The organism is Mycobacterium sp. 2-64, assembly GCF_035918375.1.
GTDB lineage: Bacteria > Actinomycetota > Actinomycetes > Mycobacteriales > Mycobacteriaceae > Mycobacterium > Mycobacterium intracellulare.
Genome location: NZ_CP142361.1, coordinates 2666730 through 2724400 on the forward strand (window position 1 = coordinate 2666730; position 57671 = coordinate 2724400).

Sequence of the window (57671 nt, forward strand, 5' to 3'; positions counted from 1 at the left end):
GCTCACCATTCATCACATCGTGCTCGACGGCTGGTCGGTCCCGATCCTGCTGAACGAGACGTTCGCCTGCTACACCGGCCAGCGCCTCCCCGCGCCCCCGCCCTACCGCAGGTTCGTCGCCTGGCTGGCCGAACGCGACCGCGACGCCGCGCGCGAGGCCTGGGCCGGGGTGTTCGACGGCTTCGACACCCCGACGCTGGTCGGCCCGCCGCACCAGCCGGAGCCGGGCGCCCGGGGCGTCCAGTCGTTCGCGGTCCCCGCGGGGATCACGGCCGCGCTCGGCGAGCTGGCCCGCTCCAGCCACACCACCGTCAGCACCGTGCTGCACGCCGCGTGGGCGCAGCTACTGGCGTGGCTGACCGGCCAGCACGACGTCGCGTTCGGCACCACCGTCTCGGGCCGGCCCGCCGACGTCCCGGGCGCCGACGCGATGGTGGGCCTGATGATCAACACCGTCCCGGTGCGCGCGCGCATCACGGCGGCGACCACCGCGGCCGACCTGCTGGCCCAGCTGCAAGGCGCGCACACCGAGACCCTCGACCACCAGCACCTGGCACTGAGCGAGATCCACCGAATCATCGGTCAGGACAAGCTGTTCGACACCCTGTTCGCCTACGAGAACTACCCGCTGGACACCTCGGCGATGGCCGTCGACCACGAGCTGGGCATCACCGACGTCAACATGTTCGAGCGCAACCACTACCCGTTGACGATGCAGGCCGCGCTGTCCGGCGAGGAACTGGGCCTTCGGGTCGAATACGACGCCGCCGTCTTCGACGCGCACACGATCGGCGCGCTGGGCGAGCGGTTCGAGCGGGTGCTGGTCGCGATGACCGCCGATCCCGCCCGGCCGCTCTCGTCGGTGGACCTGCTCGACGGGTCCGAACACGCGCGCCTCGACGAGGTCGGCAACCGGGCGGTCCTGGCCCGCGCGCCGCTCGAATTCCCGTCGATTCCGGCGTTGTTCGACGCGCACGTCGCCGGGACGCCGGACGCGGTGGCGGTCAGCTGGGGCGACCTGTCGATGACGTACCGCGAACTCGACGACGCCGCCAACCGGCTGGCGCACCTGCTGACCGGCCACGGCGCGGGCCCGGGACAGGCTGTGGCCCTGCTGTTTTCGCGCTCGCCGCAGGCGATCGTCGCGATCCTGGCGGTGCTCAAGACCGGTGCGGCGTACCTGCCGATCGACCCGGCGGCGCCCGCCACCCGGATCAGATTCATGCTCGAGGATTCCGCGCCGGTCGCGGCCGTCACCACCACGGGCCTGCGCTCGCGGCTGGACGGGTGCGACGTAACCGTCATCGACATCGAGGACGCACCGACCGACACCGCGGCGGGCACGCCGTTGCCGGCGCCCCCGCCCGACGGCATCGCCTACATCATCTACACCTCGGGCACCACCGGCGTTCCCAAAGGCGTTGCGATCACTCATCGCAACGTGACGCAGCTGCTGGAGCCGCTGGATGCGGGCCTGCCACGAGCCGGCGTGTGGACGCAAAGCCACTCGTACGCGTTCGACGTCTCGGTGTGGGAGATCTTCGGCGCGCTGCTGCGCGGCGGGCGGCTGGTGGTGGTGCCCGAGTCGGTGGCGCGCTCGCCGCGGGACTTCCACGACCTGCTGGCCGCCGAGCGGGTCAGCGTGCTGACCCAGACGCCGTCCGCGGTGGCGATGCTGTCCCACGAAGGGCTGGAATCGGTGTCGCTGGTGATGGCCGGGGAGGCCTGCCCGCCCGAGGTGGTCGACCGGTGGGCGCCGGGCCGGGTGATGGTCAACGCCTACGGCCCGACCGAGACGACGATGTGCGTGGCGATCAGCGCGCCACTGACGGCGGGATCCGGGACGCCGCCGATCGGTTCGCCGGTGGACGGCGCGGCGCTGTTCGTGCTCGACGGCTGGTTGCGTCCCGTCGCCGCGGGCGTCGTGGGGGAGCTGTACGTGGCCGGCGACGGGGTGGCCGCGGGTTACGTCGGCCGGTCCGGGCTGACCGCGTCGCGGTTCGTGGCGTGCCCGTTCGGGGCGCCCGGGTCGCGCATGTATCGCACCGGGGACCTGGTGTGCTGGACAACGGACGGCCAGCTGCAATACCTGGGCCGCGCCGACGAGCAGGTCAAGATCCGCGGCTACCGCATCGAGCTCGGCGAAGTCCAGACCGCGCTGGCCGCGCTGGAGGACGTCGACCAGGCGGTGGTGATCGCCCGCGAGGACCGCCCCGGCGACAAACGACTGGTGGGGTACATCACCGGAACCGCCGACCCGGGCGAGGCGCGCACCGCGCTGGCCCAACGGCTGCCGGGCTACATGGTGCCGGCGGCCGTGGTCGGGCTCGACGCGCTGCCGCTGACGCCCAACGGCAAACTCGACACCCGCGCGCTGCCGGCGGTGCAGTACACCGGCAGCGGGTACCGGGCCCCGTCGAACGCGCTCGAGGAGGCGCTGGCCGCGGCCTTCGCGCGCGTGCTCGGCGTTCAGCGGGTCGGGGTCGACGACTCGTTCTTCGACCTGGGCGGCGACAGCATTTCCGCGATGCGTCTCATCGCGGCGATCAACACCGGCCTGGGTGCCGATCTCCCGGTGCGCACGTTGTTCGACGCGCCCACGGTCGCCGGGTTGGGTCAGCGACTGCGCACGCCCACGACGGACGCGCACGAGGTGGTTCCGGTGCAGACCCTCAAGCAGGGGGCCGGCGGTGTCCCGCTGTTCTGCGTGCATCCCGCCGGCGGGGTGAGCTGGCCGTATCAGGTGCTCGGAAACCACCTCGACTGCCCGATCATCGGGATCCAGCAGGTCCCGCGCAACGGCGACGGCGGCCCGCGGTCCATCCGGGCGATGGCGCAGACCTATGCCGACCGGATCCAGCACGCCTATCCCGACGGGCCCTACAACCTGCTGGGCTGGTCGTTTGGTGGGGTCGTGGCCCACGAGGTCGCCATCGAGCTGCAGCGGCGGGGGTGCGAGATCGGGCGCCTGATCCTCCTCGACGCCCAACCCGGCCTCGACGGCGGCATGGCCGTGGGCGAGCACGCCCAGGGCGAGCAGCGGGTGCTCGAAGAAGTGTTGCGGGCCAACAACATCGGCCCCGGCGAACAAGACGGACACGCCGACGAACGCCGGCCGCGCAGCAAACCGCTCGTCGCGCAACTGCTGAGCAACCTCAACGACAACATCGAGCTCTATCGCCGCCACGAGCCGGGGCGCTTCGAGGGGGAGATCACCGTGTTTTCCGCGGCCCGCGACGACGGCGATCGCGGCGCGGGGCTGTCGCGATCGTGGGCGCCCTACGCGTCCGGCCACATTGCGGTGCACGCGATCGACTGCACGCACCACGACATGCTGACCGCCGAATCGGTGGCGAGGTACGGCGAGCGGCTGCGCGACCTTCTGGGCGCGACGATGCGAGCCACCTCACACTCGCGGCGATCGCAGTGATCACCACGCGTTGATCATGGGCGTTGATGGGCCGTTGCAGCGCTTTTGGCGGACGTCACGCGCGCGCCGAATCGGGCCCCGGTAGGGTCGAAGAGGTGTGCGGAGTCACCGGGGAGGTACGACTCGACGGGCGGGCGCCCGAGGTAGCGGCGGTCTCAGCGATGGCCGCCGTGCTGACGCCGAGGGGCCCGGACAGTGGCGGCGCCTGGTCGCAGGGCCGGGTTGCCCTCGGCCATCGTCGCCTCAAGATCATCGACCTGACCGAGGCCGGCTCGCAGCCGATGGTCGACTCCGAACTGGGCCTGTCGATCGCCTGGAACGGCTGCATCTACAACTACAAGGAACTGCGCAGCGAACTCAGCGGGTACGGCTACCGCTTCTTCTCGCACAGCGACACCGAGGTTCTGATCAAGGCCTACCACCGGTGGGGCGACGACTTCGTCAGCCACCTGTTCGGCATGTTCGCCTTCGCCATCGTCGAGCGCGACAGCGGGCGAGTGCTGCTCGGGCGCGACCGGCTCGGCATCAAACCCCTGTACCTGACCGAGGACAACCACCGGGTCCGCTTCGCCTCGACCCTGCCGGCCCTGCTGGCCGGCGGCGGCGTGGACACCCGCATCGACCCCGTCGCCCTGCACCACTACATGACCTTCCACTCGGTGGTGCCCGCCCCGGCCACCATCCTGCGCGGGGTGCGCAAGGTGCCGCCCGCCTCGCTCGTCGCGATCGAGCCCGACGGCAGGCGCACCGTCACCACGTACTGGGCGCCCGACTTCACCCGGCACGCCGACCGCGCGGACTGGTCGGAGCGCGACTGGGAAGACGCCGTGCTGTCCACGCTGCGCCTGGCGGTGAAGCGCCGCCTGGTGGCCGACGTGCCGGTCGGCTGCCTGCTGTCCGGCGGTGTCGACTCCAGCCTGATCGTGGGCCTGCTCGCCGAGGCCGGCCAGCACGGGCTGTCCACCTTCTCGATCGGCTTCGAGTCGGCCGGCGGCGTCAAGGGCGACGAGTTCCAGTACTCCGACATCGTGGCCAAGCGCTTCGAGACCGACCACCACCAGATCCGCATCGAGACCGAACGGATGCTGCCCGCCCTCGACGGGGCCATCGGCGCGATGAGCGAGCCGATGGTCAGCCACGACTGCGTCGCCTTCTATCTGCTCAGTCAGGAAGTGGCGCGCCACGTGAAGGTCGTGCAGTCCGGCCAGGGCGCCGACGAGGTGTTCGCCGGCTATCACTGGTACCCACCGATGGGCTCACCGGCCGCCGCGTCGCTGCAGGGTGCGGTCGCCGAGTACCGCGGTGCCTTCTTCGACCGTGATTCGGCCGAGCTGGCCGGCCTGCTGGGCCCGGGCATCATGGCGCCCGGCGACCCCAGTGGCCGATTTGTCACCGAGCACTTCGCGCAGGCCGGCGCCGAGACGGGCGTCGACCGCGCGTTGCGGCTCGACACCACCGTGATGCTCATCGACGACCCGGTGAAGCGGGTCGACAACATGACGATGGCGTGGGGGCTGGAGGGCCGGGTTCCGTTCCTCGACCATGAGCTGGTGGAACTGGCCGCCACCTGCCCACCGGAGTTGAAGATCGCGCACGAAGGCAAGGGCGTCCTCAAACAGGCTGCGCGGCGGGTGATTCCATCGGAGGTCATCGACCGGCCCAAGGGCTATTTCCCGGTTCCGGCGCTGACCCATCTCGAGGGGCCCTACCTCGACATGGTCCGCGACGCCCTCTACGCGCCGGTTGCCAAGGAGCGCGGCCTGTTCCGCGCGGAAGCGGTCGACACCCTGCTGGAGAATCCCAACGGCAAGCTGACCCCGCTGCGCGGCAACGAGCTGTGGCAGATCGCCCTGCTCGAGCTGTGGTTGCAACGTCACGGCATCACGGGGCCGGTTGCATGACCGTGGTCGATCCGTCCGGCGACCACACCGAGGCGATCACGCTCGGTCTGCACGACGCTTCGCCGCCGGAGCTGGTCGATGCGATGGCGAAAGACGTCGAGCTCGAATTGGGTTGGGGCCGACTGATTTTCGGGCAGACCTTCGCCGACTCCCAGCAACTGGTCGAGGCGCTGCGCCGCGAGGGTCCCGGCCGGCGCGACATCTGCATCTACGCCCGCGAGTCCCACGTCGTGGTCGCCGAGGCGCCGACCGAGCTGTTCATCGACCCCAGCCACACCTACCGGCTGCGCTTCACGGGCAAAAAGAAGGCCTCGCCGCCGCCGCCGCTGGGCGTGACGGTGCGCACGCTCAACGATCCGATCGACGCCGACGCCATGAACCGCGTGTACGTGCGCTGCGGGATGGTCCCCGCCGGGGTCGACGTGATCTGGGACAACCATCGGCATGTGCCGGCGGTGAAGTATCTGCTCGCGGTGCGCGACGAGGACGGCGCCGTGGTCGGCACCGTCACCGGCGTCGACCACGAGTTGCTGTTCAACGACCCGGAGGAGGGGTCCAGCCTGTGGACGCTGGCCGTCGATCCGGCCGCCGGGCTCCCGGGGGTCGGCGCGGCCCTCACCCGGGCGCTGGCCGAGCACTTCCGCGACGCGGGCCGCGCCTACATGGATCTGTCGGTGGCCCACGACAACGCCGCCGCCATCGGCCTGTACGAGAAGCTGGGTTTCCGCCGCGTCCCGGTGCTGGCGATCAAGCGCAAGAACGCGATCAACGAGCCGCTGTTCAGCCCGCCGCCCGAGACGGTCGACGACCTCAACCCCTACGCCCGGATCATCGCCGACGAGGCGCTGCGCCGCGGGATTTGGGTCGAGGTGCTCGACGCCGAGACCGGCGAGATGCGGCTCACCCACGGCGGGCGCAGCGTCATCACCCGCGAGTCGCTGTCCGAATACACCTCGGCGGTGGCCATGTGCCGCTGCGACGACAAGCGGTTGACCCGGCGCCTGGTCTCCGAGGCCGGCATCACCGTGCCGCGCGCGCGGCTGGCCACCTTCGACGAGAGCGACTTCGCCTTCCTCAAGGAGGTGGGCGAGGTCGTCGTCAAACCGACGCGGGGCGAGCAGGGCAAGGGCATCACGGTCGGGGTCGTTCCCGACAACGGGCCCGACGACCTGTCCGCCGCCCTCGCGCGCGCCCGCAAGCAATACCCGGACGTGCTCATCGAGCAGCGGGTGGCCGGCGACGACCTTCGCCTCGTCGTGATCGACGGCCGAGTCGTCGCCGCCGCCCTGCGCATGCCCCCGGAGATCATCGGCACGGGGGAGCACAGCGTGCGGGACCTGATCGCGGCCGAAAGCCGGCGGCGGTCGGCGGCCACCGGCGGCGAGTCCCGCATCCCGCTGGACGACCTCACGGAATCGACCGTCGCCGAAGCCGGTTGGGCGCTCGACGATGTGCTGCCCCAGGGCACCCGGCTCCGGGTGCGTCGCACGGCGAACCTGCATCAGGGCGGCACCATCCACGACGTCACCGCGCAGGTGAACAGCGAGCTGTGCCGGGTCGCGGTGACCGCGGCCGAGGCGATCGGCATCCCGGTGACCGGCATCGACCTGCTGGTGCCCGACGTCACGGGCGCCGACTACGCGTTCATCGAAGCCAACGAGCGACCGGGGCTGGCCAACCACGAACCTCAGCCCACGGCGGCGGCTTTCATCGATTTCCTCTTCCCCGGCCACCCCGGGCAGCCGCAGGCCTGGACGCCCGAGGAGTCCCGCTCCGATCGCGGCTGACGCCGGTCGAAACCAGAACGGAGACGCCCGTGAGTGCGAGCGCGCAAACCAACGCCATCACGACGCAGGTACCTGCACGGCTGGACCGGCTGCCGTGGTCCCGGTTCCATTGGCGCGTCGTCGTCGGCCTGGGCGGAGTGTGGGTGCTCGACGGGCTCGAGGTCACCATGGTGGGCAACGTCTCGGCTCGGCTCATGGAACCGGGCAGCGGCATCGCGCTGGACCCCGCGCAGATCGGCATGGCGGCGGCGATCTACATCGCCGGGGCGTGTTCGGGGGCGCTGTTCTTCGGTCACCTCACGGACCGGTTCGGACGACGAAACCTGTTCATCCTCACCCTCGCAATCTATCTGGTCGCCACCGTGGCGACCGCGTTCGCGTTCGCCCCCTGGTATTTCTTCCTGACCCGCTTCTTCACCGGCTCCGGCATCGGCGGCGAATACGCCGCCATCAACTCGGCCATCGACGAGCTGATCCCGGCGCGGGTGCGCGGCCGGGTCGACCTGGTGATCAACGGAACCTATTGGCTGGGTTCGGCCGCCGGCGCCGGCGGCGCGCTGATCCTGTTGAACACCGCCAACTTTCCGCCCGACATCGGGTGGCGGCTCGCCTTCGGCATCGGCGCGATCCTGGGCATCTTCGTGCTGCTGGTGCGGCGCAACGTCCCGGAGAGCCCGCGCTGGCTGTTCATTCACGGACGCGAGGAGGAGGCCGAGCACATCGTCGGCGAGATCGAGCAGGAGGTCGAGCGGGAGACGGGCGAGCCCCTGCCCGAGCCGCAGGGCAAGCCGCTGCGGATCCGCCAGCGCAAGTCGATCTCGTTCCGGGAGATCGCCGGCGTGGCCTTCAAGCTCTACCCGCGGCGCGCGGTGCTCGGGCTGGCGCTGTTCATCGGGCAGGCGTTCCTCTACAACGGCGTCACGTTCAACCTCGGCACGCTGCTCAGCCAGTTCTACGCCGTGCCGTCGGGCATGGTGCCGGTCTTCTTCGTGCTGTGGGCCCTGAGCAACTTCGCCGGCCCGCTGGTGCTCGGGCATCTGTTCGACACCGTCGGCCGCAAACCGATGATCACGCTGACCTACATCGGCTCGGGTCTCGCGGTGGTGGTGCTGGCGCTGGTGTTCGTCACCCAGGCCGGCGGCGTCTGGGCCTTCATCGGCGTGCTCATCGTGGCGTTCTTTTTGGCGTCGGCGGGTGCCAGCGCGGCGTACCTGACCGTCAGCGAGATCTTCCCGATGGAGACGCGGGCGCTGGCGATCGCGTTCTTCTACGCGATGGGGACGGCGATCGGCGGCATCACCGGCCCGCTGCTGTTCGGTCAGCTGATCAACTCGGGCCACCGCAGCGAGGTCGTCTGGTCGTTTTTGATCGGCGCGGTGGTGATGGCCGCGGCCGGGCTGGTCGAACTGTGGCTCGGGATCGCCGCCGAGCGGCGCCCGCTGGAAGAGCTGGCGTTGCCGCTGACCGTGGAAGACGCCGAAGAGGCCGAACGCCAAGGGGATTCGGCGCCGCTCCCGGACTGACGGGCCTGCCCGCTCGCGCGCGTCACCGCTCGGCTACCCGGTGAGCCTGGTCAGCCAGGCGGGATCCTGATAGTTCACGGACGTGACGCCGTCCCACACGTAGGGCGTGGAGTTGGCGTTGACGCCGGACAGCGTCGAATAGCCGTTTGCCGCTTTCGTCTTGGCCGTCCCGAGATCGTCGCCGGATTTGATGCAGGTGGTGACGGTGGCGCCGGCGCCGACCGTCTTGGCGAGTTGCGCGAGCTCACCGTCGGTGCGGTCTTCGGCGCCGCCCTCCTGCGGCTGAAAGTTGCTGGCGAACAAGCCCGAATAGAAGTCGCTGTAGAGCTTGGCGTCGTTCTGCGCGGCGACGCAAAAGGTGGCGGCGACCGCCCGGGTCGAATAGGTCTGGCTGTGCGATCTGTCGTCGAGGAAGTTGAGCAGGTGATAGCGCACTGCGAGCTTCTTGTTGTTCACCGCCGCGTCGATGTCCGCCCCATTCGACCGGATGAAGGTGCCGCACGGCGGACAGATGGGTTCGTTGAAGATGTCGATCGTCGCCCGCGCGGCCGAACTGCCCACGTACACGCCGTCATCGAGCACCCGCAGCGCGATGGCATCCGGCGCCGGCGGTGGGGACGACGGCCCCGACGGGGACTCAGATTCCCACGGCCGTACCACGGCGAGCAGCGCCCCGACGAGCGCCACGGCGACGGTGGCCGCGACGCCGACCCACAGCCAGGGCCTGCGGCCCGCTTGCGGCGGTGGTGGCCACGGCGGCGGGCCAGCGGCGTTGCTCCAGCCCCCAGCGCCGCCCCAGCCGGTCGGTTGGGGCACCGGCCCGCCGGGAGCAAATGGCTGGCCGGCGCCCGCAGGGGTGGGCCACGCCGTCGCCGGGGGCGGTGCCGGCGCGATGCCCCCGGGTGCCTGGGCGGCGAATGCCGAAGGCGGCGTTGCCATCTGGGTGCGCGCCAGGATGTCGGTGGCCCGATCCTGGTCGGGTGCGGCCAGCGCCGCGTACGCGGCGGATGACAGGTCACCACAGGTGAGGTAGCGGTCGTCGGGGTTCTTGGCCATGCCGCGGGCGATCACCTCGTCGAAGCCGGCCGGGATGCTGGGCCGCGCCGCGCTGGGCCGTGGGATCGGTTGGTGCACGTGCGCGCCGATCACGCTGAGCTGGTCGCCCGTGTAGGGAGGGGAGCCGGTCAAGCACTCGTACAGCACGCAGGCCAGCGCGTAGATATCGGCGCGATGCGTCACCTGGGAGTCGCCGAACCGTTCCGGGGCCATGTATTTGGCGGTGCCCACGGTGGTGCCGATTTGCGTCAGCTTGTCGTCCGACGTCGCGCTGGCGATGCCGAAATCGACGAGGTAGGCGAAGTCGTCGGCGCTCACCAGGATGTTCTCCGGCTTGACGTCTCGGTGCAGGATGCCGGCCGCGTGGGCGGCGTCGAGCGCCGACCCGATCTGACGGACGATCGCCACCGCCCGCGGCGGCGACAATGGCCCGTACCGCTTCAGCATGCCGGCCAGGTCTTTGCCGTCGACGAGGCGCATGTCGACGTAGAGCTGGCCGTCGATCTCGCCGAAATCGTGGATGGGCACGACGTGGGGTTCGTGCAGCCGCCCGGCGGTGCGCGCCTCGCGCTGCATCCGCGAGCGGAAGACCGGGTCGTTGGACAGCGTTGGCGACATCAGTTTCAGGGCCACCACACGCTCGCGGACCGTGTCCTCGGCCTCGTAGACGTCGCCCATGCCGCCGCGACCGACCAGTCGCCGCAGCAGGTACGGCCCGAACTGCGAACCCGCCCGCGTATCCGCGGTCGTGTCATCCATCGGCGACTCCTCATCCGCCAGCCCCATGCACCGCAAACCGATTCGTGGCGCTCGCGCGGGCCCGGCCGATGGCGGCGCCGGATCCGCCGATGCGGTGGCATGCAGGCATAAGGCTAAGGTTTCGGCGACCGCGGGGCACACCGAATAGCGAAAGCCAGCTAATTCGACGGGACGCGCTTAACGGACGTCGTCATCCCCGGCGGCGCGGTCGGTGAGGCCTTCGCGCGACAGCGCCCGGACGAATCCGTAGGCCTGCATCCCGGCCGGGCCGGGATTGTCGAAGATCCACTCGTTGATCTTTTCCAGCGCGTTGGCCAGGTCGTCGCGCTTGACCCGGACCAGATACGTCCTGCGGTCGTCGTCGGGGTCCTCGAGTGACTCGGCGACCGCGACGGGATTCCGGAACGCATACGCGATCCCGTGCACGGCATCGTGATTGAGCGCCCACTGAATTTCGCTGGGGCGCAATCGGTTCACCGCCAGATTCCGATAGTCACGGTCGTGGTCTGAACTGCTCACCTGGCCGGTGATCCTTTTCTGTGTGCATTCTGTGTGCAGCGCGGGAGGCGACAAGCCGGGCGTTTTCATCATAGGAAGGGTGGCCGCTTGCTGCATGTCGAGCGCTTCTGCGCACCGGTGTCAGCGGCTGTACTTCAGAAACAGGTAGTCGTCGCAGACCAGCGCGTGCGCCAGGCGCATCGTGACCGGCGCGGTCAGCCGCGCCGGGTGCACGCGGTAACCCACCGGCTGGCTCGCGGCGAGCCTGGGGGCGAGGGTGACGCACAGTTCGGTGACGGCGTCGGCCTCGACCAGCTCGTCGAGCAGGGTCGGCCCGCCCTCGCACAGGATGCGGCGCATGCCCTGCTCGCGCAGCATCGCGACGGCCAGGGCCACGTCCACGGTGTCCTCGCCCGCGATCAGGACGCGCAGCCGGTCGTCGTGGTCGAGGCGCGCCGCGGTTCGCGCGCAGGTCACCAGGATCGGTGGTTGTTCGGGATCGCTGAACAGCCGCGCGGGCAGGTCGCCGCTGCGGCTGACGACCGCGATCGGCGGGGGCGCGAATCGCCCCTCGTGGTGCCGCCTGGCCCGCGCCGCGTCGCTGAGCTTCATCGGGCCATAGTTTTCGGCGCGCGCGGTGCCCGCGCCGACCAGGACGACGTCGGCCAGCCCGCGCAGGATCCGCAACAGCCGCTGATCGGTGGGACACGACAGGGGACCGGCTCGCCCCCCGAACGCGGCGGCGCCGTCGGCGCTGAAGATCATGTTGGCGCGCAGGCCATCCGGGGGATCGGCATAGAACGGCGCGAGTTCGACGATGCTGGGGACGGTGCTGACCCGGGGAGACTGGTCCACCCTCACGCCTCGTGACCGGGTTCGAGTTGGCGAACGTCGCCGAACGACACCCAGCTTTCCAGCTCCCGTGGCGGGCTGCCGCCGACCGGGGCCAGCAGGTGCCCGACGTGGTCGCCCAGCGGGAAGCGCTCCAGGATCTCCCCGACGAACCAGGCGGCCGAGTCGTCGAGGATGGGCATCCCGTCGGGGCCGGAATGCCAGGAACAGCGGGCGAACTTGTCGATCTTGTCGCTGGTCTGACCGCCGAAGAGCTCCACGACGTCGAGGTGGTCGTGGTCGAACACGTGCACCGCCAGGTGGGTGGCGTCGCGGGCCGTGCGGAACGTGTGGTTGCGCTGCGACAGGCCGACCAGGAATCGGGGCGGGTGAATGCTGGCCTGGCTGGCGAAACCCACCAGGCAGCCGGCCGGGGTGCCGTTGGCCTGCGTGGTGACGACGAACATCGGATAGTTCAGCACCGCCACCAGCTTGTCGAATGCTTCGGTTTCGGGGTCGGCCATCCGGTCAGTCTTCCCCGTCGCAGCGCCGGGGAATCGTGTTCCCGCGATTTGCGCCGCGACGCAACATCATTCGGGAGATGAGTCGCCGGACCGCGTAGGCGGCGACGCCGACGCCCAGCACCGCCACCCCGGACAGCACCGACCACCGCGGCATCGCGAAAGCCAGCACCACGCATCCGAGCAATCCGATCACCGGGACGACCCGGGGCGGTCGGCCCTCGTCGCGCCCGAGGGTGAACGCCGAGGCATTGGCGACCGCGTAGTAGATCAGCACGGCGAACGAGGAAAACCCGATGGCGTCGCGCAGGTCGGTGGTGGCGGCCAGGACCGCGACCACGACGCCGATCAGCAGTTCGGCGCGGTGGGGCACCCGGGTTCGCGGGTGCACGGCGGCCAGCGGGTGGGGCAGATGGCGGTCGCGCGCCATGGCCAAGGTCGTGCGCGAGACGCCGAGAATCAATGCCAGCAGCGAGCCCACCGCCGCGACCGCCGCGCCCGCCTGAACCAGGGGAACCAGCGGGCCCGCGCCCGCCGCGCCGGCCGTTTCGACCAGCGGCGCGGCGCTCCGGGCCAGCCGGGCCGGCCCCAGCACGGACAGGGCCGCGATCGCCACCAGGGCATAGACGGCCAGGGCGATGCTCAGTGCCAGCGGTATCGCCCGCGGAATGGTGCGGGCCGGGTCGCGCACCTCCTCGCCCAGGGTCGCGATGCGCGCATATCCGGCGAAGGCGAAAAACAACAGTCCGGCGGCCTGCACCACACCGCCGGCGGTCGCGCCCTGCAGGCGGAACGGATCGAAGCCGGGCCGTCCCGATCCGAGCGCGGCGACGATCACCGCGGCCAGCACGGCCAGCACCAGCGCGACGATGATGCGGGTCAGCCAGGCCGACTTCTGCACTCCCGCATAGTTCACCGCGGTCAGCGCGACCACCACCGCCACGGCCACCGCGTGCGCCTGCGCGGGCCAGACGTAGGCGCCGACGGTCAGGGCCATCGCCGCGCACGAGGCGGTCTTGCCGACGACGAAGCCCCACCCCGCCAGGTAGCCCCAGAACTCGCCCAGCCGCTGTTGGCCGTAGACGTAGGTGCCGCCCGAGGCGGGATAGCGCGCGGCCAGCCGCGCGGAGGACGTGGCGTTGCAGTAGGCCACCACCGCCGCGAGCGCCAGGCCCAGCAGCAGTCCCGAACCGGCGGCGCGCGCCGCCGGGCCCAGCGCGGCGAAAATCCCGGCGCCGATCATCGAGCCCAGCCCGATCACCACCGCGTCGAAGACTCCCAGGCTTCGGCGAAGCTCGCCGCCGCCGGATGGCGCGCTCATCCGAGTGGGTTGTTCTGGCGCACTCCGCGATACATGCCCCAGCGCACGAACCACGGCATCACCACGCGTTCGACCGACCAGGACGGGAAGCGGAAGGCGTGGCCGGTGGGCAGGAAGACCTCCAGGCCGTTGGGCTGGATGCCGACCAGTGAACCCCAGCGCCGCGTCGGCGCGCGATAGGTGCGCAGCGGGCGGCCCGCGAATTCGGCGAGGACGTTTCGCGCCACCAGGGCGTCGCCGCGATTGCGGGCGGAGCTGCGCAGGGGGTCGGTGGCCGCGACGTCGCCGAGCGCGAAGACGCCCCGCTGACCGGGCACCCGCAGGTCCGGCGTGACGCGCACAAACCCGCGCTCGTCGAGCAATTCCGGTGGCAGCCAACCGGTGTTGGGCCGCACCCGCCCGATCGCCCACAGCACGGCGTCGGCGTCCGCCGGGGGTTGTCCGGTGCTCCAGCGCACGGGCTCGTCGGTGAGTTCGTCGCCCGCGAAGCCTTCGCCGATCACCGCGCGGTGGCCGGGGTGCACGCCGACGCCCAGCCCGCTCAGCCGGGCGCGTATCCGCTGCCAAGTCCGCGGGTGATACTCCTGAAGCGCGGACTCGCCGGGGAAGTACAGGTCGATTCGCTTGTCCGGCCAGGTGGTCGCCATGTTGAGGGCGCTGCTGACGGCCGCCGCGCCGCCGCCCACCACGATCACCGACTCGGCGGCGGCCAGCCGGTCGTGCGCGGCGCGCAGCCCCGCGCCGATCTCGGCGGCGGACTGCAACGTCGGCTGGCGCCAGAACCCGTTGCTGACGCCGGTCGAGATGACCAGCGCGTCGTAGGGTTCGGCGATCGTCGCGCCGTCTTGGCCCCGGCCGAAGACGATGCGGGCGCCCAGGTCCACCCCGGTCAGCGTCGCCTGCACCGTGCGGACGCGATCCAGGCGGCGGAACCGGTCGAACGGGATCCAGTAATCGCGGGCCCAATCGTGCGGGCGGGACAGCCGAACGCCGAGTTCCTGGCCGCTGACCAGCGCGGGTTTGGCCGAGATCCCGACGACGTCGGCGTGCCGCGACAGCCGGATCGCCGCGAGGACGCCCGCGTCCCCGAGTCCCGCGACGACGACGCGCTTTCGGTTCATGGCGCTATCCTGCCCTGCGTGCGGTGCGGACGAACGCCGACGAGCCGATAGCGGGGGAGGCCACATCAGTTGGACGCTCTTCTGCGCGCCCTCGTGCGGGCCTCGGCCCCCCGTCCCGCCGCGGCACAGCGCGCCGCCAAGGACTTCGAGAAGGGTTTGTTCCCGGCGGTTGTCGCCGAGATCCGGTGGGCGTTCACGCCGCCGCGCACCTGGCTGATGGGGGTGGTGGCCAACGTGGTCGTCGCCGCCGCCTGGCTGCTGGTGCAGCCGCTGACCCCGGTGGGCCGTCACCACGATTGGGTGATCCTGGTGGGCACCTACTTCTCGTCGTGGGTCCTCGCCGATGTGACCACCACCAACTTCCTGGGCGCGGATCATTACCGCATCGTTCGGGGCCTGTCCGCGGGCGTGCCGTTCGGGCGGATCCTGCTGATCAAGAACCTCGCCCTGCTCGCGATCGTCGGGTTGCCCACCCTGGCCGCCGCGACGGTGCTGACGCTGTGGCTCGAAACGCCTGCGCGCCTGGGCATTACGATCCCCACCGTGGCGGTTCCCATCGTGTCGTGGCTGGGCGTGGGAAACCTCATCTCGGTGCTGCACCCGGTCAGCGTCGAGCCGCTGGTCCGGCGCTGGCGCCAGCGCGGCGATCTGCGCCGCACGCGCAGTTGGCTGCTGGCGCTCGCGCTGCCGTACGCGCTGTATTACGTGGCCGACCCGATGAACGGTGTGGAGCACCGGGTGCTGTGGCAGCAGGTGCCCGCCCTGATCTGGCCGGTGTTCGGGCGCGACACCAAGAGCCTTGTCCACGTTGGCATCGCGGTCACCGTGTGGGTCGCGTGCAGCGTCGCCGCGCTCGGATGGGTGCGCCGGCGCGGGCTGCAGGTCAGGTGAGCTGCGGCTTGATCTCTTCGATGACCCACTGCGCGTAGTCGAGGTACTCGTCCACGCCACCGACGGCCGGAACGGGGACCGCGGTCATCGTAACGCCCTGCTCGGCGAGCCAGCCCAACCGGTCGACGATCTGCGCCGCGCTCATGCCCGGCCGATCGCTTGCGTCGCGGCGCGCGACGTGTCCTTCGCCGACCCGGTTGGTGCCCAGCCCGTGCATCACCTCGAAAGGCCGCCCGTCATAGGAAGGTTGGGACTTGATGTAGTCCAGCTTTTCGGCGATCTGCTCGGGCTTGGTTAGGAACGGCCACCAGCCCGAACCAAAGGTGGCGGCCCTGCGCAACGCGGCGTCGGCGTCGCCGCCGATCCAGATCGGGAGATGGGGTTTTTGAACGGGTTTCGGCTCGAAGGCGATGTCGGCGAACGACACGTAGCGTCCTTCGAATGTCGGCGCGTCACTGGTCCACAGTTCAACGATGGCCGCCAGGTACTCGTCGGCGATCCGCCCGCGTTCCGCGAACGGCACGCCCACGAGCTCGAACTCCCGAGCCAGCCATCCGACGCCGAACGTGACCATCATCCGGCCGCCACTCATCCAGTCGGCGGTGGCAAGCGCTTTGGCCAGCACGATCGGATGCTGCAGCGGCAGGATGGTGATGCAGGAATTGACGGCGACCCGTTCGGTGGCTCCGGCGATGAAGGCCTGGGCCACCGTCGAATGCAGGTAGTGCGGCCCGGACAACTCGACGTGGTCGGTCGGGATGACGAGATGTTCGGGCACCGCGATCATGTCGTAGCCCCACTGGTCGGCGCACCGCATCATGCGCCGCTGTTCGGGGCCCGTGACGGTCGCTTCCCATGGTTGCGAAATCGCCTTGAGGCGCAGCATGTGCGGAACGGGGAAGGAGAATTTCACGGGCGTCCCAGCCAGCGGTCCATGTCCCCCAATCTAGGGTGCGTGTTGTTAACCTGGCCACGTGGACTCCGAAACGGACCCTGCCAGCAAAAAGCCGACGAACGCGGCATTGGCCGCGACCAGTCGCGCGTTGCTGTGCATGATGTCCTATGAGGAGGAGATCTCCGGCTACGACCTCAAGAAGTGGATCGACTGGAGCGTCGATCTGTACTACTGGAGCCCGTCCTACAGCCAGATCTATACGGAGCTGAAGAAGCTGGAGGGCTTGGGACTGGTCACGTCGCGCGTCGAGCGGGACGAGGGCACCCGCACCCGCCGGCTCTACAAGATCACCGAAGCCGGCATGGCGGCCGCAATCGAGTGGGTCAACGACGCGCCGGTGGACCCGCCGGTGCTCAAACACAGTGTGCTGCTTCGGGTTACGTTCGGTCACCTCACCAATCCGGCTCGGCTCAAGGAACTGCTGCAAGAACACGTGGCGTTCGCCGATGCCCGCCACCGCAAGGCGGTGGAGGATGCCGACGGCGCCGAGGGCGAACCCGCGTGGGCGTATTCGGTGATCGCCTTGCGCTGGGCGGCGAAGTACTACGCCGCCGAGCGTGAGTTCGCGCTCGAGCTCATGAAGGACATCGACGAGGCCGACGCCGTCCTGAAGAAGGCCGAGAAGGGCGGGTTCGGCAAGCCGCGCCCCACGCCGGGGTATTGGCGGGAAATCGAGAAGCAGGTCCAGGCGAAGCGCGGCGCCGACTAGTTCTGGTTCGATTCTTCAGACTAGTTCTGGTGCGCCTTTCCGGTGCCGTCGCTCGTTTCCGCTCGCCCGCTCGCTGTTTCGGATATCGGAAACGGATATTGAATTCCCGTGTGTCACTGTGGTTTCTGTGGTCACAATGCGGGGTTTTGTGTCGGTGGGCCTCGATAGTTTGACGGTATGGGTTCGGGCGGCATCATCGATCGGGACGCGATCAGCGCGGCCTTCGACGCGCTTGATGCCGCGATCGAGGGCGTGGCGGGGCTGAGTTTTGATGCGCTGGCTCCTCGGGAGTGCCTGGCTCTGTTAGAGCGCTGCGAAAAGACGCGCCGCCGGCTGCCGGTGGCTGAGCATGCGTTGATCAATCACCTGGCCCGCCAAGCCAGCATCGAAGAACTCGGCGGCCCGCTGGATCAGGCGATCGCCGACCGGCTGCGGATCAGCCACACCGAGGCCGCCCGGCGGGTCAAAGACGCCGCCGATCTGGGCCCGCGCCACGGCCTGACCGGTGAACCCTTGCCCCCGGTGTTGGCCGCCACCGCCGCCGCCCAGGCCCGCGGTGAACTCGGCGCCGCCCATGTGGCGGTGATCCGCCGATTCTTTCGCCGCCTGCCCGGCTGGATCGACCCAGCCACCCGCGAGCGGGTCGAAGCCGAGCTGGCCGGCCACGCCGCGTATCACCGGCCCGACGAACTCGACGGCCTGGCCCACGTCCTGGAAGATTGCCTCAATCCCGACGGCCTTTTCACCGATGAGGACCGGGCCCGTAGCCGCGGGGTGACCCTGGGCAAACAACAAGCCGACGGCATGTCGGAGTTGCGGGGCCTGATCACCCCCGAACTACGCGCCACGCTGGAGGCCGTGGAAGCCAAACTCGGTGCGCCGGGCATGTGCAACCCGCTTGATGAGATGCCGTGTGTGGAGGGGACGCCCAGCCAAGAGGCCATCGATCGTGATACGCGCTCGAAGGCTCAGCGCGGCCATGACGCCCTGCTGGCGGCGCTGCGTGGGCTGTTGGCCTCTGGGGAGTTGGGTCAGCACAACGGGTTACCGGCCTCCATCATCGTCACCACCACCCTGGCCGAGTTGGAGGCCGCCGCCGGGCGAGCCCTCACCGGTGGGGGCACCATTGTGCCGATGAGTGAGGTGATCCGCCTGGGCCGCCACGCGCATCACTACTTGGCGATTTTCGATAAGGGCAAGGCGCTGGCGTTGTATCACACCAAGCGGCTGGCTTCCCCGGGACAGCGAATCGTGTTGTACGCCAAGGACCGCGGCTGCACCGCCCCGGGCTGCACCGTGTCGGGTTACTACTGCGAAGTCCACCACACCACCGACTACAGCACCTGTCACAGCACCGACATCAACCAGCTCACCTTCGCTTGCGGCCCGCATCACCGCATGCTCGACCCCGGCGGCTGGACCACCCGCAAAAACACCCGCGGCGAGACCGAATCGAAACCCCCACCCCACCTCGAGCGCGGCCAACCCCGCACCAACACCTACCACCACCCCGAAAAACTCCTCCACCACGAACACGACGACGACGAAGAAGCCGACAATCCCGGCGCCGCATAACACTTTTCGCCATCGCCGCTAGCTCCGATGGCGGCGACCCGCCTCGCCCGGCTGCGCCGCCTTCGCGATCGCCGCTAGCTCCGATGGCGGCGACCCGCCTCGCCCGGCTGCGCCGCGCTCGCGATCGCCGCGTCCTGGGCCGCGATGTAGCCGTACACCAGACCCTGCGCAATCGTCGCGCCCGCACCCGGATACGTCGTGCCGAACGCGTTCGCGGCGGTGTTGCCGATCGCGTACAACCCGGCGATCACCCCGCCGTCCTCACGCAGCACCCGCGCCCGCTCGTCGGTCCTGAGCCCACCGCAGGTGCCCAGATCGGACAGCACCACCTTCACGGCGTAGAAGGGGCCGTTGACCAACGGACGCAGATTCGGGTTCGGCTTGACCGTCGGGTCGCCGTAATAACGGTCGTACGCGCTGCGGCCGCGGCCGAAGTCGGGATCCTCGCCTGCGGCGGCGTTGTGGTTGAACCGCGTCATCGTCTCGAAGAACGCCGACACCGGTACACCGATCCGCGCGCCCAGATCGGTGAGATTATCGGCGCGGGCCGCAATGCCGGCGTCATACCAGGCCTGCGGGACGCGCATGCGCGGGAACAGTTCGGCGCCAAAGACATAACTGTTGCGGTATTGCTGGTCGAAGATGATCCACATCGCCTCGACCGGGCTGCCGGATCGCTCCAGCTCGAGCACCCGCTGCCCGAACGACATGTAGTCGGTCGCTTCGTTGGCGAACCGGCGCCCGTGCTGGTCCACGATGAGGCAGCCCGGAAGCGACCGCTCGGCCAGCATCACCGCGGGCGCCTTGCCGGGCAACGGCGCGATGGCGGGGAACCACCACGCCTGATCCATCAGGTCGATGCCGGCGCCGAGTTCCTGGCCCGCCCGGATGCCGTCGCCGGTGTTCGCCGCGGCACCGAGGCTGAGATCGGCGCCCAACGACTCCGATTGGAATTTCCACCGCATGTCCATGCTGTGGTCGAAACCGCCGGTCGCCAGCACGACGCCGCGCCGGGCGGTGATCGTCACCTCGCGGCCGCCGTGATCGACGACGGCGCCCGTCACGCGTTCGCCGTCGCGGACGAGCCGCACGAGCGCGGTGTCGGTCCACACGGGGATCCCGGCGCGCAGCACACCGGTGAACAGCCCGGCCGCCAGGCCCTGACCGCCCGCCGCGTAGCGCCGGCCCACCATGCGGCCCGCCACGCCCTGCGCCAATCGCTTGCCGTACGTGGGAATGCCCTTGCGCGGCATCCGGGCGACCAGATTCATCCAGCGGTAGTCGGCGCCCGTCGTCGGCATCGGAACACTGACCTCCATCAGGCCGGGCTCCAGCCGGGTGCGGTACGCGCCGAGCAGCGAGGTGTCGAACGGACGGCATTCGCAGGTGCGCCCGGCCGCGCTGCCACCGGGCGCCTCGGGGTGGTAGTCGGAATAGTCGCGGGCCCAGAACAGCCGCAGCGGCGTCATGCGGCGCAGCATGTCCACCGTCGCCGACACGTGCGCCAGGAACCCGGCCGACCGCTGCGCGGGCGCCGACCCGGCGACCACCGAGTCCAGGTAGGCGCCGGCGCTTTCGGCGGTGTCGCCGGCGCCGGCCTCGGCCAGCACCGGGCTGGCCGGCAGCCACAGCGCGCCGCCGGACCGGGCGGTCGAGCCGCCCACGTACGACGATTTCTCCACGATCAACGCCGACAATCCGGATTCGTGGGCGGCCAACGCCGCCGCCATGCCGGTGCCGGAGCCGACGACGAGCAGATCCACGGCGGTGTCGGCCACGGGAAGCCCGGCAGGGATCGTCGTGCTGCGCGTCGTCACGTTCGAAACGGTAGGCCGCGCAGGCGCGATACCGGAAGAGCCGTCCTGATGAGTGGAACAACCCGGCCCACACGCCGGCCCGGGGGAGTTGAATCGCGCCCATGACGTCGCAGACTGAGGCCGACGAAATTCGGTTGATAGAAGCGCAGGCGGCGCCGACGCGGTTCGCCCGCGGCTGGCACTGCCTGGGACTGATCCGGGACTTCGCCGACGGCAAACCTCACGCGATCAACGCCTTCGGACAGAAGCTCGTCGTGTTCCGCAGCGGTGACGGCAACATCAACGTGCTCGACAGCTATTGCCGGCACATGGGCGGCGACCTGTCCCAGGGCGAGGTGAAGGGCGACGAGATCGCCTGCCCGTTCCACGACTGGCGCTGGGGCGGCGACGGCCGCTGCAAGCAGGTGCCCTACAGCCGTCGCACCCCCAAACTGGCCCGCACACAAGCCTGGACGACGCTGCAGCAGGACGGCATGCTGTTCGTCTGGAACGACCCCGAGCGCAAACCGCCGCCACCGGACGTGACGATCCCGCGCATCGAGGGCGCCACCAGCGACCAGTGGACCGACTGGCATTGGTACACCACGGTCGTGGGAAGCAACTGCCGCGAAATCATCGACAACGTCGTGGATATGGCGCACTTCTTCTATATTCACGGCTCGTTGCCCACGTACTTCAAGAACATCTTCGAGGGCCACGTCGCCACGCAATACATGAACGGCGGCAGCCGGCCGGACATGGGTGGCACCGGATCGCAGATGCTGGGGACGACGTCGGTGGCGTCCTACTACGGTCCCTCGTTCATGATCGATGACCTGACATATCACTACGAGCATGGCGACGCCAACACGATCCTCATCAATTGCCACTATCCGATCGACGCGAATTCCTTTGTGCTGCAATACGGCATCATCGTGAAAAAGTCGGGGGTGATGCCCGACGACCAGGCGATGGAAACCGCGATCACCCTCGGCGACTACGTCAAGCTCGGTTTCGAGCAGGACGTCGAGATCTGGCGGCATAAGGCGCGCATCGACAACCCGCTCCTGGTCGAGGAGGACGGGCCGGTGTATCAGCTGCGTCGCTGGTATCAGCAGTTCTACGTCGACGTCGCCGACGTGCAACCGGACATGGTGGATCGCTTCGAGTTCGAACTCGACACGACCCGGCCCTACGAGGCGTGGATGAAAGAGGTCGAGGCGAACCTGGCGGCGCGGTCCGCCGCGGCCGGCTCGGTGTGATGGCACTCGACTGGTCCGCCAGGACCGACAATCGACTGGTCGACACGCCCATGGCCCCGGTCACGTGCCGCGAGTGCGGTGCGCGGGTGCTGGCCCGCAAGAGCAGCTGGAACCAGACGAGTGTGCAGTGGAACGCCGATGCCGCGAAGCGCTGCATCGAGCGCCGTGAGGCCGAGCGCCTCACCGGTCATCATCGCGGGCCGTTCCTGGTGTGTGCCGCGCTGCGGGACTCGATCCAGGCCGCCGTGGCCACAGGAGAATTGGCGGTCGTCGACCCCGTAATCTGATGACCGTGAATGGTGCAGCACGCGTCGCCGTCGTGACAGGAGCCAGCCGCGGCGCGGGACGCGGTATCGCGGCCGCGCTCGCCGCCCGCGACTGGCGGGTGTATGGGACGAGCCGCACCATCAGCGACGCCCCACCCGGCGTCGTGGCCGTCCGTGTCGATCACGGGGACGACGACGCCGTCAAGGGCTTGTTCGACCGCGTGCACGATGAGTGCGGCCGCCTCGACCTCCTGGTCAACAACGCCGCGGCCATCTCCGACGCGCTGGTCAGCCCAAAGCCCTTCTGGGAGAAGCCACTCGAGCTGGCCGATGTGCTCGATGTGGGATTGCGATCGTCCTACGTCGCGTCATGGTGCGCCGCGCCGCTGCTGGTCGCCGCCGGCCGCGGCCTGATCGCGTTCACGTCCTCGCCGGGGTCGGTGTGCTACATGCACGGTCCCGCGTACGGTGCGCAGAAGGCCGGCGTCGACAAGATGGTCGCCGACATGGCGGTGGACTTCCGGGGCACCGGGGTCGCGACGGTGTCGATCTGGATGGGCATCCTGCTGACCGAAAAGCTCCGCGCCGCTTTCAGTGCGGATCCTGCGGCGCTGGCCGCAACGGCCGAGCATGCCGAAACACCCGAATTCACCGGGCATTTGATCCACGCGTTGTTCTGCGATCCGCACCTGGAGGAGCTGAGCGGGCAGGCGCTGATCGGGGCGGAACTCGCTGAGCGTTATGGGATCACCGACGAGGGCGGCCGCCGCCCGCCGTCGCACCGGGAAATGCTCGGCTCGCCCCGGACGCCGAGCAGCGTCGTGGTGCGCTAGCCGGGCGGGACGCTCACGCGTGCGCGCCGCCGTCGACGCGAATCTCCGTTCCGGTGACGAATGCCCCGTCGTCGGAAGCGACCATGGCGATCACCGCGGCGACCGCGCTTGCGTCGCCAAGGATTTCGCTGTCCGCACCGTGCAGCAGCGGAGTCTGCTTGGCCCACAGGCCCAGGTCATAGCCGTCGGGCATTTTCTCGAGCGTGCTGTTGGCCAGCGCCGTCGAGATCCCGCCGGGCTGGATGTTGACCGCGCGCAGCCCTCGCTTGGAGTACTCCAGCGCCAGCGAATGGGTGAAACTCAAGATGCCGCCCTTGCTGGCGGCATACGCGGCCATGTAGGGGTGGGCGAACGACGCAGCGGTCGAGGTGAAGTTGACGACGACACCTCGGCCGGATTCGAGCAGCGCCGGTAGTGCCTGACGCGTCATCAGAAAGGTGCCGGTCAGATTGACCGCCAGCGTCCGGTTCCAGTCGGCCAGCGTGGTCTCGTGAGTGTGCGAACAGGTCTGCACCGCAGCAACATTGACCAGTACCTCGAGGCCGCCCAGGTCGGCCGCCGCGGCATCGACGGCGGCAACGACATCGTCCTCGACGGAGATATCGAGCACCGCGGTGGTCAGTCGCTTGGCCGTGCCGGCCTCGTCGGCGGCGGCCGCCGTGCGCGCCAGCCCGTCCGCCGAGACGTCATAGGCCACGACGGTGGCCCCCTCGTCGAGCAGCCGGGCCACGGTGGCCTGTCCGATGCCGGAGCCGGCACCGGTGACGATGACGCGCCGATCGGCGAAACGATCCACGGTGCAAGGCCTTTCGGTCACGCCAGTTGGAAGGCGCTGATCGGGGCTTCCTCCGGATAGGTGGCCGGGCCGCCCAGGTCATAGGCGGCGTTGAGCGCGCTGATGAACGCCGGGTCGTGCAGCGGCTCGGCCGGGATGTCGAGGTCGATGCCCTTGCCCTTGAGGTCGTCGACCATGATGTCGATGGCCTTGTCGACGGTCAGGTCGTCGCTGCCGTCCATGTTCTTTTTCAGCTCGTCGAAGTCGGAGAACACTTCGGCCGACCAGTGCACCAGAAACCGCAGCTCGTCGGTGTGGTGGCGGGCGATCACGTCTTCGCCGTTTTTCAGCAGCCAATGCTCGCGGCTCGTCGGGTCGCCGGCGAACACGGTGTCGAACGCCAGTCCAGGCGGAATCTGTTGATCCAGTGGGCCATTCGCCTCACCGCGGTGCACCATCATCTCGTTTTGCACCACCACGCCGCGATTGTTGATCGGCGGCAGGATGCGTTGTGGCGCCTTGAGCGGACCGTGCGGCCAGTAGGTGAAGCCGCTGCCGGCATCGAGTGAGAACCAGGTGATGACCTGCGCCATCTTGATCAGATAGTCGCGGAACAGGCCGGATTTGCCCATGACGCTGGTCAACCAGGTCGGGGCGTTTTCGTGCCGCACACCGCGGAAGCTCGGCGAATCCAAGTGGCCGGGGTCGCGATTGGCGCACGGCCCGTTGATGTTGAACAGCATCAACTGGGGCTTGGCGTATTCGGCGTTCCAGTACTCCTTGGCCATCTGCAGGAAGCGCTCGTTGTAGAAGCAGTCGTGCAGTTGCGGGTAGAGCACGGCGCCGTAGTTCGCGAGATAGCCGCGGAAGGTCGGGGTCAAAAACAAATCCAGCGACGGACTGAACCCCTCGGGGAACATGCCGCTCATCGTCGCCATCAACTCGTCGGCGGACGCGAAGTGCTGGGCGATGATCAGCTTCCACGGGCCTTCCGTGCGCACCACGTCGAGAAGGCGCTCGCGCTGGTCGTCGGTGTAGACGTTGTCGATCTCGCGGGGCGGCGCGGCCGGTCGCAGCACGTCGGAAAGCTCCATCCGGCGCTCGTCGGTGAGCATCAGCGGTCTCCTTTGTCGGTTCAAGGTTGGTTGATTGTGCGCAGCATCACGGCGATGCGGTCGACGGCTGTCCGGTGATCGGGACGTCAAACCGAAGCGGATGGGCGAACTTGGCGCGCAGCAGCGCCCCGATCTCCGCGAGGGCCAGCCGCCCCCGAGCGGTGGCATCGGAGCGCATCAGAAAGCCGTGGTACATCCCGGGATAGCGGGTGACGGTGGTCTGCACGCCGGCGTCGCGCAGCCGGTCGGCGTAGCGCTCACCCCAGTCCCGGATCGGGTCGCAGCCCCCGGTGACCACGATCGCCGGCGGTAGGCCCGACAGATCGGTCGCGTACGCGGGAACCTGATACGGGTCCGTGGGCGGGCCGGCGTCGCCGTCGGCCAGCGCGTGCATGTACTCGATGTCATCGCGGGTGAGCAGCGGTGCGTCGGGCATCGCGGCGATCGAGGCGACGGACATGTCGCGGTCCAGGCCGGGATACAGCAGCACCTGCGCGCAGATGGCCGGCCCGTGGCGATCCCGCGCGGCGAGCGCCACCGCCGCCGCCAGCGCACCCCCGGCGCTGTCGCCGACCACCGCGAGCCGCTCGGCGTCGACGCCCAATTCGGCGGCGTTTCGCGACACCCATTCGGTGGCGGCATAGGCGTCGTCGAACTGGGCGGGCGGCGCTGACTCCGGGGCGAGCCGGTAGTCCACGGCCACCACGGTGGCCGCCGCAGCCGAGGCGAGCTCACGGGCCAGCGGTTCGAACGAGCGGTTGGATCCCATCACCAGCCCGCCCCCGTGAAAATAGACCAGCACCGGGCCGCCGGAAGCCGTTGTCGGACAATAAATCCGGACCGGTAAGTCGTTGCCGTCGTTGGGGACGAGCGTCTCGGTGAGGCTGGCCATCTCGGGCATGTGTGGCGGCAGCGGCGCGGATTCGAGTCCGGCGCGCACCGCGGCCAAACCCCGCTGCCGCATCGGAGCGATCTCGCCGAACGAGGCGATGCGGGCGGCCGCGTCGGGATCCAGTGCGTGCGGGGTCATGTCGCGGTCACGTCAGTGCGGTGCGGATTCGAACCGGGTCTCGGTCCGCAGTCGTGGGGGTTGTTGGGCGGCCAGCACATTGGCCCGCTCGGCCATCGCCGCGCCGACGCTGTCCGGGTGGGTGTGCAGATAGAAGCGACCCTCGGCGGACTGTCCGAAGATCCTCTCGGCGGCTTCCAGCGGATCCATGGACGCCGCCTTGATCCCGAGCATGGTCGAGCGTTGGGTTTCGGCGGCGGCGTCGCCCGCCGCGCCCGGGTCCACGCCGCCCGCCGACTCGAAGATGTTGGAGCGCACCGGCCCGGGCAGCACGGCCTGGACGTGGATGTGATGGTCGTGTCCCGTGGCCTGTACCTCGAGGTGCAAACATTCGGTCAACGACAACACCGCGTGCTTGCTCACGATGTAGGGCGCCTGCAACGCGATCGCCACCACCGCACCCACCGACGCGATGTTCCACACCCACGCCTGGTCATCGGTGGCCATCATCTTCGGCAGAAAGGCCCGCACGCCGTGGAAGACGCCGCTGACGTTGACGTCCATGACGCGTTGCCAATTGGCCACCGGCGTATCCCAGAGGTAGCCGAATTGTTCGATCCCCGCGTTGTTCACCAACAGGCGCACGGGACCGGCGTCGCGGTAGGCGCGGTCGGCGAGGTCCTGCACGGCCTCGGGGTCTCGCACGTCGCAGACGACGTCGTGCGCCACGCCGCCACCGGCGGACAGCTCCTCGCGCAGCGCCGCGACCGCCGCCCCGTCGACGTCGGCCAGCACGACCGTCATGCCCAACCGGTCGGCGTACCGGGCCAGCCCGGCGCCGACGCCGGATCCGGCGCCGGTGATGACCGCGACGCCGCCCCCGAAGATGCCCCGAGCGTCCATGACTATGCGCCGGCGCCGCTTTCGGCGTGCAGGTCCGAGAGCAGGACCGAGTTGGTGGCGTCGAGGATCACGTCCATCTCGGTGAACTCCAGGCCTAGTGGGCCCGCGCCGCGGCGCCGGACGCCCACGTTGACCACCCCGCTGGACACCGCGAACGGCACGAAGTTGGCGATCTGGTTGACGAAGATATAGAAGCGCGCGCGGGTGACCTCGTCGTCAGCGCCGGTGCGGTGCACGTTGGTGGCGTGGTGGCGCAACGGGTAGGGGCTTTGCTTGCGATGCTCGGACAGCCATTCCATCACCGCGTCACGACCGGTGAGCTCCGGTGACATCAGCTCTTCGAATGGGCTTGCGCCGGAATCGCTTCGGGTCAGGTAGCGGACATCCTCGGCGTAGCTGCGCCTCAGCTCGTCGTAGTGGGCCTCGTCGTAGTGGTACCAGAAGGACGCAATGAACTCCTGTAATTCCGGCAGCGTGATGTCGGTGCTCATGGGCACGAGTCAACTCCGGTGTGGTCCCGGTAACATCGCCGATGCCCGGTCAGTGGAACACGGCCTGGAATTCAGCCGGTGATCAGCTCCCACAGGGCTCCGGCGCTCGCGTGCATGGCCGCGTCGGTGATCCGTCCGTCCCAATACCGCGCGGAGCCGAACTCCGAGCGCCACGCGAGCGCCGCGCGGGTGAACTCGTGCAACCGGTGCTCCCGGGTGGTGCCGATCGCGCCGTGCACTTGGTGGGCGTTGCGCACCACCACCGAGGTGGCGTGGCCGCCGCACGAACGCGCCACGGCCACAAGGAATTCCAGGTGCGGCGCCGACCATTGACCGATGACCCCGGCGTGCAGTGCGGCCTCGGTCGCCGCGCGGGCGAGCGCGGCCTCGGCGGCGATATCGGAGATCAGGTTCTGTACGGCCTGGAACTTGGCCAGGGGGCGACCGAACTGGACCCGCGCGGCCGCGTGGTCGACGCACAGCTGCAGGATCCGATCCAGGGCGGCGCTCACTTGGATGGATCGCACCAGCGCGGCTTTCAGCCGGAGCTGGGTGAGCAGCGCCGCGGTGACCGGGATCCCTTGCAGGTCCGCCGGTTCGGCGGTCACCGTGTCGCGTGGCTCGCCGATCAGGTTGCTGCCCGGGGTGATCGTGAGCTGCTCGGTGGCGACGTCGGCAACCCGGTGTCCGCCCTCGGCGCGCCACACGACCACGATCCGGTCGGCGGAAGTGGCCCAGGGCACCGCCGTTGCGGTTCCCTGCTTGTCGAGCACGCACACGGTCCGAACCGCGTCGTCCGAGGGCATTTCGCTGGCCTCCAGCAGCCAGCAGGCCAATAAGTCGTGCTCGGCCAACGGGATTCGAACCCCGTGGCCGGCGGCCGCGGTCACCAGTTCGGCGGCTTCGTACCAGGTTGCCCCGCTACCGCCGTGCTGTTCGGCACCGGTCAGGCGAACGAGGCCGAGTTCGTCGAGGCGCCGCCACAGCGCGGGGTCGCGCTCGATCGTCGCCGCGGGCGGGTGCTTGTCGCGGTAATCGGAGAACACCGCGTCCATCATCTCGACGAGGGCGCCGTCAACGGAGGGCCCGGCGCTCATCGGATGCCCAACCCGCGCGCGAGCACACCGCGCAACACCTCGTTGGTGCCGCCGCGCAGTGTGAAGCCGGGCCGCTGATCGACGGCCGCGCACACCAGGTCCGAGAAGGCCGAGTCGGGGGCCTTCTGCAGGTCGGCGAATTCCGCGATGTCGCCTTCGGTGGTGGTGCCCAGCACCTTGACGACCGCGGCGGGCAGGTCCGCGGGTTCGTGCCGTTCCAGTGCGCCCGCCACCGCGGTGGACATCTGATGTAGGCCGGCGATGCGCGCCACCAGGCGCCCCAGATCGGGGTCGCGCGGGGTGGCGTTTGACGCCATGCGATCGGCGCAGGCCGCCAACAGCACGAACGTCGACAGGAACCGCTCGGGCCCGCTGCGTTCGAAGGCGAGCTCGGAGGTCACCTGTTGCCAGCCGTTGCCGATCTCACCGAAGACCATGGCGTCGGGGACGAAGGCCGATTCCAGGATCACCTCGTTGAAATGGTGGGCGCCGTTCATCGACACGATCGGCCGGATCTCGACGCCGGGGCCCCGCAGGTCGACGATGAACTGGCTCAGCCCGGCGTGCCGGTTCGCCGGGTCTACCGGTGCGGTGCGTGCAAGCGCGATGAACGCGTGCGCGAGGTGGGCGCCCGACGTCCACACTTTGGTGCCGGTGAGCGACCAGCCGCCGTCGACGCGGGCGGCGCGGGTGTGCACGCTGGCCAGATCGGAACCGGAGTCCGGCTCGCTCATCCCGATGCCGAAAAAGCATTCGCCGCGCACGATCCGGGGCAGGAACTCCGACTTCTGGTGCTCTGTACCGTATTTGAGTAGCGAGGGCACGATCTGGCGATCGGCGATCCAGTGCGCGGCCACGGGTGCGCCGGCGGCCAGGAGTTCCTCGGTGACGACGAACCGTTCCAGGAATGAGCGCCCGTGCCCGCCGTATTCGGTCGGCACGGTCATGCCCAGCCACCCGCGGGCCGCGAGGGCGCCGGTGAAACTTTCGTCCCAGCCCGTCAGCCAGGCGTCGACCGAAGGGGTGAACGCGCCCGCGGCCAATTGATCGGCTAGAAAATCGCGCACCTCGTTGCGCAACTCCTGGGCGATCGCGGCGTCGGCACTGGCCGGCGGGACCAGACGGGGGAGTGCCATCAGCGCGTCTTCAGGGTGTCGGTATCGAGAACTGGGCTCATCCCGGCCACTGTAGTGAGGAGGCGTCGGCCCGGGATCAACTGAGGGCGTGCTGATCGAGACTGAAACGCTCCCGCAGTACGCGTTTGAGCAGCTTCCCGCTGGGGTTCTTCGGCAGCTCGTCGACGAAGAAGACGCGTTTGGGCGTCTTGAATCCGGCCAAGCGCTCCCGGCAGTGCGAGACCAGGTCCTCTTCGGTGAGAACGGTGCCGTCGCGCGGGACGACGGCGGCCACCACCGTCTCCACCCACACCGGGTGCGGGAGTCCGAACACCGCGACTTCCTGAACACCGTTGTGCCGGTAGAGGATCTCCTCGACCTCCCGGCTGGCCACGTTTTCGCCGCCGCTGTTGATCATGTCCTTCTTGCGGTCGACGACGTGCAGCAGTCCGTGTTCGTCGAAGTAGCCCAGGTCGCCGGAGTGGAACCAGCCGCCCTTGAAGGCCGCGGCGGTGCGCTCCGGGTCGTCGAGGTAGCCGGGCGTCAAGTGCGGGCTGCGGTGCGCGATCTCGCCGACCGCGCCGGCGGTGACCGGGTTGTCGTCGTCGTCGAGGATGGCGGTTTCCACGTTGAGCACCGGCCGGCCGGCCGAGCCGCCGTGGGCGTCCTGCTCGTCGGGTCCCAGGGCGCAGGCCAGCGGCGCCAACTCGGTCTGGCCGTAGAAGTTCCACAGCCGCAGGTTGGGCAGCCGCTCGCGGATCTCGCGCAGGATTTCCGCCGGCATGGCCGAGGCCCCGTAATAGCCCTTACGCAGGCTGGACAGGTCGACCTCGTCGAACACCGGTGAGCGCAGCAGCGAGATCCACACCGTCGGGGGAGCGAAATAGTTGGTGACGCGGTAGCGCGCGATGGTGCGCAACACCGCGTCGGGCTCGGGCCGGGGCAGGATGATGCTGGTGGCGCCGAGGTAGATGTCGGTGGCCAGGAAGTTGTCCAGCTGCGCACAGTGATACAGCGGGAGCGAGTGGATCTCGACGTCGTCGTGCGACATCTCGCCGGCGACGATCGTGCTGACGTACTGCCACATCAGGCTGCGGCTGGTGTGAATGGCGGCCTTGGGCCGGGATTCGGTCCCGCTGGTGTACATCAGCCGCACGGGTTGGTCGTCGTCGATGTGCGGGCTCGGGGCGGGCGCGTCGGTGGTCAGCCACTGGCTGAAATCCGCCCAACCTGGCACGCCCTGGTGGCCCCTCGGCACCAGGGCGACCTTGGCCCTGACCACCCCACCTCGCCGAATCGCCTCCTCGGCGGTCGGTGTCAGATCCGCCTCGACGACCAGGCCGCCGACCCGGCTGTGGCCGAGGATGTAGGCGATCTCCTCGGCGGTCAGCATGAAGTTGATCGGGACCAGGACCACTCCCGCACGGGCCGTCGCGAATGCCAGCACGGCGTACTGCCAGCAGTTGCGTGACAAGAGCCCTAATCGGCTGCCGGGCCGAAACCCGCTGTCGTGCAACGCCGCCGCCGCCCGGTCCACCAGGTGGTCGAATTCGGCGAATGTCAGCGCGACACCGTCGTCGATGATCGCGACCTTGTGCGGGTGCCTGCGGGCCGATCGCCGTGGGATATCGCCGAGCCCCTGGCGACGCGCCCGTTCGATCATGGCGTCGAGGTCGTCGGACTGCATGCCGGTCACGGTAGGCGCCGATGCCCGTCGGCGGGTCGTTCGCGTCCCGCTGAGTAGACACGGCCCTGCCCATGGCCGCGGATCGCCCCGATACTCGGTGGCATGAGCAGTGGCGTCCCGTTCACGACTGAAAGTGCCGGATGGGCGGGCCCGGATTTCGACGAAGTCGACGAACTGCGCGCCAACCTGCGCCAGGCCGATCCTGGCGTTCTGGTCGCCGTGCTGGCGCAGCTGACCGGGGACCCGACCGTCGCCGAGCGGTTCGCACCGAAAATCACCCATGTGCCCGACCCGCCGGAGCAGGCGGGCGTCACCGATCCGGAAACGGCCGCGCAGCTCATCGACGAGATCGTCACGGCGCTGCGGGAGCCGCGCCGGGCGGACGCGGTGCCGGCCGACGACCTCGACCTGTTCGCCCGCGTCGCCCCCATCGCACTCGGCGGAACGATCGACCCCGAGTACCTCGGACTGCTCCTCGAACAGGGTGGTTTCCAGCCCTCACAACCGGTACTGCCGCGCACCGCAAAGCTTCCCGCCGACTTCCGGGTGGTCATCATCGGCGCGGGCATCGCCGGCATCACCGCCGCGCTCGCGTGCGCGGACGCCGGTATCGACTATCAGATCATCGAGCGCAACGACGAGGTCGGCGGCACCTGGTACACCACCACCTATCCCGGCATCGGGGTGGACACGCCCTCGGCCTACTACTCGCTCTCGCGAGACATCAACGGCGACTGGTCGAGTTATTACCCGCAGGGTGCGGAGTATCAGGCCTACCTGGTGTCGGTGGCGAACAAGAACGACCTCCGCAGGAACACCCGGTTCGGTACCGAGGTGAAAGCGTTGTGGTGGGACGAGGGCCGCCGGCAGTGGCAGATCCACGCGGTCGGACCGGACGGAACCCGCGACGTCAGTTACGCGAACGCAGTGATCCCGGCCGCCGGGTACCTCAACCGGCCGCGGTGGCCGGAACTCCCGGGCCGCGAGACGTTTTCGGGAATTTCTCTCCATTCCGCGCGGTGGGATCCGAACCTGGATCTCACGGGGAAGAGGGTCGCGATCATCGGTGCCGGGTGCACCGCGGTCCAGATCGTCGACGCGTGCGTGGACCAGGTCGCGCACATGACGGTGTTTCAACGCCAGCCGCACTGGGTCGCGCCGCGGCGCCGGCCCTCCGACGACGTTCCCGCCTATCGCCGGTGGCTGGGCACCCGGTTGCCCTACTACGCCAATTGGATTCGGCTCAAGTCCTATTGGGGGACATCGGACAACAACTATCCGGTGATCCTGCATGACGAGCAGTGGGCGGCCGAGCATCTGTCGATCTCGCCGGCCAACGACGTGCTGTTGCAGATCTGCCTCGATTACATCGATCGCGTGTTCGGTGCGGGCAGCGAGCTCGCCCGCAAGGTCACGCCCGACTTTGCGCCCTACGGCAAGCGGATCATCCGCGATCCCGGCGGCTATTACGCGGCGCTGGCCCGCGAGCACGTGGACGTCGAGGCCAGTGAGCCCGCGCGGGTCAACGAGGCCGGCATCGTGACCGCCGACGGCAGGCAGATCGACCTCGACGTCATCGTCTACGCAACCGGCTATTACCTGGATTTCCTTTCCACGGTGGATATTCGGGGTCGCGACGGCAAGAAGTTGACCGAGGAATGGGGCGACTCGCCGCGGGCCTACCGCGGCGGGATGGTGCCGGGATTCCCGAACCTGTTCATCTCCTCGGCCCCCAACTACAGTCCGGGTCACGGCGCGGGGCACAACTTCGGTGTCGAAGTGATGGTGCACTACGTGATGGAATGCCTGCAGTTGATGGCGCTGCGCAAGGCCACCACCTTGGAGGTGACGCAGCGCGCCTACGAGGACTACGTCGCCCGCCTCGATGCAACGATGGCCGGCACCGTATGGCGCCACACGCCGTCGGCCCACACCTACTACCGTTCCGGCGACCGGATCGTCATCGCCTTCCCGTACCGCCTGGTCGACTTCTGGCGCGATCACCGCGCCCCGGCCGAGGAGGATCTCGAACTTCGATGAGCCGATTACTGTCGGGCAAAACCGCTTTGGTCACCGGAAGCAGCCGAGGCATCGGCCGCGCCATCGCGCGGCGGCTGGCGGCCGAGGGCGCCACGGTCGCGGTCACCGCACGATCGCACACGCCTTCGTTGTCGACGCGGGCCGGAACGGCCACCGCTCTGCCCGGCACCATCGGGGAAACGGTGGAACTGATCGAGGCCGACGGCGGCTCGGCGTTCGGCATTGCAAGCGACCTGGAGGATGCGCAGCAGCGCGACGGTTTGGTCGACGCGGTCCTGGACCGAACCGGACGCATCGACATCCTGGTCAACAACGCCGGTTTCGCCGACTACGCGTTGGTCGAGGACATGAGCCTGGAGACGTTCGACCGCACCGTGGAGCACTACCTGCGCATCCCGTTCGCGCTGACGAAATCGGCCGTGCCGCATATGCGTGGCCAAGGGGCGGGCTGGATTGTCAACCTCGGTTCGGTCACCGGCGTGGCCCCGGTTCGGCCGTACCGCGAATACAACAAGACCTCCGGCGACGTGGTCTACGCGTCCCTGAAAGCTGCGCTGCACCGGTTCACCCAGGGCGTGGCCGCCGAGCTGCTGGACGCCAACATCGCGGTGAACTGCGTCGGCCCGTCGACCGCGGTACGCACGCCCGGTGCCGCGCAACTGATCCCGGATTCGTTCCCGACCGAACCGGTCGAATATCTGGCCGAGACCGTGCTGGCAATGTGCCATCTGCCCGCCGCGGAGCGCACCGGATTGGTCGCCTTCAGCCTGCACTACCCGTGGTCGCAGCGACTGCCGGTGCACAGCCTGGACGGTACCGAAGTGCTGCCCCCGTTACAGCCGCCGGCGACCGCCAATCCGGGCATCCTGCCCGCGGGCGTCTAGCTCAGCACCGGGTCGGGGATGGCGCAGAAGCTGTGGCATACCCGGTCGCGGATGATCACGTCGGTGGTTTCCGGGTCGAACCAGCGGTCCACCACCGCCCAGTGGACGGGGTGCATCAGGTAGGGCCCCATCAGCGCCTCGACGTCGGCGAACTCCTGCTCGAACACGTGTGTCCACGAGCAGGTTCCGACCGGCGCGGACACCCGGCTCAGCTGCCAGGCCCGGATCGTCGGTAGGTACCGCGGCATCGACGACAGCTCGCGCTCGAACCGGGCGAGGGTGGGCTCGGGTGTGCCCGGCTGCACGCGCAGCAACAGCGTCCGGTAGACCGTGCCGGCCGCCTCGCCGCAGCGCACGGGCGAACCCGCATAGCTCGCGCCGTTGACCCGATCCACCGCCGGATCGGCCAGCACGGCAGCGAGATCCTCTGTCGCGCGGGCACATTGGTCCGCGGTGGCGAACCGCAGGTGCAGCAGGATGTCGCCCCCGTTGCGCGAGCCGGGCAGCGTCGGCTGCACCACCCCGCGCAGCGGCGCCGCCGCGCGGGCGGTCGTGCGCAGCTCGTCGAGGATCCGGTCGCGATCGGCGTCGGCGACGTCGATCAGCCGCGTGAGGTTATACATCGCACAGCCCGTCGACGTCGTCGGCGGCCGCGGCAAAGGAGCGGGACCGCTCGGTGACCAATTCGCCGATCCGCGACCACCATTCGCCCAACGCCGGATCCGGTCGGCCTTTCCAGGTCATCTCCCACCATGCCTGCGCGCTGGGCAGCGTCCAGGTCGCGGTGATGACGTTGCTGTCATCGTCGAACCAGATCGGTGGGCTCACGAGGATGTCGCGCAGCGTCATCCCGCGGGCGCGCGCGCCGGGGGCGTATTCGGCGAGGTAGGCGTCGACGAATCGGCGGGCACACCCGGGTCGGGTCACCACCCGGTCGATCACGAAGACTTCGCCCTCGGCCATGAGCCGACCGTATGGCACGCCGGGGACGCGGCGTCGTCGGCTCCCAGCCACCGGGAACCTACCGTTGCAATAGCTCGGCGAGGGCGGCGGTCGCCTCTTTACGCGCCCGGTGCGCGATGTCGAGCGTCGGCATCGTCATGAACCCGTGAATGCCGCCGTCGTAACACAATTGCCGTGTCGGCACGCCGGCCGCTGTCAGGGCGGCGCCGTAGGCCAGTCCCTCGTCGCGCAGGGGATCGTGGCCGGCGACCACCACCACCGCGGGCGGGAGCCCGCGCAGGTCGGCGTTCAGCGGTGTGGCGTAGGGGTGGGCGCGGCCGTCGTGCGAGGGCACGTAGCAGTCCCAGTACCACTGCAGCGCCGACTTGGGGTTGTAGAAGCCCTGGCCGAACAGCCGGTAGGACTCGGTGTCGAAGTCGGCCGCGATCACCGGGTAGAGCAGCAGTTGGGCCGCTGGCGCCGGGCCGCCGCGGTCGCGAGCCATGATCGCGGTCACCGCGGCCAGGTTGCCGCCGGCGCTGTCGCCGCCCACGACCAGACGGCCGGGATCGGCCCCGAGCGACCCGGCGTTGTCGTACGCCCAGCGCGTCACCGCGTACACGTCCTCGGCCGCCGCCGGCCAGGGATTCTCCGGGGCCAACCGATAGCCGACCGAAACAACCACGGCGGGAACGAGGTTGGCGAGGTTGCGGCACAGCCCGTCGTGGCTGTCCAGGTCACAGAAGACGAACCCGCCGCCGTGTGCATAGACCACGATCGGCAGCGGTCCGGCCGCGTCGGGACGGTACACGCGGACGGGTATCGGGCCGTCCCGACCGTCGATGGAGCGATCGGCGGCCTCGGCGATGGGTTCGGGCCGCGCCGGCGGCACCAATCTGGACCGGATGAGGGCTCGAGCCTGCGCGCCGCTCATCTCCTGAACCGGGGGGAACCCACTGTCCAATTGCTCGATGATCGCCGCGATCTGCGGGTCGAGGCTCACGCGTACTGCAGGGCGGGTTGTCGCGCGGGGGCGGGGTGTTGTGACCGCAGGGAAAGCAGCGGCCGCAGCGGCTGCAGGGTCGGGGCGACTCGTTGCGGGCCGCCCTCCACGTTGCGCCACACGCCCATCGCGGTCATTCGCACCGGGGCGGCGAGGCGCTGGTCGAGCGCCATGCGATTCAGCGGACCGCACACCGACACGGCCGCCACGGCCTCACCGGGACTCCCGATCGGGGCCGCGACACAGCCAAACCCCAGTAGGGATTCTTCGCGCTCGTAGGCGACGCCGTGCGCCCTGACCTTGGCCAGTTCCGTCGCCAGTTGCGGAGCGCTGGAGATCGAGTATTTGGTCAGGCGGGCGCCCAAGTCGATGTCGGTCTCCTCGTCGCGATAAGCCAGGATCGCCTTGCCGACCGCGGTGCAGTGCGCGGGCTGACGGCCGCCGACCCGGGTGGGGATCGCACCGACCATGCGGTCGCCGACCTTGTCGAGGTAGACGACGTCGGCTCCGTCGAGCACCGCGAGGTGCACGACAAGCCCGGTGGCGCGGTGCAATTCACCCAGCAGTGGGCCCGCCGCCCGCACCAACCGATCCTGGTGCACGGCAAGCGAACCCAGCTCCACCAGCCGCATGCCGAGCTCGTAGTCACGACCGCTGCGACGCAGCCAGCGCAGTTGAACCAGCCGCTCGAGCATCCGGTGCGCCGACGAGCGCGGCAGGCCGGTACGCCGCACGATCTGGGCCAGCGTGAGGCGTCCGGGGCCGTCGAAGGCGTCCAGGACCAGCGAGATGCGGTCGATGACGGCGGTGGGGGTTTCGGCGGGCGCGGCCATTCATCCTCCTGGCTGGCATATTCCTATTAGGAATATAGTTCTACCACAGGGCTGTGGCCGCTGTCACATGGCGTGCCGAAAGAACCCGCGAGCGGGAGGCGCTCCTCGCACGCTCGTAACGCAGGGGTGCAATTTCGGCGGGATATCCCACCGTGGCGTTACGCCCGCGGAAAAAGACTCGCCGAGCGCCCGGCGCGGCGGCCGTAGAAGCTGCCGTCACCGAGCGAGACGCCGCTGGCGTAGCCCCACGCGGCCAGGCCGGCGGTGCACCGGCCGGCGGCGAACAGCCCGGGTATGGGCGCGCCGCTGACGTGCAGCACCTCGGCGTCCAGCGTGGTCGCCAGCCCGCCCAGGGTGAAGCCGCCGGTGCTTTCCCGCAGGTCGATCGCGCCGACCGGCGATCCGATCGGCTTGATCCACTCGGACTTCTTGTGCAGCAGCGGATCCTCGCCGCGCGCGGCGCCCTCGTTGTAGACGGCCACGGTGGCCTGCAGCGAACCGGGCGGCAGGCCCATGTCGCGCTCCAGGTCCGCGACGGTGTCGGCCACCCAGGTCGCCGGGCGCAGCATCAGCTTCGGCGACCACGAGGCCTCCGCCGCCTCCTGCGCGTCGCCGTCGATGATCAGGTACGCGACGTTGTCCTGCTGGTACAGCGTGAGCTGGCCGATCCGCCCCGGATAGGTGTCCTCGGCGACGTAGCGCTGACCGCGCCCGTTGACCAGGATGCCGCGCACCAGCTGCTGGGGGTCGACGAAGATCGCGACCTCGGTGGCGTCCATGTGCGCCAGGTCGGCGCCCAGCGCCTGCGCCATCCGGATCGCCTGCCCGTCGTGCTGCTCGATCGACGCGGCCGGCCGCCCCGCGATGCGCGGCGCGTAGCGCGCCACCATCGCGTCGTTGTAGGCGAAACTGCCGGTGGCCAGCACGACCCCGCGGCGCGCCCGGATCGTCATGTCGTTGCCGTACTGGCGGGCGCAGATGCCCACCACCCGGCCGTCGGATTCGGTGATCAGCCGCTGCACCCGCACGTCGTAGAGGGCCCGCGCCCCGGCGGCGGTGGCCGTTTCGACGAGGGGCTTCATCAGCATGTAGCCCGCACTCGCTTCGCCCTGCTTCTTGTTCTGCATCTGCGGGACGTGCCCGCGCGGGGCGGGGGAGGCGATCGTGTTGAACGGATAGGAGTTTTCGCCGCCGCTGTACATCAACCCCTGGTCGCCCATGGGCTCCCAGCCCGGCTCGGAGAAGAACTCCGCCTTGAACGGGACGCCGCAGCCCACCAGCCAGTCGAAGTGGGCGACGCTGCCGGCGCAATAGTCGGCGATCCTGGCCTCGTCGGCGCCGGGGCCCATCGCGACGTTGAGGAACGCCGCCATGTTGTCGACCGAATCGCTGAAGCCGCAAGCCTTTTGCAGCGGCGTGCCGCCCCCGAGGTAGATGAATCCGCCCGCCATCGATGCCGCGCCGCCCCAGGATCCGGTGCGCTCGAGCACCAGGACGTCGGCGCCGGACCGGGCGGCTTCCACCGCCGCCGCGGCGCCCGCGATCCCATAGCCGGCGATGACGACGTCGGCCTCGGCGTCCCACGACGTGATCGACGACGCCGCCACCGGCGTCACGTCAGATTCGGCGATCACATGCGCATGGCCGCGGGTGGTTCCGGAATCCACTCGTGGCCCCAATAGCTGTCGGCGGTGATTTCCTCTGCGGTGTAATACGTTTCGTCGACCCGCATCCCGTCGGTGCCGAATTCGATGTCCCAGTCGCCGGGCGCGCGGACGTAGAAGGACACCATCTTGTCGTTGGTGTGCCGGCCCAGCGTGGACGCGACGGTGAAGCCATCGGCGTTGACGCGGTCGAGCGCCTGGCCGACGGCGTCGAGGGTGTCCACCTCCACCATGACGTGCACCAGCCCGGGGTCGCGCTGCTGGGCGGCGGGGCAGATCGCCAGGCTGTGATGGCGCGCGTTGATGCCGAGGAACCGCACCCGGATCGGTCCGAACTCGGCGGGCAGCGGCACCCGGAACGCGCCACGAGACCGGAAACCGAGCACCTCGGTGTAGAAGTCGACGACGCCGTTGAAATCGGTCGCCGGCACGACGACGTGGCCCAGACCCTGGTCGCCCGTCACGAACTTCGCGCCGAACGGGGTGATCACCGGGCTGTGGTCGAGCACCGCGCTGTGGAACACCTCCAGCGTGGTGCCGGCCGGATCCTCGAAGGTGATCACCTCTTCGACGCGGCGGGCGTCGGCCTCCTGGACGGACAATTCCTTGAAACCGACACCGGCGCCGTCCAGGGCGGCCTTGACCCGTTGCAGCGCCTGGTGGTCACGCACTTCCCAGCCGACCGTGATCACCCGGTCAACCTCGCCGGGGACGACGATGATCCGGGCCGCGCGTTCGTCCATCCGCAAGTACAGCGCGGACTCGTCGGGTCCTTTCCCTTCGGCGAATCCCAGCACACCGAACGCGAAATGGCGCCAACGCTCGATGTCTGAGGTCGAAACCGTGATGTAGCCAAGGCTTTTCAGGTCAGACATTGAAAACCCCTCAGATCAAGGCCCGCAGCGGGCCTTCGGGCGGGTCGATGCCGATCGAACTCAGCGCCGCCGCGTGGTACGTGGTGCCCGGCACATGGATGGCGTGCATCTGGCCGACGTGCACGTCACGCCAATACCGTTGCAGCGGTTTGTCCATCCGGGCCGCGTTGCCGCCGGAGCGGGCGAAGATCTCGTCGACGGCGGAGACCGCGCGCCACACCGCGCGAACCTGCGTGCGGCGCCCGGCCGCGCGGTCGGCGAACGACACCTCCTTGCCCGCGGCGACCATGTCGTAGATGCGGTCGGCGTTGGCCAGCAGCTCCTGGCGGGCGGCGTTGATGTCGGCGGCAGCCTCGCCGATCGCGTGCATCACGTAGGGGTCGTCCTTGATCGCGGTCCCGGTGGCGCCCACCCGGCCGCGCTGGTAATCGAGGTGCGCGGCCAGCGCCCCCTCGGCGATGCCGATGGTGGCCGCCGAAATGCCGAGCGGGAACATCGTCGACCACGGCATCAGGTACAGCGGCTCGGTCATGCCGGCCTCGCGCTGGGCGGTGCCGTCCATCACCTTCGCCGCGTCCATGGTCCGGTAGGTCGGGACGAACGCGTCTTTGACGATGACGTCCTTGGAGCCGGTTCCGCGCAGCCCCACCACATTCCACGAGTCCTCGACGATCTCGTAGTCCTTGCGCGGCAGGATCATGTGCAGCATTTGCGGCGGCATCAACGGGATGCCCTTCTCGTCGCCGAGCATGGCGCCCAGGATGATCCAGTCGCAATGGTCGGTGCCCGAACTGAACTGCCAGCGCCCGTTGAACAGGTAGCCGCCGTCGACCGGTTTGGCCACGCCCTGCGGCGCGTAGGGCGACGCCATCCAGGTGTCGACGTCGTCGGCCCAGATCTCGGCGGCCACCTTCGGGTCGGCGTAGGCGAGCTGGTAGGGGTGCACGCCCACCACGCCGACGATCCAGCCCGCCGCGGGATCGAGCGCCGCGGTGGCCATCGTCGTCTCGGCGAACTCGCGGGGGTGGACCTCGAAGCCCTGATACTGCTTGGTCTGCAGCAGCCGGATCAGCCCGGCGCCCTTCATCAGCTTGACGGTGTCGTCGGTGAGCCGGCCGAGTTGCTCGGCCTCCGCGGCCTGTTCGCGCAGCTGATCGGCCATGGCCACTACCCGGTCCAGTACCCGGTCGCTCATATCGTTGTCCTTACGTGTGGGTGCTTAGTAATGGTCTACCGCAGTCCCGACCCGTCCCAAAGTAAATCCCGATGAGCGGACACAACGCGGTCAAAATTCGACATGAACATCGGTGCCCGCGGGCCGCGCCTGGCAGGCCAGAATCAGGCCCTCCTCGAGATCGTCGGCGTCCAACACGTCGCACGGAACCATGTCGACCTCGCCCGCGACCACGGTCGCCACGCACGAGCCGCAGCGGCCCTCCCGGCACGAGTGGGGCACGGCGATGCCCGCCTCGAGCAATGTCTCGACCAGCGTCTGCCCGTGGGGCCAGCACAAATGATGGCGTCGACCGTCCAGCTCGACGTCGACGCGCGCGACTTGCGGCATCCGCCGATCGTGAGCGATCCAGACGGCAGGGCGAACCCAGCTGCCCGGTGGCCGGGAAGATGCGCCCCCGGCGTCCGGTGACCGGGAGGGGGAGCGGTGCGCGATCCCGCAGGCCTTACCGTGACTGGTTGTGAACGATCCCGGCGAACAGGCTCTCGATGTGGTCGTGGTCGGCGCGGGGTTCGCCGGCCTGTACGCCCTGCACAAGCTGCGCGGCCAGGGGCTTTCGGTGCGAGTCCTGGAAGCCGCGCCCGAGATCGGCGGGACCTGGTACTACAACCGGTATCCCGGCGCGCGCTGCGACGTCGAGAGCGTCGACTACTGCTACTCGTTCTCCGACGAACTGCAGCAGGAATGGAACTGGACCGAACGCTACGCCACACAGGCCGAGATCCTGGCGTACCTGAACTGGGTCGCCGACAAACTCGACCTGCGCCGCGACATCGCGCTGCGCACCCGCGTGGTCTCCGCGACGCTCGACGAGACGACGCTGCGCTGGACGATCACCACCGATGCCGGCCAGACGATCTCGGCGCGGTTCTGTCTCATGGCTACCGGTCCGTTGTCGGCCGCGCTGACCCCGGACTTCGACGGCCTGGACACCTTCGCCGGCGAGATCTACCACACCGCGCAATGGCCCCACGACCCCGTCGACTTCACGGGCAAGCGGGTGGCCGTGATCGGCACCGGATCCTCCGGCATTCAATCGATTCCGGTCATCGCCGAGCGGGCCGCACACCTCTACGTCTTTCAGCGCACACCCAACTACAGCGTGCCGGCGGGCAACAGGCCGCTGTCGGCCGAAGAGCTCGACGAAATCAAGGCGGAATATGCCCAGCGACGCGCGCTGTCGTGGCGCAGCGGCGGCGGCTCACCCCACATCACCGCGCCGAAGCCCACCATGCAGTTCACGCCCGAGGAGCGCCGAGCGGCGTTCGAAAAGCGTTGGCAGCTCGGCGGTGTGCTGTTCTCGAAGACCTTCCCGGACCAGATGACCGATCTGGAGGCCAACGAAGAGGCCCGCCGATTCTACGAGGAGAAGGTCCGGGCCGTCATCGACGATCCGGCCGTCGCCGACCTCCTGATCCCCAACGACCACCCCATCGGCACCAAGCGAATCTGCACCGACAGCAACTATTTTCAGACCTTCAACCGCCCGAACGTGTCGCTGATCAGCGTCCGCGCCACCCCCATCGAATCCGTCGACACCACCGGCATCAACACGACCGACGCCCACTACGACGTCGACATGATCGTGCTGGCAACGGGTTTCGACGCGATGACCGGTGCGCTGGGCCGGATCGATATCGTCGGGCGCCGCGGCACCGCTATGCGCGACGACTGGGCGCACGGACCCCGCACCTATTTGGGGCTGGGCGTCGACGGCTTCCCCAACCTGTTCCTGATCTCGGGCCCGGGAGCGCCCGCCGTGCTGGCGAACATGGTGCTGCACGCCGAAGCCCAGGTGAACTGGATCGCCGACGCCATCGCGTTCCTGGACGAGCACGGTTACGCCGCGATCGAAGCAGGCGTCGACAGCGTGGACGGCTGGGGCGCCGAATGCGCCCGTCGGGCCGAGACGACGCTGTTCACCAAGGCGAACTCGTGGTACATGGGCGCGAACGTGCCGGGAAAGCCCCGGGGTTTCATGCTGTTCGTCGGGGGCTTCGCGACCTATAACGACATCTGCGCCGAGGTCGCCGACGCCGGCTACCGCGGCTTCGATCTCATCGAACGATGACGGGTCTACGGGACACGGTCGTCGTCGTCACCGGCGCCGCCAAGGGAACCGGCCGGGTGCATTGCCAGCGGTTCGCCGACGAGGGCGCCGACGTGATCGCGCTCGACGCCCCGGCCGTGGCCGACGAGTTGGCCGACACCGCAGAGAAAGTCGCCGATCGCGGTCGGCGCTGCGTGACCGGGCTGGCCGACGTCACCGACCTCGGGGCCGTCACCGCCGCCATCGATGCCGGCGTCGCCGAGCTGGGCCGCCTCGACACCATCGTCGCCAACGCCGGCGTCCACCTGCCGGGCGCGCCGTCGTGGGAACTGGACCCACTGGTGTGGCGGCGCACACTGGACATCAACCTCACCGGCGTCTGGCACACCGTCAGGGCCGGGGTGCCGCATATCGGTGGTGACGGCGGCTCCGTCGTCATCATCAGCTCCACCAGCGGCCTTCGCGGCCTGCCCAACACCGCCCACTACACCGCCAGCAAGCACGCGGTGGTGGGACTGGCCCGCACGCTGGCCAACGAGCTCGGGCCCCGCGGCATCCGGGTCAACACCGTGCACCCAGGCCCCGTCGCGACCCCAATGGTGCTCAACGAGGCCACCTTTCGGCGGCTGCGACCGGACCTGGAAAACCCGACGGAGGCCGACGCCGCCGAGGTGCTGCGGGCCCGCAACCTGCTTCCGGTGCCGTGGGTCGAGCCCGTCGACATCGCCAACGCCGTGCTGTTCCTGGCCTCGGATGAGGCCCGCTACATCACCGGCACCCAGCTCGTCGTCGACGCCGGCCTGACCCAGAAGACGACATGAGGGCGGCGCGCGGCGGGCGACTCGACGGCAAGTTCGCCCTGATCACCGGCGCGGCGCGGGGGATCGGTCGCGCGCAGGCCGTGCGCTTCGCCCAGGAGGGCGCCGACATCGTGGCGCTCGACGTGTGCGGCCCGATCGACACGGTGCTCGTCCCGCACAGCACGCCGGACGACCTCGACACCACCGCATCGCTGGTCCGCGAGGCCGGCGGGCGGGTGCACCCCGAGATCGTCGACGTCCGCGACCTCGCCGGCATGCGGGCCGCCACCGACCGCGGCGCCGCGCGGTTCGGCGGGCTGGACGTGGTGTGCGCGACCGCGGGAATCACGTCGCGCGGCATGGCGGTCGAGCTGGACGAAAACGCCTGGCGCACCATGCTGGACGTCAACCTCACCGGGGTCTGGCACACCTGCCGCGCCGGCGTGCCCCACCTCATCGCGCGCGGCGCCGGATCGGTGATCCTGACGAGCTCGATCGCCGGGCTGCGCGGCCTGGTCGGCGTCGCGCACTACACGGCCGCCAAACACGGCGTGGTCGGCTTGATGCGCTCGATGGCCAACGAGCTTGCGCCGCACCATGTCCGGGTCAACTGCGTCAACCCGACCAACGTCGACACGCCGATGATCCAGAACGACGTCGTCAGCAGCGCCTTTCGCCCGGACCTGGACCGCCCGCCCACGCGCGCCGAATTCGCCGACGCCGCGCGTTCGATGAACATGCTCGCAGTGCCGTGGATCGACCCCCTCGACGTCGCCAACGCCGCGCTGTTCCTCGCCTCCGACGAGGCGCGCTACATCACCGCGATCACCTTGCCCGTCGACGCGGGCGCCACCCAAAGATAGGAGGATCCGTGACCGACATCGCGAAGTACGGGCCGTGGGCGGTGATCGCCGGCGGCTCGGAAGGCGTGGGCGCCGAGTTCGCAAAGCAATTGGCCGGTGACGGGTTCGATCTGGTGCTGATCGCTCGCAAGCCGGGACCGCTGGAGGACACGGCGCGGCAGTGCCGCGAGATCGGCGCACAGGTGCGCACGTTGGCCATAGACCTGCTGGACCCCGACGCGGTCGCGCGAATCACCGCGCAGACCGCGGACATCGAGGTCGGCCTGTTGATCTACAACGCCGGCGCCAACACCTGCAGCAAGCCGTTTTTGGACGCCGAGCTCAGCGAGTTCGGCCGGGTGATCGACCTCAACGTGACGCGGATGCTGCAACTCGTGCAGCACTTTGCGCGGCCGATGCGGTCTCGCGGCCGGGGCGGCATTTTGGTGGTCGGCTCGATGGCGGCGACCCACGGTTCGATGCGCCAATCGGTCTACACCGGCGTGAAGGCCTTCAGCCGCCTCTTCGCCGAGAGCCTGTGGCTGGAGCTGCGCGAGCACGGCGTCGATGTGCTGGAACTGGTGCTGGGCGTGACCCGCACGCCGGCCATGGCCCGGGCCGGCCTGAACTTCGACGTGCCGGGGCTATCGGTGTCCGAACCGGCCGACGTGGCCCGCGAGGGGTTGGAGAACCTGGCCAACGGCCCGGTGTTCATCGCGGGCGGCAACGCGGCCGCGGTGCACCGGGGCAGCGGCCCGGACCGCGCCGCGATCGTGCTGGGCGCGCACAGAGCCGTGCAGGAACTTCTGGGCCAGAAATGATGCGCTCCTGAAACTGGAAGGAGATCAGCGGTGATCGACGCCGACGAACTGTTGACACGGCTGTGCCGACTCGAGGACGAACGTGATATCGCCCGATTGATCGCGTCCTACGGTCCGGCGGTGGACGCGGGGGACGCCGACGCCGCGGCGCGGCTCTGGGCGACCGATGGCGGCTACGACGTCGAGGGTTGGCAGATGCACAGCCGGGCCGACGTGCGCGCCATGGTCAGCTCGGCCTCCCATCAGAAGCTGGTGGGTGGTGGATGCTGCCACTTCGTCGGACCGGCGGTCGTGACGGTCGCGGGAGATTCGGCGGTGGCGGTCAGCGAATCGCTGGTTCTCGTGCGCGACGGCGAGAGTTACCGCGTATGGCGCTGCACGGCAAACCATTTCGAGTTGCGGCGCATCGAGAACCGTTGGCGGATCACCAAGCGTACGAGCCGTGTCCTCGATGGCAATCCCGGGGCCCACGCTTTGCTCACCGCGGGCCTGGCGGGTGCACCGGCACCGACATTGGGCGCCGGGGGAGACGTGGATTGAGGACGGTCCCGCGCTAGCCGCGCGAAAGGAACGCCAGCACAGTGCTTTCGAAGGCCTCCTTGGCCTCGATCATCGCCCAGTGCCCCGAGTTCGGGAAGATGTGCAGCTCCGCGTTGGGAATGGTGCGCATCGGGATCAGGGCCATGTCTGGCGGGCTGACCCGGTCGTCGCGTCCCCAGGTCAGCAGGGTGGGCGCGGTGAGCTTGTGCATGGTCGCCCACGGCAGCGGCCGGTCGGAGGCGGCCAGCGCGGCGTTCATCCCGGCGAACGCCGCCTTGCCGTACATGCGCCGCGCCGCGGCCAGGGTGTCGGGGTCGGTGGCCAGCTGCCAGCGCTCCTCGATCAGCTGCTCGGTGACCAGCCCCTGGTCGTAGACCATCGACTTGAGCCAGTCGACCAGGCGCTGGCGCGTCGGGTCCTCGACGAATTCCTGCAGCAGCCGGATGCCCTCGCTGGGGCTGGGGCTGAAGATGTTGGTGCCGATCCCGCCGATGGTCACCAGCCGACCGACGCGCTCGGGATTATGGGTGGCGAAGTTGATGCCCACACCGCCGCCCATCGAGTTGCCCACGATGTGCGCCTTGGCGACGCCGAGCGCGTCCAGCAAGGGCGCGACGGTGCCGAACGCGGTGACCATCGGGTGTCCGCCGAAGTCGTCGCTGACCCCGAACCCGGGGAATTCCAGGATCAGGCAGCGGAATCGCTCGGCGAAGGCGGGCAGCACGCCGCGGAAGTTGCGCCACCCGGTGACCCCGGGCCCGGACCCGTGCAGGAACAACAGCACCGGTGCGGAATCGGGGGCCCCGCTGTCCCCAGTGTCGTAGTAGCGCAAAGCGCCGTTTTCCGTGCTGATTTCGCGCAGGTCTTGCTCTGCGAGAGGCTGTCGAGGAGTGTCTGCCACGGGTGTCACCCTGCCATGCCGCGGCGCCGAGGGGGGATGGGGTTCCGCTGAACGGGCGGCGGTCAGGTTCGGCCGCGGACCGGCGCGCTCGAATTCATCAGCTCTTTGAGGGCGACGGGGAAGGCGTCGGCCAGGTCCCAGAGGTCGGCCACGAGGTCGGGGCAGGAAATGATGCCGACGCCGAGACGGCGGCCCAGCGACATCACGGTGATGTTGAGCCCGGCGCCGGCGATGATCGGACCGAGCGGGTACATCGCGTCGAGCCGGCAACCCAAGAAGTAGAGCTGGTCTCGCGGCCCGGCCACGTTCGACATCACCAGGTTGTGCGGCGGCTTCTCGGGCAGCGGTATGCGGGGCAGCAGCTTCATCGCGGCGCCGAACATGGTCTGCCCGGCCACCTGCGTCCAGTCCTGCAGCAGGGTCGGTCCCATCGCGGCGGCGTGGTCCTTGGCCGCGGCGTTACCGCCGGCGATGCGGGTGAGGCGTTCGGCGGGGTCGGCGATGTGGGTTTCGAGCCGGCACAGCATCCAGGTCATCTGATTGCGGCCCGGTCGAGATGACTTGCCGCGCACGGACACCGGCACGCTGGCGACCATCGGAATATCCGGCAGGGCGTCGCGGTCGAGAAGGTACTGCCGCAGCGCCCCCGCGCACATCGCCGTCACCACGTCGTTGACGGTCACCCCGAACCGCTGTTTCACGGTTTTGACGTCCTCGAGGTCCACGCTCGCCAGGGCGATGTTGCGGCGTCGGGTGAAGCGGCCGTTGAACGCCGTGGGCGGCGCCGCAAACGGGGCCGCCATCGTGTGGCCGCCGGCGCGGGCGCGCAGGACCGTTTGCGCCAGCGTCAGTGCCGTGGCAGGCACCACCCGCGCCAGGCGCCACGGTCGCAACGCCGCCCCGATCAGACCGCCGGCGGCGATCTGCAATGGGTTCGCCGCGCCGGCGCGGGCGGCCGGTTCCGGCGGCGGCGGCGGGCAGTCGGGGGTGGGGCCGCACAGTTGCGCGAGCAGGTTGGCTCCGCCCACACCGTCGACCACCGCGTGGTGGGCCTTGAGGACGACGGACAGCGCGTCCCCGCCACGCAGCCCTTCGATCACCCACATTTCCCACAGCGGACGATCGCGATCGAGCGCCAGGCCGGCGACGTGGCCGCAGATTTCCGCCAGTTCTTCGCGCCCGCCCGGCGAGGGCAGCGCGACCCGGTGCAGGTGGCGCCCCAGATCGAACCGGTCGTCGTCCACCCAGACCGGATGGTCGAAGTTCAGTTGGTTATCGGCCAGCTTGAGACGGAATTCCGGGACGGCGTCCACCCGCTCCGCGAGCGCCTCACGAAAGCGCCCGAAATCGTAGCCGCCGGGCATGGTCGCGGGGTCGAGCTCCAGGACGCAGCAAACGTTCAGCGGCTGTGTCGGTGATTCGAGGTACAGAAAGAACGCGTCTAGCCCACTGAGTCGCTGCATACTCGCTCGTCTCTTGTGTGCGGCTCTGACCGCTGGTCACATGACCATCGGTCATCCCAACGCTCGTGGGGGATCCACGATCGGGGCGACCGCGATTTGTTGTGTGACGGTCTTTCTATAGCCACTGGGGGGCTTCCGGCAAACATTGCGCCGGACGCGGATCGGGACCGCGTTCTGCGAGGGCTAGCGGGCCATCGCCGAGTCGGGCGCTGCCCAGTCGGTGGACACCCGGCGGTGCTTGATCAGCCAGGTGCCACCCTCGGGCACCAGGACGTCCCGGTAGCGGCCGCAATGGTCGAGCCCAATGTGGGTGACGACGGTGAAGTACGACTTGACGCGCGCCTCGCCAGGTGTCACTTCGGTGAACAACACGTTCGCGACGTTATGGCGCACAATCGGTTTGACGCCGCCAGTGACATCGGCGTCGACGGCGACCTTTCCGGTGACGCCGCCCAGGAATTCCGCGATCGCCGATCGCCCGCGCAGCGGGTCGAACCCGCGGATCTCGAGTACGCCGTCCGGACAGAACGTCTCCGCGAGGCCGTCGAGCGCGCCCGCGTCGCCGGACCAGTTGTAGCGCGCCAAGGTGTCGCGGATCTGCTCACGGGCCACCAGTTCCCACGTTTCCACTGCTATGGTTCCTCCCGCCGCTGACCGGGGTGCAGCGATATCGGGCCTCAGCGTAACCGATACGGCCGGGACATTCCGGCGTCGTCTCGGCCGGGCATTGTCAAACACCCTGAACCGCAGGGGAATTAGATGCAACGGCCGGCGGTCCTTGCGCGGCGACCGCCCGACGCGTCGGCGCTGTGGCGAAGGCGACTCCCGTCGAAGGTTTTGGGAACCGACCGGCTGGGCAATAAGCGCTGAGCAAGACGCACGACAAGGAGGGGAGTACGTATGTCGGACAAGAGCGGTCCCGAGGAAGCCGTCGAAGGCGTCGTCGAGGGCGTCAAGGGCAAGGTGAAGGAAGTCGCCGGGGCGGTCGCCGGACGCGACGACCTGATGCGCGAAGGCCAGGCCCAACAGGACAAGGCCGATGCGCAGCGCGAGGCCACCCAGAAGGAGGCCGAGGCCGAAAGCGCCCGAAAGGCCGCCGATATCAACGAAGCTCGCCAGAAGGCCGAACAGTAGCGACAGCCGGCGGTGGCCCGGTCACGTGGTGTCCGGGCCACCGCCGCTGTCACCACTTCCGCTACGGGCGGTAGCGCAATACAGTGGGTGGATGAAACCCGGCGAAGACGGCAGGCACCTGCGCACCTGCCCGTTGTGTGAAGCCATGTGCGGCTTGGAAATTCAGGTCGATGACGGCCGTGTCACCGGCATCAGGGGCAACCGCGACGACGTCTGGAGCCGCGGGCACCTATGCCCCAAGGGCACATCGCTGGCCGCGCTGCACGACGACCCGGACCGCATCCGCGAGCCGATGATCAAGGTCGACGGTCAGTGGCAGGAGGTCAGCTGGGACGCGGCTTTCCGGCGCTGCACCGAGTTGCTGACGCCGGTGATCGACAAATACGGAATCGGCGCGGTGACCGCCTACACCGGTAACCCGCTGGCGCACTCGTTCTCGCTGGCCCGCTACGCGGGCGTGTTGATGGGCATGTCCGGGATGCCGATCACCTACTCGCCGGGCACGGTCGACCAATGGCCGAAGAACCTGTCCTCGCACCTGATGTACGGACTCTGGTGGAACTTCCCGGTGCCCGACATCGAACGCACGGACCTGCTGGTCATCATGGGCGCCAATCCCGCCGCATCGCAGGGCTCACTGCTGGCAGCGCCCAACGTGATGGGCCTGATCGACGCGATCCGCAAGCGCGGCAAGGTCATCGTGATCGACCCGGTGCGCACCCCGACCGCCGCGCGCGCCGACGAGTGGCTTCCCATCGTGCCCGGGACCGACGCGGCGCTGTTGCTGGCGGTCGCGCACACCCTCTTCGCCGAAGACCTCGCCCGTCCCGGTCCGCACCTCGCCGGCCACCTCGATGGGCTGGACACCCTGCGGCGGGCCGTCGCGGACTGGCCACCGGAACGTGTCGGCGCCGTCACCGGCATCGGCGAAGACCGGATCCGCCGGTTGGCCCGCGAACTCGCCGGCACCGACAAATCGGTGGTCTACGGACGAATCGGGTTGTGCAACCAGGAATTCGGCAGCCTCGCCAGCTGGCTCGTCGACGTGGTCAACATCCTGACCGGTCATTTCGACACCCCCGGCGGCGCCATGTTCCCCAGGCCGGCCGCCTGGTCGATCACCACGCAGCCCCTGCCCGGATTGGAGGGCGGCGCACCGGAATTCGGCCGCTGGCACACCCGCGTGCGCGGCGCCAAGGAAGTTCTCGGCCAGGCGCCGGTGTCCTGCATGGCCGAAGAGATCGCCACCCCGGGCGACGGCCAACTCAAGGCGCTCATCACGGTCGCGGGCAACCCGGTGCTGTCCACCCCCGGCGGCGACAAGCTCGACGAAGTGCTGCCGATGCTGGAGGCGATGATCTCCGTTGACCTTTGGCTCAACGAGACCACACGGCACGCTGATGTGATCCTGCCCGGACTGTCGCCGCTGGAGCAGCCGCATCACGACGATCTGATCCTGCTCTTCGCGATTCACAGCATCGCGAACTACTCGGCGCCCGTGTTCGATCCGGGCGATCGCCCGCACGAATGGGAGATCCTGATCCGGCTGACCGGACTGTGTACCGGCACGCCCGCCGAGGACGTCGACGTTGCGGCGATCGACGACGGCTTCTTCGATTACCTGGCCTTCACCCGCGGGCTCGACGGCGCGGAGATCCGCAAGCTCTACGAGCACGGCGGGCCGGAGCGCATGCTCGACCTCACCCTGCGCACCGGGCCCTTCGGCGACCAGTACGGCAAGAATCCGGGCGGGCTCACGCTGGACACGCTCAAGGCCAACCCGAACGGAATCGACTTCGGGCCCATGGTCCCCCAACTCCCCGACATCCTCGGCACCCCCGACAAGAAGATCCGGCTCGCACCGCAGTACCTGCTCGACGACCTGCCCCGGCTGGCCGCGCGCATGGAACGCCCCGCCGAACCGCTGGTTCTGGTGAGCCGCCGACACCTGCGCTCGAACAACACCTGGCTGCACAACGTGCCCGCGCTGATGAAGGGAAAGGACCGGTGCACGTTGCTGATCCACCCCGACGATGCGGCCCGGTGTGGCATCGCCGACAACGACATCGTGACGGTGAAATCGGAGGCCGGCGAGATCAGGGTGCCCGTGGAGATCACCGACGCCATCAAGCCGGGCGTGGTCTCGATGCCCCACGGCTGGGGACACGGCAAGCCGGGCACCCGCATGACGGTGGCCAACGGCTCACCGGGCGCGAACACCAACGTGCTGTCCCCGCCGACATTCGTCGACCAGCCGTCCGGCAACGGGGTGCTCAACGGCATCCCGGTGACGATCATCGACGATCAAGCCAGATTCCGTCCCGCGCAAGCGCTTTGAGGAAGCCGGCGGTTTACCAAGGAGTCTCAGGGGTCGACCGGCCGATTCGTCCACTCGCGGCCCGGCCGGCGTGACGAGCGGAACCATCCGCCGGCCGCGCCCGTTCCGCCATCGGTCGCGATGGTGTGGCCCGTGACGAACGACGACAGGTCCGAGGCCAGAAACAGGATCACGCGGGCCTGATCCTCGGGCTGGCCCATCCGCCCGACCGGCACCCACCGCGGCCATTGGGTGTGCTCCTCGGGCGACAGCCATTGCGAGTAGGGCACTTGAAGGGACTCGGTGACGTCGGGGGCGATCGCGTTGACCCGCACGCCGTGGTTGCCCACCTGCACGGCGAGGCTGCGGGTGAAGCCGATCAGGCCCGCCTTGAACGCGGCATACACCGGATCCTCCGGGTAGCCGCGCAGCCCCTCGACCGACGAGACGTTCACGATCGCACCGGCGTGCCGGTCCACCATGGCGGGCAGGAACGCCCGGGTGAGCAGGAAGACGTGGTGGAGGTTGATCCGGTAGAGCTCATCCCAGAGCCCCGGGTCGGTGTCGACGAAGTTTCCGGGGTGGCGCAGCCAGTGGCCCACGTTGTTGACCAGCACGTCGACCCGCCCGTGCTCGTCCAGCACCGTCCGGGCCAGGCCGGTGACCTGGTCCGGCGCCCGGACGTCGGTGACGACCGCCCGCGCGGATCCGCCGGCCGCCGTGATCGCGTCGGCGGTCGCGCCGCCCAGCTCGCCGTCGATATCGGCGATCACGACGTGCGCGCCGTGGCGGGCGAAAAGCCGCGCGGTGGCCGCGCCGATGCCGCCCCCGCCGCCGGTCACGACCGCGACCCGGTCGGCCAGCAACGGGCCCGGATGCTCTGCGTGTGTCATCGCTCATATCTTGGGCCACGCGGCGGCCCCGGCCACAGCCGGTCCGGCCCCATTCCGGCCGCGCGACATCGGCGATCGCGATCAACGGGTGGTACCCATCTCTGCCGGCGGCAAACAGTGACCTACGCGACGTTTGCTGCGCGCTGGATCCGCCGGTAAGCCGGGTACCCGGTGTCCACTTAGGAGTTGATGACACAGTGAGCACAATCGATCCGGCCCGCATACTGCCGAGCGTGGCGACGACGCGGCGCATGCACCATCGGCATAGCCCCCAGTCGGTCGCCGTCTCGCTCGCCAGCCGGTTGATCGTGAAGAACGCGGTCCGCGCCTGGGCCATGACGCCCAACCTGCACTGGCCGCTGGAGTACGTCGACAGTTTTGCCGGGATGTTTCCCCGTCTCGGCTCCGCGGCGAGCACCGAACCGGTACGTCTCGAGCACTGCGCCGCGGAGTGGGTTCGCGCTCCCGGCGTCTCGGAGGACCGGGCGATCCTGTACCTGCACGGCGGCGCGTTCCTCACCTGCGGCCTCAACACGCACCGCTCGATGGTGACCCGCCTGTCCAAGGAGGCCGACGCCGCCGTGCTCGCCGTCGCCTACCGGAAGTTGCCCGCACATCAGATCACCGACGCCATCGACGATGGGATCAGCGGCCTGCGGTGGCTGCAGGACCGCGGCTACGACGGCGACCGGGTCGTCGTGGCCGGCGACTCGGCCGGCGGATACCTGGCGTTCATGACCACGCTGTCGGCGATCGGCGAGGACATCATGGAGCCGGCCGGGGTCGCGACCATCTCGCCGTTCACGGACACGGATCCGGCACGAAAACTCAAGCACCGCAACGCCCGCAAGTGCTCGATGTTCACCCGCAGCGCGTTCTCGCGGTTCGCTAAGTACCTCGGCGACGCCCGGGCGGCGGAGGGCCGGGGCGAGTCCACGGTCGCCTCGCCGGTGGATGCCGACCTGTCGTCGTTGCCGCCGGTGACCATTCACGCGAGCTCGGACGAATTGTTGCTCGCCGACGCGGAACTGATGGCGAAGCGCCTGGAAGCCAGCGGGGTCCGATGCGATCTGCACCTGTGGGACGGGCAGATCCACGACTTCCCGTTGGCCGCCGACATCTTGCCGGAGGGCAGGCGCGCCATCAAATACCTCGGCGATTTCGTCAAGGACGTCACCCCCGCCGGGGACGCGGTCCGGAGTAGGGTCCGGAACGTGCGCCGCCTGCGCAGCGCCGCCGCGGCCGGTTGAAGCCGACGAAAGTAATTGTGCCGCAGGCTGATTCGACGGCCGGCGGCCGTATTCCGTTGCGCCGGGTGCCCAACTCGCGGCGCTGCCGTTACAGTTGGTCCTGATGAGCCCACCAGCCCCGCCTGCGCTGACCGTGCGGTACGAGGGAGCCGAGCGCACCTTCGCGGCAGGCAACGACGTCGTGATCGGGCGTGACCTTCGCGCGGACGTCCGCGTCGCCCACCCCCTGATCTCCCGCACCCATCTGATCGTGCGGTACGACCAGGGCCGATGGGTCGCCGTCGACAACGGCAGCCTCAACGGTCTGTACGCGAACAATCGCCGCGTCCCGGTCATCGACATCCAGGACGGCATGCGCGTCAACGTCGGCAATCCCGACGGCCCGGCGCTGACCTTCGAGGTCGGCCGCCACCAGGGTTCGGCCGGGCGGCCGCCGCTGACGACGTCGATACCCATCGTCAGCACGCCCGGCGCGCCCCTCGTGGGAGCGCCGCAGAGCCCGAGCGGCACGCAAACTTCCGCCCAGCCTCAGCAGCCGGCGTCTGCCTCGTTCCGCCATCCGGCGCATCCGCCCACCGCCACGCAGCCCAGCCACTCACCGAGCGGACCCCTCGCGAGCCAGCCGCCCAGCGGCCCGACCCCGAGCCATCCGTCGGGGCCGCAGACCCGCTTCCCGACCAGCGGCCCCCTGGCCGCGCCGCCCAGCGCGTCCCAGCCCGCGCCGCAGATCTACCGGGCGCCGTCGGCGGTGCACGCGGCCCCGCCCACCACCGCGCAGCCGGCGGCGTCCCAGACGGGCCGCATCGGTGGCGACTCGTCGAACATCGCCACGTCGATGATGAAGATCCTGCGGCCGGGCAGGGCCGGGCTGGAGTCCACGCCGGGCGCGATCACGATCGGCCGCGCCAACGACAACGACATCGTCATCCCCGAGGTCCTGGCGTCACGCCACCACGCCACGCTGATCCCGGCGCCCGGTGGCACCGAGATCCATGACAACCGCAGCATCAACGGCACCTTCGTCAATGGCGCCCGCGTCGATTCGGCCGTGCTGCACGACGGTGACGTCGTCACGATCGGCAACATCGACCTGGTCTTCGCCGGCGGCACCCTGGCCCGCCGCGACCAGACCGCGACCGCGACGCGCACCGGCGGCCTCGACGTGCGCGGGGTGACGTGGACGATCGAGAACAACAAGACGTTGCTGGACAACATCTCGCTGACCGCCCTGCCCGGGACGCTGACCGCGATCATCGGGCCGTCCGGCGCCGGCAAATCGACGTTCGCCCGGCTGGTCGCCGGGTACACGCACCCGAGCACCGGCACGGTGGCGTTCGAGGGCCACAACGTCCACGCCGAGTACGCCTCGTTGCGCAGCCGGATCGGGATGGTGCCGCAGGACGACGTCGTGCACGGCCAGCTGACCGTGCAGCAGGCGTTGATGTACGCGGCCGAGCTGCGCCTGCCGCCGGACACCACCAAGGACGACCGCGCCCAGGTGGTGGCCCGGGTACTCGAGGAACTCGAGATGACCCAGCACCTGCACACGCGGGTCGACAAGCTCTCCGGCGGCCAGCGCAAGCGCGCTTCGGTGGCGCTGGAGTTGCTCACCGGGCCGTCGCTGCTGATCCTCGACGAGCCGACGTCGGGCCTGGATCCGGCGCTGGACCGGCAGGTGATGACCATGCTGCGGCAGCTGGCCGACGCCGGCCGGGTGGTGCTCGTCGTCACCCACTCGCTGACCTACCTCGACGTCTGCGATCAGGTTTTGCTGCTCGCCCCCGGCGGCAAGACGGCGTTCTGCGGGCCGCCCGGCCAGATCGGTCCCGCCATGGGCACCACCAACTGGGCCGACATCTTCAGCACCGTCGCCAACGACCCCGACGGCTCCCGGGAGCGCTACCTGGCGCGGACGGGCCCGCCCCCGGCGCCGCCGCCGGCGGAGAAACCCGCCGAACTCGGCGACCCCTCACACACCAGCCTGTTCCGGCAGTTCTCCACCATCGCCCGGCGCCAGATGCGGCTAATCGTCTCGGATCGCGGCTATTTCGTGTTCCTGGCGCTGCTGCCGTTCATCATGGGTTCGCTGTCGATGTCGGTGCCCGGCGATGTCGGCTTCGGCATCCCGAACCCGATGGGCGCCGCGCCCAACGAGCCGGGTCAGATCCTGGTGCTGCTGAACGTCGGCGCGGTGTTCATGGGTACCGCGCTGACCATCCGCGACCTCATCGGGGAACGCGCGATCTTCCTGCGCGAGCAGGCGGTTGGCCTGTCGACGTCGGCGTACCTGCTGGCCAAGGTGTGCGTGTACACGGTCTTCGCGATCGTCCAGTCGGCGATCGTGACCATCATCGCGGTGCTCGGCAAGGGCGCGCCGACCCAGGGCGCGGTGGCGTTGGGCAAGCCCGGCCTCGAGTTGTTCGTCGACGTCGCGCTGACGTGCGTGGCCTCCGCCATGCTGGGCCTCGCGCTGTCGGCCGTCGCCAAGTCCAACGAGCAGATCATGCCCCTGCTGGTGGTGGCCGTCATGTCACAGCTGGTGTTCTCCGGCGGGATGATCCCGGTGACCGGCCGGGTGGGGCTGGATCAGATGGCCTGGGCCACGCCCGCCCGGTGGGGATTCGCGGCGTCGGCGTCCACCGCCGACCTGACCAAGCTGGTGCCCGGGCCGCTGACCCCGAAGGACTCGCACTGGCAGCACACGCCGGCCAGGTGGTGGTTCGACGTCGGCATGCTGGCGCTCATCAGCGCCGTCTATCTGGGTTTCGTGCGCTGGAAGATCCGCCTCAAGGGCGGCTGATCGCTCGCGCGTCAGGCGCCCTTGCGGACCACTTGGTCGGCCGCGGCGCGCATCCGATCGGACAGTTGCAGAAGATTGTGCTCGCCTACGCCCAGGGGAAGGGTGTACGCCAGTTGTCTCAATTCGACGGCGTAGTTGCGCAAGTCCTCGCGGAGGCGCGTCTCAACAGTGGGCATGATTTCTCCCTCGGGCTGGGGCAGAGGGCCTGGTCCGCGTTGACCAACCGATCCGAAAATCTTCGCAGCCCGCGGCCGAATCCGCCAGAGCGTCGACGGGTTTTAACGGGAGTTTGACAGCGGTTTTACAGTGCGACCCCCGCCGTTCGCGACCGATGCGCAGCAGAATGCCACGCGCGAACTCGCGGCGGCGTTACGCTGGCGCTGCTCGGTGTAACGGCATCGACGCTCCGAGAAAGGCATAGGCGCCGGAATGGATTTCGAACTCGACGCCGGGCAGCGCGCCTGGCTGGCCGAGGTCCGCGAATTTCTGCACGAGAATGTCACCCCCGCACTGCGCGCCGAGCTGGCCGCGCACGACTTGGAGATTCTCGACGGCGAGGTGGCGCGGTTCCGCCGCAAGATCGGCGCCAAGGGCTGGTTCGGGCTGAACTGGCCGCGCGAGTACGGGGGGCTGGGTCTGGGCGCCATTCACCAGCACCTGTTGATGAGCGAATTCGAGTACTGGGGCGTGCCCGGACCCGACCTGACCGTCACGTCGGTGGCGCCGATGATCATGCGTCACGGCACCGAGCGGAACAAGAGCGAGTGGCTGCCCCCGATCGCCCGGGGCGAAATGATCTGCGCGGTCGGCTATTCCGAGCCCGAGGCCGGGACCGACCTGGCGAGCCTGCGGACCACCGCGACCCGCGACGGCGAGGAATGGGTGATCAACGGGACCAAGATCTGGAACAGCGGCGCGCAGCGGGCCACGCACGAATGGCTCTGCGTCCGTACCGATCCGACGACCGCACGCCACCGCGGCATCTCGGTCATCATCGTGCCGATCGACAGCCCCGGCGTCGAGATCCGCCCGCTCTACGCGTGGTCGGGCTACCGCACCAACGAGGTGGCATTCCGCGACGTGCGGGTGCCGGCCACCAACCTCGTCGGCGAGGTCAACCGCGGCTGGACCTACATCACCGGCGCGCTCGACCTCGAG

At 69.3% G+C, this 57671-nt stretch carries 51 protein-coding genes (2 of these 51 cut by a window edge); 22 read left to right on the forward strand and 29 right to left on the reverse strand.

Annotated features, from left to right (window positions below):
• From QGN31_RS12595 to QGN31_RS12610, 4 genes are all read left to right on the forward strand, one after another.
• Nucleotides 1-3430: the 3' end of a non-ribosomal peptide synthase/polyketide synthase gene (locus tag QGN31_RS12595; protein ID WP_201409280.1), read on the forward strand. Its footprint begins 27812 nt before the window's first position; 3430 of the gene's 31242 nt are visible here — the last part of the coding sequence; the start codon falls outside the window, past its left edge; the stop codon is at nt 3428-3430.
• Nucleotides 3431-3525: 95 nt separating this feature from the next.
• The gene (locus QGN31_RS12600) at nt 3526-5331 is read left to right on the forward strand and encodes an N-acetylglutaminylglutamine amidotransferase (protein ID WP_009953549.1); all 1806 of its coding nucleotides are present in this window, start codon (nt 3526-3528) and stop codon (nt 5329-5331) included.
• Nucleotides 5328-7118, forward strand: a complete 1791-nt coding sequence (gene ngg / locus QGN31_RS12605; RefSeq protein ID WP_008257303.1) for an N-acetylglutaminylglutamine synthetase — start codon at nt 5328-5330, stop codon at nt 7116-7118. The genes QGN31_RS12600 and ngg overlap by 4 nt, the downstream gene beginning before the upstream one ends.
• A 29-nt stretch (nt 7119-7147) precedes the next feature.
• Complete coding sequence (locus QGN31_RS12610) at nt 7148-8641, forward strand: MFS transporter (protein WP_201409276.1); 1494 nt, start codon at nt 7148-7150, stop codon at nt 8639-8641.
• A gap of 33 nt (nt 8642-8674) precedes the next feature.
• Here QGN31_RS12610 and QGN31_RS12615 read toward each other — a convergent pair whose 3' ends face one another.
• The 6 genes from QGN31_RS12615 to QGN31_RS12640 all read right to left on the reverse strand — a co-directional run bounded on the left by QGN31_RS12615 (nt 8675) and on the right by QGN31_RS12640 (nt 14748).
• Nucleotides 8675-10456, reverse strand: a complete 1782-nt coding sequence (locus QGN31_RS12615; protein WP_201409277.1) for a serine/threonine protein kinase PknE — start codon at nt 10454-10456, stop codon at nt 8675-8677.
• Between the two features lie 177 nt (nt 10457-10633).
• Nucleotides 10634-10975: a hypothetical protein gene (locus QGN31_RS12620; protein WP_008257297.1), complete on the reverse strand. Its 342-nt coding sequence runs from the start codon at nt 10973-10975 to the stop codon at nt 10634-10636.
• A 120-nt stretch (nt 10976-11095) separates the two neighbouring features.
• Nucleotides 11096-11809: a pyrimidine reductase family protein gene (locus QGN31_RS12625; protein ID WP_201409278.1), complete on the reverse strand. Its 714-nt coding sequence runs from the start codon at nt 11807-11809 to the stop codon at nt 11096-11098.
• Nucleotides 11810-11811: 2 nt separating this feature from the next.
• On the reverse strand, nt 11812-12309 hold the full coding sequence (locus QGN31_RS12630) for a flavin reductase family protein (RefSeq protein ID WP_009956799.1): 498 nt from the start codon (nt 12307-12309) through the stop codon (nt 11812-11814).
• A 4-nt stretch (nt 12310-12313) separates the two neighbouring features.
• Nucleotides 12314-13627 carry an APC family permease gene (locus QGN31_RS12635; RefSeq protein ID WP_014384862.1) on the reverse strand — a complete coding sequence of 438 codons (1314 nt, stop codon included), beginning with the start codon at nt 13625-13627 and terminating at the stop codon, nt 12314-12316.
• Nucleotides 13624-14748 carry an FAD-dependent oxidoreductase gene (locus QGN31_RS12640; protein ID WP_201409279.1) on the reverse strand — a complete coding sequence of 375 codons (1125 nt, stop codon included), beginning with the start codon at nt 14746-14748 and terminating at the stop codon, nt 13624-13626. Before QGN31_RS12640 ends, QGN31_RS12635 begins: the two co-directional genes overlap by 4 nt.
• 93 nt (nt 14749-14841) lie before the next feature.
• On the opposite strand from QGN31_RS12640, the gene QGN31_RS12645 reads away from it, so the two are divergent.
• A complete protein-coding gene (locus QGN31_RS12645; RefSeq protein ID WP_064893878.1) occupies nt 14842-15639 on the forward strand; it encodes a hypothetical protein in 798 nt (265 codons plus the stop codon).
• On the opposite strand, the gene QGN31_RS12650 is transcribed toward QGN31_RS12645, so the two are convergent.
• Entirely contained in the window at nt 15632-16552 is a 921-nt protein-coding gene (locus tag QGN31_RS12650; protein WP_014382706.1) for a TIGR03619 family F420-dependent LLM class oxidoreductase, read from the reverse strand. The genes QGN31_RS12645 and QGN31_RS12650 overlap by 8 nt on opposite strands.
• 61 nt (nt 16553-16613) lie before the next feature.
• Here QGN31_RS12650 and QGN31_RS12655 point away from each other — a divergent pair, with 61 nt between their 5' ends.
• The gene (locus tag QGN31_RS12655; protein WP_009956802.1) at nt 16614-17303 is read left to right on the forward strand and encodes a PadR family transcriptional regulator; all 690 of its coding nucleotides are present in this window, start codon (nt 16614-16616) and stop codon (nt 17301-17303) included.
• 177 nt (nt 17304-17480) lie between these two features.
• Nucleotides 17481-18878: an HNH endonuclease signature motif containing protein gene (locus tag QGN31_RS12660; RefSeq protein ID WP_326544705.1), complete on the forward strand. Its 1398-nt coding sequence runs from the start codon at nt 17481-17483 to the stop codon at nt 18876-18878.
• A 74-nt stretch (nt 18879-18952) separates the two neighbouring features.
• Here the strand turns inward: QGN31_RS12660 and QGN31_RS12665 are convergent, their stop codons facing one another.
• The gene (locus QGN31_RS12665; protein ID WP_201409489.1) at nt 18953-20695 is read right to left on the reverse strand and encodes a 3-ketosteroid-delta-1-dehydrogenase; all 1743 of its coding nucleotides are present in this window, start codon (nt 20693-20695) and stop codon (nt 18953-18955) included.
• A gap of 101 nt (nt 20696-20796) precedes the next feature.
• Between QGN31_RS12665 and QGN31_RS12670 the strand changes: the two genes are divergently transcribed.
• The 3 genes from QGN31_RS12670 to QGN31_RS12680 are packed head-to-tail and all read left to right on the forward strand — an operon-like array spanning nt 20797 to nt 23035.
• The gene (locus tag QGN31_RS12670) at nt 20797-21936 is read left to right on the forward strand and encodes a Rieske 2Fe-2S domain-containing protein (RefSeq protein WP_201409490.1); all 1140 of its coding nucleotides are present in this window, start codon (nt 20797-20799) and stop codon (nt 21934-21936) included.
• On the forward strand, nt 21936-22223 hold the full coding sequence (locus QGN31_RS12675) for a ferredoxin (protein WP_201409491.1): 288 nt from the start codon (nt 21936-21938) through the stop codon (nt 22221-22223). The genes QGN31_RS12670 and QGN31_RS12675 overlap by 1 nt, the downstream gene beginning before the upstream one ends.
• Complete coding sequence (locus QGN31_RS12680; RefSeq protein ID WP_201409492.1) at nt 22223-23035, forward strand: SDR family NAD(P)-dependent oxidoreductase; 813 nt, start codon at nt 22223-22225, stop codon at nt 23033-23035. The genes QGN31_RS12675 and QGN31_RS12680 overlap by 1 nt, the downstream gene beginning before the upstream one ends.
• A gap of 13 nt (nt 23036-23048) precedes the next feature.
• On the opposite strand, the gene QGN31_RS12685 is transcribed toward QGN31_RS12680, so the two are convergent.
• From QGN31_RS12685 to QGN31_RS12720, 8 genes are all read right to left on the reverse strand, one after another.
• Nucleotides 23049-23831: an SDR family NAD(P)-dependent oxidoreductase gene (locus QGN31_RS12685; RefSeq protein ID WP_014384856.1), complete on the reverse strand. Its 783-nt coding sequence runs from the start codon at nt 23829-23831 to the stop codon at nt 23049-23051.
• A gap of 17 nt (nt 23832-23848) precedes the next feature.
• Nucleotides 23849-24925, reverse strand: coding sequence for a hypothetical protein (locus tag QGN31_RS12690; protein ID WP_009957266.1), 1077 nt, complete (start codon nt 24923-24925; stop codon nt 23849-23851).
• Between the two features lie 46 nt (nt 24926-24971).
• Nucleotides 24972-25955 (reverse strand): alpha/beta hydrolase, encoded by a 984-nt coding sequence (locus QGN31_RS12695; protein ID WP_201409493.1) that lies wholly within the window; start codon nt 25953-25955, stop codon nt 24972-24974.
• Nucleotides 25956-25967: 12 nt separating this feature from the next.
• Nucleotides 25968-26837, reverse strand: coding sequence for an SDR family NAD(P)-dependent oxidoreductase (locus QGN31_RS12700; RefSeq protein WP_201409494.1), 870 nt, complete (start codon nt 26835-26837; stop codon nt 25968-25970).
• A gap of 2 nt (nt 26838-26839) precedes the next feature.
• Complete coding sequence (locus QGN31_RS12705; protein ID WP_202348851.1) at nt 26840-27328, reverse strand: nuclear transport factor 2 family protein; 489 nt, start codon at nt 27326-27328, stop codon at nt 26840-26842.
• A gap of 71 nt (nt 27329-27399) precedes the next feature.
• Entirely contained in the window at nt 27400-28425 is a 1026-nt protein-coding gene (locus tag QGN31_RS12710) for an acyl-CoA dehydrogenase family protein (RefSeq protein ID WP_201409371.1), read from the reverse strand.
• Nucleotides 28422-29561, reverse strand: coding sequence for an acyl-CoA dehydrogenase family protein (locus QGN31_RS12715; protein WP_201409370.1), 1140 nt, complete (start codon nt 29559-29561; stop codon nt 28422-28424). Before QGN31_RS12715 ends, QGN31_RS12710 begins: the two co-directional genes overlap by 4 nt.
• A 76-nt stretch (nt 29562-29637) precedes the next feature.
• Nucleotides 29638-31236 (reverse strand): acyl-CoA synthetase, encoded by a 1599-nt coding sequence (locus QGN31_RS12720; protein ID WP_201409369.1) that lies wholly within the window; start codon nt 31234-31236, stop codon nt 29638-29640.
• A 93-nt stretch (nt 31237-31329) separates the two neighbouring features.
• On the opposite strand from QGN31_RS12720, the gene QGN31_RS12725 reads away from it, so the two are divergent.
• Together QGN31_RS12725 and QGN31_RS12730 are read left to right on the forward strand one after the other, a co-directional pair.
• On the forward strand, nt 31330-33267 hold the full coding sequence (locus tag QGN31_RS12725) for a flavin-containing monooxygenase (RefSeq protein WP_201409368.1): 1938 nt from the start codon (nt 31330-31332) through the stop codon (nt 33265-33267).
• Entirely contained in the window at nt 33264-34151 is an 888-nt protein-coding gene (locus tag QGN31_RS12730) for an SDR family NAD(P)-dependent oxidoreductase (protein WP_014384850.1), read from the forward strand. Before QGN31_RS12725 ends, QGN31_RS12730 begins: the two co-directional genes overlap by 4 nt.
• Here the strand turns inward: QGN31_RS12730 and QGN31_RS12735 are convergent.
• The 8 genes from QGN31_RS12735 to QGN31_RS12770 all read right to left on the reverse strand — a co-directional run bounded on the left by QGN31_RS12735 (nt 34148) and on the right by QGN31_RS12770 (nt 41032).
• Nucleotides 34148-34774: a Dabb family protein gene (locus tag QGN31_RS12735; protein ID WP_095580114.1), complete on the reverse strand. Its 627-nt coding sequence runs from the start codon at nt 34772-34774 to the stop codon at nt 34148-34150. The genes QGN31_RS12730 and QGN31_RS12735 overlap by 4 nt on opposite strands.
• Nucleotides 34767-35114, reverse strand: coding sequence for a hypothetical protein (locus QGN31_RS12740; protein ID WP_009957256.1), 348 nt, complete (start codon nt 35112-35114; stop codon nt 34767-34769). Before QGN31_RS12740 ends, QGN31_RS12735 begins: the two co-directional genes overlap by 8 nt.
• A 58-nt stretch (nt 35115-35172) precedes the next feature.
• Nucleotides 35173-36096, reverse strand: coding sequence for an alpha/beta hydrolase (locus QGN31_RS12745; protein ID WP_201409367.1), 924 nt, complete (start codon nt 36094-36096; stop codon nt 35173-35175).
• Nucleotides 36093-36929 carry an IclR family transcriptional regulator gene (locus QGN31_RS12750; protein ID WP_014384847.1) on the reverse strand — a complete coding sequence of 279 codons (837 nt, stop codon included), beginning with the start codon at nt 36927-36929 and terminating at the stop codon, nt 36093-36095. Before QGN31_RS12750 ends, QGN31_RS12745 begins: the two co-directional genes overlap by 4 nt.
• 158 nt (nt 36930-37087) lie before the next feature.
• Nucleotides 37088-38596: an FAD-dependent oxidoreductase gene (locus QGN31_RS12755; protein ID WP_201409366.1), complete on the reverse strand. Its 1509-nt coding sequence runs from the start codon at nt 38594-38596 to the stop codon at nt 37088-37090.
• Nucleotides 38560-39468, reverse strand: a complete 909-nt coding sequence (gene bphC, locus QGN31_RS12760; protein ID WP_008257238.1) for a biphenyl-2,3-diol 1,2-dioxygenase — start codon at nt 39466-39468, stop codon at nt 38560-38562. Before bphC ends, QGN31_RS12755 begins: the two co-directional genes overlap by 37 nt.
• A gap of 10 nt (nt 39469-39478) precedes the next feature.
• A complete protein-coding gene (locus QGN31_RS12765) occupies nt 39479-40663 on the reverse strand; it encodes an acyl-CoA dehydrogenase family protein (RefSeq protein WP_014384844.1) in 1185 nt (394 codons plus the stop codon).
• Nucleotides 40664-40753: 90 nt separating this feature from the next.
• The gene (locus QGN31_RS12770; RefSeq protein ID WP_008257233.1) at nt 40754-41032 is read right to left on the reverse strand and encodes a 2Fe-2S iron-sulfur cluster-binding protein; all 279 of its coding nucleotides are present in this window, start codon (nt 41030-41032) and stop codon (nt 40754-40756) included.
• Nucleotides 41033-41162: 130 nt separating this feature from the next.
• Here QGN31_RS12770 and QGN31_RS12775 point away from each other — a divergent pair, with 130 nt between their 5' ends.
• Genes QGN31_RS12775 through QGN31_RS12795 form a run of 5 tightly spaced genes read left to right on the forward strand, consistent with a single transcriptional unit; the run spans nt 41163 to nt 45755 of the window.
• Nucleotides 41163-42773, forward strand: coding sequence for a flavin-containing monooxygenase (locus QGN31_RS12775; protein ID WP_008257229.1), 1611 nt, complete (start codon nt 41163-41165; stop codon nt 42771-42773).
• On the forward strand, nt 42770-43573 hold the full coding sequence (locus tag QGN31_RS12780; protein ID WP_014384843.1) for a mycofactocin-coupled SDR family oxidoreductase: 804 nt from the start codon (nt 42770-42772) through the stop codon (nt 43571-43573). The genes QGN31_RS12775 and QGN31_RS12780 overlap by 4 nt, the downstream gene beginning before the upstream one ends.
• The gene (locus QGN31_RS12785; RefSeq protein WP_201409365.1) at nt 43570-44415 is read left to right on the forward strand and encodes a mycofactocin-coupled SDR family oxidoreductase; all 846 of its coding nucleotides are present in this window, start codon (nt 43570-43572) and stop codon (nt 44413-44415) included. Before QGN31_RS12780 ends, QGN31_RS12785 begins: the two co-directional genes overlap by 4 nt.
• An 8-nt stretch (nt 44416-44423) precedes the next feature.
• On the forward strand, nt 44424-45215 hold the full coding sequence (locus QGN31_RS12790; RefSeq protein WP_014384841.1) for an SDR family NAD(P)-dependent oxidoreductase: 792 nt from the start codon (nt 44424-44426) through the stop codon (nt 45213-45215).
• Between the two features lie 30 nt (nt 45216-45245).
• A complete protein-coding gene (locus QGN31_RS12795) occupies nt 45246-45755 on the forward strand; it encodes a nuclear transport factor 2 family protein (protein WP_009957240.1) in 510 nt (169 codons plus the stop codon).
• Nucleotides 45756-45768: 13 nt separating this feature from the next.
• Here the strand turns inward: QGN31_RS12795 and QGN31_RS12800 are convergent, their stop codons facing one another.
• The 3 genes from QGN31_RS12800 to QGN31_RS12810 form a co-directional block, all read right to left on the reverse strand.
• On the reverse strand, nt 45769-46656 hold the full coding sequence (locus QGN31_RS12800) for an alpha/beta fold hydrolase (RefSeq protein ID WP_201407094.1): 888 nt from the start codon (nt 46654-46656) through the stop codon (nt 45769-45771).
• Between the two features lie 62 nt (nt 46657-46718).
• On the reverse strand, nt 46719-48119 hold the full coding sequence (locus QGN31_RS12805; RefSeq protein ID WP_095763249.1) for a WS/DGAT/MGAT family O-acyltransferase: 1401 nt from the start codon (nt 48117-48119) through the stop codon (nt 46719-46721).
• 183 nt (nt 48120-48302) lie between these two features.
• On the reverse strand, nt 48303-48749 hold the full coding sequence (locus QGN31_RS12810) for a nuclear transport factor 2 family protein (protein WP_095763250.1): 447 nt from the start codon (nt 48747-48749) through the stop codon (nt 48303-48305).
• Nucleotides 48750-49019: 270 nt separating this feature from the next.
• Here QGN31_RS12810 and mbp1 point away from each other — a divergent pair, with 270 nt between their 5' ends.
• Both mbp1 and QGN31_RS12820 read left to right on the forward strand, forming a co-directional pair.
• On the forward strand, nt 49020-49253 hold the full coding sequence (gene mbp1, locus QGN31_RS12815; protein ID WP_201409364.1) for a microaggregate-binding protein 1: 234 nt from the start codon (nt 49020-49022) through the stop codon (nt 49251-49253).
• A gap of 91 nt (nt 49254-49344) precedes the next feature.
• On the forward strand, nt 49345-51591 hold the full coding sequence (locus tag QGN31_RS12820; RefSeq protein WP_201408727.1) for a molybdopterin-dependent oxidoreductase: 2247 nt from the start codon (nt 49345-49347) through the stop codon (nt 51589-51591).
• A 26-nt stretch (nt 51592-51617) separates the two neighbouring features.
• On the opposite strand, the gene QGN31_RS12825 is transcribed toward QGN31_RS12820, so the two are convergent.
• Nucleotides 51618-52463 (reverse strand): SDR family NAD(P)-dependent oxidoreductase, encoded by an 846-nt coding sequence (locus tag QGN31_RS12825; RefSeq protein ID WP_095763252.1) that lies wholly within the window; start codon nt 52461-52463, stop codon nt 51618-51620.
• Nucleotides 52464-52714: 251 nt separating this feature from the next.
• Between QGN31_RS12825 and QGN31_RS12830 the strand changes: the two genes are divergently transcribed.
• Both QGN31_RS12830 and QGN31_RS12835 read left to right on the forward strand, forming a co-directional pair.
• Nucleotides 52715-53713, forward strand: coding sequence for an alpha/beta hydrolase (locus tag QGN31_RS12830; protein ID WP_201409373.1), 999 nt, complete (start codon nt 52715-52717; stop codon nt 53711-53713).
• A 103-nt stretch (nt 53714-53816) separates the two neighbouring features.
• Nucleotides 53817-56513 (forward strand): FHA domain-containing protein, encoded by a 2697-nt coding sequence (locus QGN31_RS12835; protein ID WP_201358693.1) that lies wholly within the window; start codon nt 53817-53819, stop codon nt 56511-56513.
• An 11-nt stretch (nt 56514-56524) separates the two neighbouring features.
• On the opposite strand, the gene QGN31_RS12840 is transcribed toward QGN31_RS12835, so the two are convergent.
• Nucleotides 56525-56689: a hypothetical protein gene (locus QGN31_RS12840; protein ID WP_008257199.1), complete on the reverse strand. Its 165-nt coding sequence runs from the start codon at nt 56687-56689 to the stop codon at nt 56525-56527.
• Nucleotides 56690-56942: 253 nt separating this feature from the next.
• On the opposite strand from QGN31_RS12840, the gene QGN31_RS12845 reads away from it, so the two are divergent.
• Nucleotides 56943-57671, forward strand: partial view of an acyl-CoA dehydrogenase family protein gene (locus QGN31_RS12845; protein WP_201358692.1) — the 5' portion only. Its footprint extends 450 nt past the window's final position; only the first 729 of its 1179 coding nucleotides appear in the window; the start codon lies at nt 56943-56945; the stop codon falls past the right edge of the window.

What these genes read in the sequence shown, in the direction of transcription:
- ngg (WP_008257303.1), top strand. Translation starts at nt 5,328, where the DNA reads ATGACCGTGGTCGATCCGTCCGGCGACCACACCGAGGCGATCACGCTC.
- QGN31_RS12615 (WP_201409277.1), bottom strand. Translation starts at nt 10,456, where the DNA reads ATGGATGACACGACCGCGGATACGCGGGCGGGTTCGCAGTTCGGGCCG.
- QGN31_RS12630 (WP_009956799.1), bottom strand. Translation starts at nt 12,309, where the DNA reads ATGGCCGACCCCGAAACCGAAGCATTCGACAAGCTGGTGGCGGTGCTG.
- QGN31_RS12635 (WP_014384862.1), bottom strand. Translation starts at nt 13,627, where the DNA reads ATGAGCGCGCCATCCGGCGGCGGCGAGCTTCGCCGAAGCCTGGGAGTC.
- QGN31_RS12640 (WP_201409279.1), bottom strand. Translation starts at nt 14,748, where the DNA reads ATGAACCGAAAGCGCGTCGTCGTCGCGGGACTCGGGGACGCGGGCGTC.
- QGN31_RS12660 (WP_326544705.1), top strand. Translation starts at nt 17,481, where the DNA reads ATGGGTTCGGGCGGCATCATCGATCGGGACGCGATCAGCGCGGCCTTC.
- QGN31_RS12670 (WP_201409490.1), top strand. Translation starts at nt 20,797, where the DNA reads ATGACGTCGCAGACTGAGGCCGACGAAATTCGGTTGATAGAAGCGCAG.
- QGN31_RS12675 (WP_201409491.1), top strand. Translation starts at nt 21,936, where the DNA reads ATGGCACTCGACTGGTCCGCCAGGACCGACAATCGACTGGTCGACACG.
- QGN31_RS12680 (WP_201409492.1), top strand. Translation starts at nt 22,223, where the DNA reads ATGACCGTGAATGGTGCAGCACGCGTCGCCGTCGTGACAGGAGCCAGC.
- QGN31_RS12690 (WP_009957266.1), bottom strand. Translation starts at nt 24,925, where the DNA reads ATGCTCACCGACGAGCGCCGGATGGAGCTTTCCGACGTGCTGCGACCG.
- QGN31_RS12695 (WP_201409493.1), bottom strand. Translation starts at nt 25,955, where the DNA reads ATGACCCCGCACGCACTGGATCCCGACGCGGCCGCCCGCATCGCCTCG.
- QGN31_RS12700 (WP_201409494.1), bottom strand. Translation starts at nt 26,837, where the DNA reads ATGGACGCTCGGGGCATCTTCGGGGGCGGCGTCGCGGTCATCACCGGC.
- QGN31_RS12705 (WP_202348851.1), bottom strand. Translation starts at nt 27,328, where the DNA reads ATGAGCACCGACATCACGCTGCCGGAATTACAGGAGTTCATTGCGTCC.
- QGN31_RS12710 (WP_201409371.1), bottom strand. Translation starts at nt 28,425, where the DNA reads ATGAGCGCCGGGCCCTCCGTTGACGGCGCCCTCGTCGAGATGATGGAC.
- QGN31_RS12715 (WP_201409370.1), bottom strand. Translation starts at nt 29,561, where the DNA reads ATGGCACTCCCCCGTCTGGTCCCGCCGGCCAGTGCCGACGCCGCGATC.
- QGN31_RS12725 (WP_201409368.1), top strand. Translation starts at nt 31,330, where the DNA reads ATGAGCAGTGGCGTCCCGTTCACGACTGAAAGTGCCGGATGGGCGGGC.
- QGN31_RS12730 (WP_014384850.1), top strand. Translation starts at nt 33,264, where the DNA reads ATGAGCCGATTACTGTCGGGCAAAACCGCTTTGGTCACCGGAAGCAGC.
- QGN31_RS12735 (WP_095580114.1), bottom strand. Translation starts at nt 34,774, where the DNA reads ATGTATAACCTCACGCGGCTGATCGACGTCGCCGACGCCGATCGCGAC.
- QGN31_RS12740 (WP_009957256.1), bottom strand. Translation starts at nt 35,114, where the DNA reads ATGGCCGAGGGCGAAGTCTTCGTGATCGACCGGGTGGTGACCCGACCC.
- QGN31_RS12750 (WP_014384847.1), bottom strand. Translation starts at nt 36,929, where the DNA reads ATGGCCGCGCCCGCCGAAACCCCCACCGCCGTCATCGACCGCATCTCG.
- bphC (WP_008257238.1), bottom strand. Translation starts at nt 39,468, where the DNA reads ATGTCTGACCTGAAAAGCCTTGGCTACATCACGGTTTCGACCTCAGAC.
- QGN31_RS12765 (WP_014384844.1), bottom strand. Translation starts at nt 40,663, where the DNA reads ATGAGCGACCGGGTACTGGACCGGGTAGTGGCCATGGCCGATCAGCTG.
- QGN31_RS12770 (WP_008257233.1), bottom strand. Translation starts at nt 41,032, where the DNA reads ATGCCGCAAGTCGCGCGCGTCGACGTCGAGCTGGACGGTCGACGCCAT.
- QGN31_RS12780 (WP_014384843.1), top strand. Translation starts at nt 42,770, where the DNA reads ATGACGGGTCTACGGGACACGGTCGTCGTCGTCACCGGCGCCGCCAAG.
- QGN31_RS12785 (WP_201409365.1), top strand. Translation starts at nt 43,570, where the DNA reads ATGAGGGCGGCGCGCGGCGGGCGACTCGACGGCAAGTTCGCCCTGATC.
- QGN31_RS12805 (WP_095763249.1), bottom strand. Translation starts at nt 48,119, where the DNA reads ATGCAGCGACTCAGTGGGCTAGACGCGTTCTTTCTGTACCTCGAATCA.
- mbp1 (WP_201409364.1), top strand. Translation starts at nt 49,020, where the DNA reads ATGTCGGACAAGAGCGGTCCCGAGGAAGCCGTCGAAGGCGTCGTCGAG.
- QGN31_RS12820 (WP_201408727.1), top strand. Translation starts at nt 49,345, where the DNA reads ATGAAACCCGGCGAAGACGGCAGGCACCTGCGCACCTGCCCGTTGTGT.
- QGN31_RS12825 (WP_095763252.1), bottom strand. Translation starts at nt 52,463, where the DNA reads ATGACACACGCAGAGCATCCGGGCCCGTTGCTGGCCGACCGGGTCGCG.
- QGN31_RS12830 (WP_201409373.1), top strand. Translation starts at nt 52,715, where the DNA reads ATGCACCATCGGCATAGCCCCCAGTCGGTCGCCGTCTCGCTCGCCAGC.
- QGN31_RS12835 (WP_201358693.1), top strand. Translation starts at nt 53,817, where the DNA reads ATGAGCCCACCAGCCCCGCCTGCGCTGACCGTGCGGTACGAGGGAGCC.
- QGN31_RS12840 (WP_008257199.1), bottom strand. Translation starts at nt 56,689, where the DNA reads ATGCCCACTGTTGAGACGCGCCTCCGCGAGGACTTGCGCAACTACGCC.